Origin of the sequence: Massilia agrisoli (genome assembly GCF_020831365.1) — a bacterium.
In the GTDB taxonomy this organism is placed as follows: Bacteria; Pseudomonadota; Gammaproteobacteria; order Burkholderiales; family Burkholderiaceae_D; genus Telluria_A; species Telluria_A agrisoli.
Window position 1 is genome coordinate 452,422 of sequence record NZ_JAJHPV010000004.1, and the last position, 55,237, is coordinate 507,658.

Annotated in this window: 56 protein-coding genes (2 of these 56 running past the window's edge); 24 read left to right on the forward strand and 32 right to left on the reverse strand. The window is 65.6% G+C overall.

The annotated features are described in order from the left end of the window. On the reverse strand, positions 1-95 hold the 5' end (the start) of the coding sequence (locus LMJ30_RS03400; RefSeq protein ID WP_229430930.1) for a D-amino acid dehydrogenase. It extends 1,195 nt beyond the left edge of the window; only the first 95 of its 1,290 coding nucleotides appear in the window; it begins with the start codon at positions 93-95; its stop codon lies beyond the left edge, outside the window. 107 nt (positions 96-202) lie between these two features. Here LMJ30_RS03400 and LMJ30_RS03405 point away from each other — a divergent pair, with 107 nt between their 5' ends. Beyond that, the gene (locus tag LMJ30_RS03405; protein ID WP_229430931.1) at positions 203-697 is read left to right on the forward strand and encodes an Lrp/AsnC ligand binding domain-containing protein; all 495 of its coding nucleotides are present in this window, start codon (positions 203-205) and stop codon (positions 695-697) included. Positions 698-937: 240 nt separating this feature from the next. Beyond that, complete coding sequence (locus tag LMJ30_RS03410) at positions 938-1,324, forward strand: hypothetical protein (RefSeq protein WP_229430932.1); 387 nt, start codon at positions 938-940, stop codon at positions 1,322-1,324. On the opposite strand, the gene LMJ30_RS03415 is transcribed toward LMJ30_RS03410, so the two are convergent. From LMJ30_RS03415 to LMJ30_RS03450, 8 genes are all read right to left on the reverse strand, one after another. Further along, complete coding sequence (locus LMJ30_RS03415; protein WP_229430933.1) at positions 1,321-2,346, reverse strand: asparaginase; 1,026 nt, start codon at positions 2,344-2,346, stop codon at positions 1,321-1,323. The genes LMJ30_RS03410 and LMJ30_RS03415 overlap by 4 nt on opposite strands. 84 nt (positions 2,347-2,430) lie before the next feature. After that, positions 2,431-3,810: an acetate kinase gene (locus LMJ30_RS03420; RefSeq protein WP_229430934.1), complete on the reverse strand. Its 1,380-nt coding sequence runs from the start codon at positions 3,808-3,810 to the stop codon at positions 2,431-2,433. Positions 3,811-3,821: 11 nt separating this feature from the next. Next, positions 3,822-4,328 (reverse strand): hypothetical protein, encoded by a 507-nt coding sequence (locus tag LMJ30_RS03425; protein ID WP_229430935.1) that lies wholly within the window; start codon positions 4,326-4,328, stop codon positions 3,822-3,824. Positions 4,329-4,339: 11 nt separating this feature from the next. Next, entirely contained in the window at positions 4,340-5,080 is a 741-nt protein-coding gene (locus LMJ30_RS03430) for a C39 family peptidase (protein ID WP_229430936.1), read from the reverse strand. Next, positions 5,077-5,472: a hypothetical protein gene (locus tag LMJ30_RS03435; RefSeq protein WP_229430937.1), complete on the reverse strand. Its 396-nt coding sequence runs from the start codon at positions 5,470-5,472 to the stop codon at positions 5,077-5,079. Before LMJ30_RS03435 ends, LMJ30_RS03430 begins: the two co-directional genes overlap by 4 nt. A gap of 90 nt (positions 5,473-5,562) precedes the next feature. Next, complete coding sequence (locus LMJ30_RS03440; protein ID WP_229430938.1) at positions 5,563-7,359, reverse strand: hypothetical protein; 1,797 nt, start codon at positions 7,357-7,359, stop codon at positions 5,563-5,565. Between the two features lie 361 nt (positions 7,360-7,720). Then, positions 7,721-9,055, reverse strand: coding sequence for a sigma-54 dependent transcriptional regulator (locus LMJ30_RS03445; RefSeq protein WP_229430939.1), 1,335 nt, complete (start codon positions 9,053-9,055; stop codon positions 7,721-7,723). Positions 9,056-9,188: 133 nt separating this feature from the next. Further along, complete coding sequence (locus tag LMJ30_RS03450; RefSeq protein ID WP_229430940.1) at positions 9,189-10,046, reverse strand: pirin family protein; 858 nt, start codon at positions 10,044-10,046, stop codon at positions 9,189-9,191. Between the two features lie 239 nt (positions 10,047-10,285). Here LMJ30_RS03450 and LMJ30_RS03455 point away from each other — a divergent pair, with 239 nt between their 5' ends. From LMJ30_RS03455 to LMJ30_RS03465, 3 genes are all read left to right on the forward strand, one after another. After that, positions 10,286-12,037, forward strand: a complete 1,752-nt coding sequence (locus tag LMJ30_RS03455; RefSeq protein WP_229430941.1) for a glycoside hydrolase family 2 protein — start codon at positions 10,286-10,288, stop codon at positions 12,035-12,037. 19 nt (positions 12,038-12,056) lie between these two features. Continuing rightward, positions 12,057-13,079, forward strand: coding sequence for a UDP-glucose 4-epimerase GalE (gene galE, locus LMJ30_RS03460; RefSeq protein ID WP_229430942.1), 1,023 nt, complete (start codon positions 12,057-12,059; stop codon positions 13,077-13,079). Positions 13,080-13,428: 349 nt separating this feature from the next. Continuing rightward, on the forward strand, positions 13,429-14,472 hold the full coding sequence (locus tag LMJ30_RS03465; RefSeq protein WP_229430943.1) for a TraB/GumN family protein: 1,044 nt from the start codon (positions 13,429-13,431) through the stop codon (positions 14,470-14,472). 7 nt (positions 14,473-14,479) lie between these two features. On the opposite strand, the gene LMJ30_RS03470 is transcribed toward LMJ30_RS03465, so the two are convergent. The 8 genes from LMJ30_RS03470 to LMJ30_RS03505 all read right to left on the reverse strand — a co-directional run bounded on the left by LMJ30_RS03470 (position 14,480) and on the right by LMJ30_RS03505 (position 20,017). Further along, positions 14,480-15,010, reverse strand: a complete 531-nt coding sequence (locus tag LMJ30_RS03470; RefSeq protein ID WP_229430944.1) for a hypothetical protein — start codon at positions 15,008-15,010, stop codon at positions 14,480-14,482. A gap of 163 nt (positions 15,011-15,173) precedes the next feature. After that, positions 15,174-15,656, reverse strand: coding sequence for a VanZ family protein (locus tag LMJ30_RS03475; RefSeq protein WP_229430945.1), 483 nt, complete (start codon positions 15,654-15,656; stop codon positions 15,174-15,176). A 35-nt stretch (positions 15,657-15,691) separates the two neighbouring features. After that, the gene (locus tag LMJ30_RS03480) at positions 15,692-16,015 is read right to left on the reverse strand and encodes a hypothetical protein (RefSeq protein WP_229430946.1); all 324 of its coding nucleotides are present in this window, start codon (positions 16,013-16,015) and stop codon (positions 15,692-15,694) included. 769 nt (positions 16,016-16,784) lie between these two features. After that, complete coding sequence (locus tag LMJ30_RS03485; protein WP_229430947.1) at positions 16,785-17,258, reverse strand: MarR family winged helix-turn-helix transcriptional regulator; 474 nt, start codon at positions 17,256-17,258, stop codon at positions 16,785-16,787. Further along, complete coding sequence (locus tag LMJ30_RS03490; RefSeq protein WP_229430948.1) at positions 17,255-18,019, reverse strand: SDR family NAD(P)-dependent oxidoreductase; 765 nt, start codon at positions 18,017-18,019, stop codon at positions 17,255-17,257. Before LMJ30_RS03490 ends, LMJ30_RS03485 begins: the two co-directional genes overlap by 4 nt. A 52-nt stretch (positions 18,020-18,071) precedes the next feature. Further along, positions 18,072-18,587: a TPM domain-containing protein gene (locus LMJ30_RS03495; RefSeq protein ID WP_229430949.1), complete on the reverse strand. Its 516-nt coding sequence runs from the start codon at positions 18,585-18,587 to the stop codon at positions 18,072-18,074. After that, entirely contained in the window at positions 18,587-19,405 is an 819-nt protein-coding gene (locus LMJ30_RS03500) for a TPM domain-containing protein (protein ID WP_229430950.1), read from the reverse strand. Before LMJ30_RS03500 ends, LMJ30_RS03495 begins: the two co-directional genes overlap by 1 nt. A 3-nt stretch (positions 19,406-19,408) precedes the next feature. Next, on the reverse strand, positions 19,409-20,017 hold the full coding sequence (locus LMJ30_RS03505; RefSeq protein WP_371872968.1) for a LemA family protein: 609 nt from the start codon (positions 20,015-20,017) through the stop codon (positions 19,409-19,411). 127 nt (positions 20,018-20,144) lie between these two features. Here LMJ30_RS03505 and pyrF point away from each other — a divergent pair, with 127 nt between their 5' ends. The 3 genes from pyrF to LMJ30_RS03520 are packed head-to-tail and all read left to right on the forward strand — an operon-like array spanning position 20,145 to position 26,235. Continuing rightward, positions 20,145-20,966 carry an orotidine-5'-phosphate decarboxylase gene (pyrF, locus tag LMJ30_RS03510; RefSeq protein WP_229430951.1) on the forward strand — a complete coding sequence of 274 codons (822 nt, stop codon included), beginning with the start codon at positions 20,145-20,147 and terminating at the stop codon, positions 20,964-20,966. Between the two features lie 24 nt (positions 20,967-20,990). After that, positions 20,991-23,339: a hybrid sensor histidine kinase/response regulator gene (locus tag LMJ30_RS03515; RefSeq protein ID WP_229430952.1), complete on the forward strand. Its 2,349-nt coding sequence runs from the start codon at positions 20,991-20,993 to the stop codon at positions 23,337-23,339. A 7-nt stretch (positions 23,340-23,346) separates the two neighbouring features. Next, positions 23,347-26,235, forward strand: coding sequence for a hybrid sensor histidine kinase/response regulator (locus tag LMJ30_RS03520; protein WP_229430953.1), 2,889 nt, complete (start codon positions 23,347-23,349; stop codon positions 26,233-26,235). Here LMJ30_RS03520 and sbcB read toward each other — a convergent pair. Beyond that, positions 26,232-27,680, reverse strand: coding sequence for an exodeoxyribonuclease I (sbcB, locus tag LMJ30_RS03525; RefSeq protein WP_229430954.1), 1,449 nt, complete (start codon positions 27,678-27,680; stop codon positions 26,232-26,234). The two genes, LMJ30_RS03520 and sbcB, sit on opposite strands and share 4 nt — an antisense overlap. 52 nt (positions 27,681-27,732) lie before the next feature. Continuing rightward, entirely contained in the window at positions 27,733-28,698 is a 966-nt protein-coding gene (locus LMJ30_RS03530) for a GGDEF domain-containing protein (protein WP_229430955.1), read from the reverse strand. A gap of 130 nt (positions 28,699-28,828) precedes the next feature. Between LMJ30_RS03530 and LMJ30_RS03535 the strand changes: the two genes are divergently transcribed. Continuing rightward, a complete protein-coding gene (locus LMJ30_RS03535) occupies positions 28,829-29,614 on the forward strand; it encodes a helical backbone metal receptor (RefSeq protein WP_229430956.1) in 786 nt (261 codons plus the stop codon). A 33-nt stretch (positions 29,615-29,647) separates the two neighbouring features. Here LMJ30_RS03535 and LMJ30_RS03540 read toward each other — a convergent pair whose 3' ends face one another. Continuing rightward, complete coding sequence (locus LMJ30_RS03540; RefSeq protein WP_229430957.1) at positions 29,648-30,031, reverse strand: HPF/RaiA family ribosome-associated protein; 384 nt, start codon at positions 30,029-30,031, stop codon at positions 29,648-29,650. 146 nt (positions 30,032-30,177) lie between these two features. Between LMJ30_RS03540 and LMJ30_RS03545 the strand changes: the two genes are divergently transcribed. Beyond that, a complete protein-coding gene (locus LMJ30_RS03545; RefSeq protein WP_229430958.1) occupies positions 30,178-30,789 on the forward strand; it encodes a lysophospholipid acyltransferase family protein in 612 nt (203 codons plus the stop codon). Between the two features lie 239 nt (positions 30,790-31,028). On the opposite strand, the gene LMJ30_RS03550 is transcribed toward LMJ30_RS03545, so the two are convergent. Next, a complete protein-coding gene (locus LMJ30_RS03550; RefSeq protein WP_229430959.1) occupies positions 31,029-32,054 on the reverse strand; it encodes a CDP-6-deoxy-delta-3,4-glucoseen reductase in 1,026 nt (341 codons plus the stop codon). A gap of 72 nt (positions 32,055-32,126) precedes the next feature. Next, on the reverse strand, positions 32,127-32,708 hold the full coding sequence (locus tag LMJ30_RS03555; protein WP_229430960.1) for an MEDS domain-containing protein: 582 nt from the start codon (positions 32,706-32,708) through the stop codon (positions 32,127-32,129). Positions 32,709-32,842: 134 nt separating this feature from the next. Between LMJ30_RS03555 and LMJ30_RS03560 the strand changes: the two genes are divergently transcribed. The 4 genes from LMJ30_RS03560 (at position 32,843) to LMJ30_RS03575 (ending at position 34,819) form a co-directional block, all read left to right on the forward strand. Then, the gene (locus LMJ30_RS03560) at positions 32,843-33,730 is read left to right on the forward strand and encodes an SDR family oxidoreductase (protein WP_229430961.1); all 888 of its coding nucleotides are present in this window, start codon (positions 32,843-32,845) and stop codon (positions 33,728-33,730) included. A gap of 24 nt (positions 33,731-33,754) precedes the next feature. Further along, on the forward strand, positions 33,755-33,955 hold the full coding sequence (locus LMJ30_RS03565; RefSeq protein WP_229430962.1) for a hypothetical protein: 201 nt from the start codon (positions 33,755-33,757) through the stop codon (positions 33,953-33,955). A gap of 140 nt (positions 33,956-34,095) precedes the next feature. Next, entirely contained in the window at positions 34,096-34,356 is a 261-nt protein-coding gene (locus LMJ30_RS03570) for a hypothetical protein (protein WP_229430963.1), read from the forward strand. Positions 34,357-34,552: 196 nt separating this feature from the next. Further along, a complete protein-coding gene (locus LMJ30_RS03575; RefSeq protein WP_229430964.1) occupies positions 34,553-34,819 on the forward strand; it encodes a hypothetical protein in 267 nt (88 codons plus the stop codon). Positions 34,820-34,935: 116 nt separating this feature from the next. On the opposite strand, the gene LMJ30_RS03580 is transcribed toward LMJ30_RS03575, so the two are convergent. The 3 genes from LMJ30_RS03580 to LMJ30_RS03590 all read right to left on the reverse strand — a co-directional run bounded on the left by LMJ30_RS03580 (position 34,936) and on the right by LMJ30_RS03590 (position 39,848). Next, a complete protein-coding gene (locus LMJ30_RS03580) occupies positions 34,936-35,772 on the reverse strand; it encodes a glycine-rich domain-containing protein (RefSeq protein WP_229430965.1) in 837 nt (278 codons plus the stop codon). A 195-nt stretch (positions 35,773-35,967) separates the two neighbouring features. After that, complete coding sequence (locus LMJ30_RS03585) at positions 35,968-37,827, reverse strand: CHASE domain-containing protein (protein WP_229430966.1); 1,860 nt, start codon at positions 37,825-37,827, stop codon at positions 35,968-35,970. A gap of 263 nt (positions 37,828-38,090) precedes the next feature. Then, positions 38,091-39,848, reverse strand: coding sequence for a glutamine--tRNA ligase/YqeY domain fusion protein (locus LMJ30_RS03590; RefSeq protein ID WP_229430967.1), 1,758 nt, complete (start codon positions 39,846-39,848; stop codon positions 38,091-38,093). A 134-nt stretch (positions 39,849-39,982) separates the two neighbouring features. On the opposite strand from LMJ30_RS03590, the gene LMJ30_RS03595 reads away from it, so the two are divergent. The 5 genes from LMJ30_RS03595 to LMJ30_RS03615 all read left to right on the forward strand — a co-directional run bounded on the left by LMJ30_RS03595 (position 39,983) and on the right by LMJ30_RS03615 (position 43,107). Further along, on the forward strand, positions 39,983-40,273 hold the full coding sequence (locus LMJ30_RS03595) for a DnaJ domain-containing protein (RefSeq protein WP_229430968.1): 291 nt from the start codon (positions 39,983-39,985) through the stop codon (positions 40,271-40,273). A gap of 66 nt (positions 40,274-40,339) precedes the next feature. Beyond that, positions 40,340-40,846, forward strand: a complete 507-nt coding sequence (locus tag LMJ30_RS03600; RefSeq protein ID WP_229430969.1) for a hypothetical protein — start codon at positions 40,340-40,342, stop codon at positions 40,844-40,846. Continuing rightward, positions 40,846-41,625: a hypothetical protein gene (locus LMJ30_RS03605; RefSeq protein WP_229430970.1), complete on the forward strand. Its 780-nt coding sequence runs from the start codon at positions 40,846-40,848 to the stop codon at positions 41,623-41,625. The genes LMJ30_RS03600 and LMJ30_RS03605 overlap by 1 nt, the downstream gene beginning before the upstream one ends. 14 nt (positions 41,626-41,639) lie before the next feature. Continuing rightward, entirely contained in the window at positions 41,640-42,512 is an 873-nt protein-coding gene (locus LMJ30_RS03610) for a hypothetical protein (RefSeq protein WP_229430971.1), read from the forward strand. Positions 42,513-42,579: 67 nt separating this feature from the next. Next, the gene (locus tag LMJ30_RS03615; protein ID WP_229430972.1) at positions 42,580-43,107 is read left to right on the forward strand and encodes a Cif family virulence factor; all 528 of its coding nucleotides are present in this window, start codon (positions 42,580-42,582) and stop codon (positions 43,105-43,107) included. Between the two features lie 164 nt (positions 43,108-43,271). Here the strand turns inward: LMJ30_RS03615 and LMJ30_RS03620 are convergent, their stop codons facing one another. Then, positions 43,272-44,165, reverse strand: coding sequence for a LysR family transcriptional regulator (locus tag LMJ30_RS03620; protein WP_229430973.1), 894 nt, complete (start codon positions 44,163-44,165; stop codon positions 43,272-43,274). 101 nt (positions 44,166-44,266) lie between these two features. Here LMJ30_RS03620 and LMJ30_RS03625 point away from each other — a divergent pair, with 101 nt between their 5' ends. Continuing rightward, positions 44,267-45,499, forward strand: coding sequence for an MFS transporter (locus LMJ30_RS03625; protein ID WP_229430974.1), 1,233 nt, complete (start codon positions 44,267-44,269; stop codon positions 45,497-45,499). A 115-nt stretch (positions 45,500-45,614) separates the two neighbouring features. Beyond that, positions 45,615-45,869, forward strand: coding sequence for a hypothetical protein (locus LMJ30_RS03630; RefSeq protein ID WP_229430975.1), 255 nt, complete (start codon positions 45,615-45,617; stop codon positions 45,867-45,869). Between the two features lie 50 nt (positions 45,870-45,919). On the opposite strand, the gene LMJ30_RS03635 is transcribed toward LMJ30_RS03630, so the two are convergent. Together LMJ30_RS03635 and LMJ30_RS03640 are read right to left on the reverse strand one after the other, a co-directional pair. Further along, positions 45,920-47,155 (reverse strand): CaiB/BaiF CoA transferase family protein, encoded by a 1,236-nt coding sequence (locus LMJ30_RS03635; protein ID WP_229430976.1) that lies wholly within the window; start codon positions 47,153-47,155, stop codon positions 45,920-45,922. A 33-nt stretch (positions 47,156-47,188) separates the two neighbouring features. Further along, entirely contained in the window at positions 47,189-48,961 is a 1,773-nt protein-coding gene (locus LMJ30_RS03640; protein WP_229430977.1) for a cation:proton antiporter domain-containing protein, read from the reverse strand. 168 nt (positions 48,962-49,129) lie between these two features. Here LMJ30_RS03640 and LMJ30_RS03645 point away from each other — a divergent pair, with 168 nt between their 5' ends. After that, on the forward strand, positions 49,130-49,570 hold the full coding sequence (locus tag LMJ30_RS03645) for a host attachment protein (protein WP_229430978.1): 441 nt from the start codon (positions 49,130-49,132) through the stop codon (positions 49,568-49,570). A gap of 145 nt (positions 49,571-49,715) precedes the next feature. On the opposite strand, the gene LMJ30_RS03650 is transcribed toward LMJ30_RS03645, so the two are convergent. Further along, on the reverse strand, positions 49,716-51,968 hold the full coding sequence (locus LMJ30_RS03650; protein ID WP_229430979.1) for a family 1 glycosylhydrolase: 2,253 nt from the start codon (positions 51,966-51,968) through the stop codon (positions 49,716-49,718). 312 nt (positions 51,969-52,280) lie between these two features. Here LMJ30_RS03650 and trpS point away from each other — a divergent pair, with 312 nt between their 5' ends. Beyond that, complete coding sequence (gene trpS / locus LMJ30_RS03655) at positions 52,281-53,303, forward strand: tryptophan--tRNA ligase (RefSeq protein ID WP_229430980.1); 1,023 nt, start codon at positions 52,281-52,283, stop codon at positions 53,301-53,303. An 88-nt stretch (positions 53,304-53,391) separates the two neighbouring features. Here trpS and LMJ30_RS03660 read toward each other — a convergent pair whose 3' ends face one another. The 3 genes from LMJ30_RS03660 to LMJ30_RS03670 all read right to left on the reverse strand — a co-directional run bounded on the left by LMJ30_RS03660 (position 53,392) and on the right by LMJ30_RS03670 (position 54,940). Continuing rightward, positions 53,392-53,805 (reverse strand): hypothetical protein, encoded by a 414-nt coding sequence (locus LMJ30_RS03660; protein WP_229430981.1) that lies wholly within the window; start codon positions 53,803-53,805, stop codon positions 53,392-53,394. Between the two features lie 150 nt (positions 53,806-53,955). Further along, on the reverse strand, positions 53,956-54,393 hold the full coding sequence (locus LMJ30_RS03665; RefSeq protein ID WP_229430982.1) for a DUF3597 domain-containing protein: 438 nt from the start codon (positions 54,391-54,393) through the stop codon (positions 53,956-53,958). A 25-nt stretch (positions 54,394-54,418) separates the two neighbouring features. Continuing rightward, positions 54,419-54,940, reverse strand: coding sequence for a hypothetical protein (locus tag LMJ30_RS03670; protein ID WP_229430983.1), 522 nt, complete (start codon positions 54,938-54,940; stop codon positions 54,419-54,421). Positions 54,941-55,122: 182 nt separating this feature from the next. Here LMJ30_RS03670 and LMJ30_RS03675 point away from each other — a divergent pair, with 182 nt between their 5' ends. After that, positions 55,123-55,237, forward strand: the 5' end (the start) of a protein-coding gene (locus LMJ30_RS03675) for a DUF1294 domain-containing protein (protein ID WP_229430984.1). The gene runs 170 nt beyond the window's last position; only the first 115 of its 285 coding nucleotides appear in the window; the start codon lies at positions 55,123-55,125; the stop codon falls past the right edge of the window.

Genomic DNA, 55,237 nt, shown 5'->3' on the forward strand with positions numbered 1-55,237 from the left:
TGGCGGTCGATGACGGTGACGTCGTGGCCGGCCTTGGCCAGGTAGTAGGCGCTGGTGACGCCGATAACGCCGCTGCCAAGGATGACGATGCGCATACTCACTCCGCTTGTAAATTTAGATGGATTTTCCAGAATTGCCGCTATAGTATTTGCTTGTAAGCAGTGTTTGTTCACGTTTTGCGGCCCATATTTAGCGGAAATTCATGAGAATCCAAAAACAGTCGAGCCGCATGCTCGACAAACTCGACCGGCACATCCTGAAAATCCTGCAGGAGGAGGGCCGCATCTCGATGAAAGACCTGGGCGAGCGGGTGGGGCTGTCGGTGACCCCCTGCATCGAGCGGGTCAAGCGCATGGAGCGCGATGGCGTGATCAGCGGCTATCACGCCAAGGTCGACGCCTCGGCGCTGGGTGCCAAGCTGCTGGTGTTCGTGGAGATCACCCTGAACCAGAAGTCGGCCTCGGCGTTCGAGCAGTTCCGACGCGAAGTGCTGCGCATTCCGCAAGTGCAGGAATGCCACCTGGTGTCGGGCGATTTCGACTACCTGATCAAGGCGCGCATCCACGAGATGGCCGAATACCGCAAGCTGCTTGGCGACATGCTGCTGCAGCTGCCCGGCGCGGCGCAGTCGAAAAGCTATGTGGTGATGGAAGAAATCAAGGAAACGCTGGTGCTGCCGACCGACGCGCTGGCCTGACGTGGGCCGGCACCGGACAGCCGCGCCTGCCATACGGTTCATGCGCGGATTTTTGCAGCCTGCGCCGCGATTTGCGCGCCCAATCCCAAAACGCTGGCGATGCACGCCCGGCTTGCCTACACTGGGATTGAATCGCCATACAGTGCTACCTGCCATGGCGATCCGATGACCACCGGCTGCGCGGCGCCGGACATGGGCTCCGCGCATGTTGTTAACAACACCATTGGATTGGAATCTATCATGCGCACACTTTACGTCCTTGCCCTCGCGGCAGCCGCTTCCTTCGCCACCTTCTCGACCGCCGCGGCGCAGGCCCCGGACGCCGCCGGGCCAGCCGGCACCACCATCCAGGTCACCGGGGTACCCATGGCGCGCTACCGGCTCGACACCGAAGGCTTTAACTATTACAAGGGCACGTACGAGCTATCGAACGGCAAGTACATGCGGGTGTCGAACCGCGGCAAGCGCTTCTTTGCCGAAATCGATGGCGAGCGCCGCGCCGAGCTGATCCCTGTCGGGCGTAATGTCTTCATCGCGCCGGGCGCCGACATGATCATGCTGTTTGACGAGGTCTACAACGGCCGCATGAACGACGTCGTGATCCGTCCGCGCCGCCAGGTCGGTTAAGCCCGTTTTGCCGGCTGCAGGCGCAGCACCGGGCGGATATCGCCGACAACCGTGGCGCGCACGTTCTTCAGCTGCGGCTGGCGCAATGGTTCGAGCATCGCCCGCTTGCGCGCGTCGAGCAAGCCGAGCTGGTCGAGGACGCTGACGGTGGCAACGTGCAGCGCGCGCGTGGCGCCGTCGGCGATCTTGACTGCAATCCCGATGCCGGCCGAGCGGATGCCGATGGCCTGTACGGCGTCGGCGCCGACCTTGCTGACCCAGTCGCCATCGCCTGCGCCCATGTAGGCCAGGTCGGTGCGCGCGTGGCCCGACACCATGTCCGGGTGGCCGGTCATGGCGTCGAACAGGTCGCCCATCACGCCGCCCAGGCGGGCATCGGCGCGGCCTTGCCCGAGCCGCGCATACAGCTGCGCGAGCTGCGACAGCGGCATCGCGTAGTTCGGCGCCGAGCAGCCGTCTATGCCGGCGGGCAGGTCGGCGGCGCCGGCATGGCTTGCCAGGGTGGCGCGGATCGCCTGCTGCAGCGGATGCCCGAAGTCGACATAGCCGTCGGTGCGCTGGCCATGCAGGCGGCACCAGGCGAGAAAGCCCGCGTGCTTGCCAGAACAGTTGTGGTGCAGCGGGGTCCAGCCGGCGTCTTGCGGGGCCGGCTGGCCGACCGCGTCGTAGTACAAAGGCACCCCGCAGCCGCATTCGAGGTGGCTTTCGTCCAGGCCGATCTTGCCGAGGATGGAGCGCACGCCGCGCAGGTGCATCTCCTCGCCCGAATGGCTGGCGCACAGCAGCGCCAGTTCGGCCTGGGTGAGGCCGAATTTCGCCGGACCGTCCGCCAGCATGAAGGGCAGCGCCTGGAAGGCCTTGAGGGCCGATCGGGTGAAGGTCATGAAACCGGGGTCGCCTGCCGACCACAACAGCTTGCCGCGGGTATCGACCACCGCGACCGAGCCGTAATGGATGTTTTCGACGGCGTGGCCGGCGCCCGGATAGCCACGCGTGGTTTCAACCAGTGGAACAGGATGCATTGCGGTCTCGGGTGGTAATGGACATCCTTTCATGCTAGCGGAAAACGCCGGCTGCCTGCGTACCGCTCGCCGGACCTGCCACCGTCAGTAGGTGGTGGGGAGGCGGACCGACAGCGACACGTCGGGGGTGTCGCGGGTCAGGCCGGCGCCGAGCGAGACATTCAGGGTGCGCTTGTCCGACAGCCGGTATGAGTAGCCGAGCAGCAGCGTGCCGAGCTGGGTACGCACCGATCCGGGCACCGGCGCGCCGCCCTGGTGGGTGCGGGCGATCGAATTGTGGTCGTATCCGAGGCTCAGCGAGGCCTTGTCGTTGAGCGCCAGGCCCATGCCGAAATTGAAGCCGATGATGTCGCCCGGCTTGACCTCGCCGAGGAATTCCTGCTCGCCGCCCAGCACCGTGCGGCTGACATTGCTGCGCTTGAAGTTGTGCAGGTAGCTGATGCTGCCGAAGAACACCGCGGGGTCGGACGGGAACAGCCAGGTCAGCGACGGCTGCAGCGAATAGAACCCCGATCCGGTCGGCAGTTCCAGCGGCAGGCCGGTGCCGGTGGCGTTGTCGCCGATGCAGCGCTTGCTGCAGTCGGTGACGACCTCGAACGGGTCCTGCCCGGTGCGCGACTTGAAGCGCAGGCCGGCCACATAGTAGCCCTTGTCGGGCCCGCCGTTATTGACCTGGTAGCGCGCCGCCACTTCCGCGTCGCCCGCGCCGCGCCCGCTGGTGTCGAACACCCGCTCCACCGAGGTGCCGGTGAAGATCTCGCGGCTGACGGTGGCGTCGGACCGGTACACATACGGCGCGCGCAATTCCGCCTCCAGCCGGTTGGTAATGCCGGTGCGCATGGTCAGCGAGGCGGTGGAGGTATTGCGCTTGACTTCGCGCACATCGACCAGCCCGATCAGCAGGGCGGGAATCACCGTGTAGCCAACCAGCGCGACCCGGTTGCTCGACGAGTAGCCGAACTGGAAGCCCGGCTCGAGGATGTATTTGCCGCGCGGCGTCAGCACGCCAGGCTGCTCGAACAGGGGCGCGACCTGGGGCGGGCGCTTGTCGCGTTCGGGCGGCTTGCCGACCGCGGCAACCTGGGGACGGGGCGCTGGCGCTGGCGGGTTTGGCTGTACGGCGGCCGCGGCGGGCGCCGCCGCAGCTTTCGGCCTGGCCGGGGACGCCAGCGCTGCGGGAGCCGTCCCCGGCGCTGGCGCGGCAGCGGCTTGCCCGTTGCCGGTGCCGCGCGCGTCGCCCAGCTGGCCAGCGTTTGCGGGCATGGCCGGGGGCGCGCCGCGCTGGGCTGCAAGTTCGCGCCGCAAGGCGTCAAGCTGGCGCCGCTGCTCGGCCAGTTCCTGCCTGACGGCGCTTAGTTCGGCTTGCAGGTCCGGCGCCGCCGGCGCCTGTCCCGCATGCGACTGGGAACTGAACAACACGGCCGCGAGGCCCGCACCTTGCCAACCCCAGCCGCTCTTCTGCATGTGTCCCCCGATTAATGCGGGCCCGCCGCCCGGGCGATGGCGTCGCCCAGGCTGCCCTGGAAGTTCAATGTTTTTAACAAGGCCATGCTGTTGACGCTGGAATGGATCACGGTATCGGTCCGGATCAGCTGGTCGTTCAGGCTGTTCTGGATGACCGTGCCTCCGAGCGTCTGCGCGGACATGGCGCCAAGGTAAATGTTGTCACGTCCGTTCTGCACCAGTTTGACGGCCGACAGGGCATCGCTTGTTTGCCGGGCCTGCTCGGCGCTGAGGCGGCTGATATCGGTCAATTCCAGGCTGGTTCGCGCCACGACGTCGCCGTTGATCGACACCACGCGCTCGATGCCAAGGGTAAGCTTGAGGCCGCTGTCGAAGGTGAATCCGCCGCGCGACTGGTCGAGCACGCTTTCCGCGACCGGCACCCAGCCGTCGCCCAAGCCGGATGGCGGGGTTTCGCCATGGACCGGCCAGGCGGCCAGCGCGAGCGCCCAGCAGGCGCAGTAGGAAGGGATGGACATGCAAGCTCCTGTCAGAATTCGCCGGGCCCAAGTTTGGGGATCGTGATGGCGGCCAGCGAGCCGCGGTCGATTCCCTGGCCCAGCGGGGCGGTGGGCGCGGCGCGCCAGTCGGCCATGCTGTTGAAGGCGGGCGCAGCGGCGGACCCGTGGATGACGAACAGCAGGCGGTTGCTCCAGATGGCCTCGAACGCAGCCTGGGACAGCGTGCGCGCGCCGGACGAGGGATCGCCGATCAGCACGCGCCCGCCCGCCGCGCCCTTGATGACGACGAAATGGTGATAGCCTTTGTCCGACACCAGCACGATGGCCGGCACCTGCGCCTCAATCAGCTTTTGCAGGGGCAGCTGGAAGCCGTCGGCGCGAAAGCCCCGTTCGGCCAGGAAGCGCTGCATGTCGAGCAGTGAAAAGCCTTCCTTGCGGATGCGGGCCTGGTCGCCGCGCGCGAACATGCGTTCGAACACCAGCTGCTCGGTGACAGGATGCTGGTAGTGGTGGGTGAGCAGGGTGGCCAGCGCGGCCGAACCGCAGCTGAAATCGTATTGCTGGCGCAAGGTGGTGGAAAAGCGCAGCTGCTTGATGCTGGCCACCGGCACCTGCAGCCGCGCGCCGCCCGGCAGCGCCAGCTCGAGCGCATGGGCGGCCTGCTGGGCGCCTAAGCCCAGCAACACGCAGGCGGCGCCAAGCCGCAGCACCCGCGCCGCATGCAAGCGCAGCGCCGGCGCGGCGTAGGCGTACCCCCGGGGCGCCTTCATTTGAGCTGCAGGTTGATGACGGTCGCGTTCTGGATCAGCACGTTCGCGCCGGTGTTCTGGATAACAATCGGCACCCCCGATGCGTTGGCGAACGAGCCGGACTGGATAATGTTGGAGCCGGTGGCGACATTGGTGGCGCTGTTGTTGGTGACGGTGCCGCTCAGCCTGGTGTCGCTGGCAGTGCCGCCGTCGCCGCCGCGCGTCTCGTCGAGCCGGCCAGCCTCGGCGGGCGCGCCGAATGTGTTGTTTGCCCGTTGCGGCGCGGCTTGCTTATCGTGGCAGGCACAGTTGTCCAGGTATTCGCCATCCTCGGATGGTGCGGCGATGGATACCGCCGGTAGCGCCAGCGCAGCGGCCGACAGGCCGGCTGCAATGCAGTGTTGCAGGTTCATAGGTCCTCCTGGTTGTGCCCGGATATGCCTCGTCATGCCGTGACAGGCAGGCGAGCGCCGCGCCCGGGGAACCGGACGCGGCGCAGTACCTTAGCGGCCGACGTTCACGTTGGCCTGCACGTTGACGCTTTGCTGCACCAGCGACGAGAAGCCGCTGTTCTGGCTGACCACCATGATGCCCGCGGCCGACTGGCCGACACTGGTCATCGTGCTCGACATGTTGAAGGTGCCGGCATCGACCGTGGTGGTGCCGGCGTTGCCGCCGGTGCCGCCCGCGCCGTCGCCGCCGGTGCCAGCGCCCGCGGTGTTGCCGCCGCCGCTGCCGCCGGCGCCGCCGGTATTGCCGCCGCCGCCTTCACCGCCGTCGCCGCCGGCGCCGCCGCTGGCGTTGCCCACCGTGGCCGGGCCGTTGCTGGCCGCGCCACCCGTTGCCGTGCCGCCGGCTGCGCCGCCGCCACCGCTGTTGGACGCATCGCCGCTGCGGGCGCCGTCGCCGCCCGCCGCGCCGCCTGCGCCGGCGCCCCCTGTTGCCGCGCCGCTGTCGCCGCCCGCTGCGCCCGCTCCGCCTGCGCCGCCGATGCCCGATTCGCCGGTGCCGCCGGTGCTGGTGGCCGCGCCGCCGGCTTCGCCGCCGCCCGCGGTGGTGTCGCCGGCATCGCCGCCGTTGCTGGTCAGTGCAGCGCCGTCGCCGCCTGTGCCGCTGGTGGCGCCGCCGCCGGCCGCGCCGTCGCCGCCGCGCCCGACAGTGACAGCGCCCGCAGTGGCGTCACCGGCGGTGCTGGTGGCCGCTCCGGCCGTGCCGCTGTGGTCGCCGCTGGCATTGGCCGAGGCACTGCCGCCATTGCCGCCGTCGCCGCCCGCGGCGCCGGGATCGCCCGTGCCGCCCGCACCGCCCGCCCCGCCGGAACCGCCGGTGGGCATGGCCAGGCTGCCGAGGTGGGTGCTGTCGCCGCCTTGCGCGGCGCTGCCGGAGGCGGCCACGCCGCCCACGCCCAGGCCGCCGGAGCCGCCCGAACCGCCAGTGCCGCCGGCTGCCGCGCCCGAGGCGCCGCCATTGCCGCCGGTGGCTACGCCGCCCGAACCTGCGACCGAACCGAGCGCCAGTCCGCCGGCGCCGCCGGCGCCGCCCGCCGACATGGCCGAGCCGCCGGAGCCGCCCAGGGCCATGCCGCCGTTGCCGCCGCTGCCGCCGGCGCCGCCCGCGCCGCTGGCGGCAGAGCCGCCCGCACCGCCGGCCCCGCCCGCCCCGCCGGCGCCGCCTGCGCCGCTGGCCGCGCCCGTGGCAGCGCCGCCGGCGCCGCCGGCGCCGCCCGCGGCAGCGCCGCCGGTTGCCGCGCCGTTGGTGGCGTCGCCATTGGCCGCGCTACCGCCAGCCGAACCGAATCCGCCGGCTCCGCCGCTTGCCGCAGCGCCCGCGCCGCCGGCCCCGCTGGCCGCGCCGCCGGTGCCGGCCGCGCCGTTGCCGCCGGTGGCGTTGCCGCCGGTGCTATTGCCGGTATGGCTGGCGATGTTGCCGACATTGGTGATGGTGTTGCCGCTGACGGTCCCGCCCAGGCTGCTGGTGGCGGTGGCGCTGGCGCTGTTGAACGAATCGGTGATCGTGGCCGTGGCAGTGGCGCCGTTGTTGGCGGCGGCGCTGCCCGTGCCCGAGGCGATGGCTTCGCCGACGCTGTTGTTCTGGTCGGTACTGTTGTCGTCGGCCTGGGTGGCGGTCGAGTATTCGTTGGCCTTCGCGCCGGCGCCGCGCTGGGTGCTTTCGGCGGTGGCTGTCTGGGTAATCGCACCACCCGTGCTTCCGGACGGATTGGTGGCGGTGTTTGTTGGGTTGGCGTAAGCCTCCACGCTGAAAGCCAGCGTGATCGCGGCAGCCATGAGAGAACGTTTCATGTTGACCCCTTATGAAAATTGATGTCGGTGGTGTGAGTCCGGCATATCGGTGCAGCCAGCACTGACAATGCAAAGTCGGTGCCAGCGCCGCGACACAGACGCAAGTCCTTGAATGCAAAGGCTGGACCAACCGGGCAGGAACAGCGCGGGGGCGGCGGGGCCGCCGCCGGGGAGGGAAGCCGGGCGCTGGTGTATCAGCAGCGTGACAGTGGAGTTGCCAGCAGGCCCGATAAAGCAGCGCCGGCCAGTCGCTGGCCGGGTCTTTTTTCCTGGTTGCACTGTGTAACGCTGCCGTGACAAACAGGCTGGGCCGCGGCACGTGGCGCGCTCGGCGGTGCGGTCGTCACAGATGTGCGACAGTTTATTTGGGGGCGGCAATGCCGTGCTTGGACATCAACCGGTAGAGCGTCATGCGCGACACGCCAAGGTCGCGTGCCGCCAGCGTGATGTTGCTGCCGGCGCGCTGCAGGCTGGCGCCGATCGCGGCGCGTTCGGCGGCGGTGCGCAGCCGGCCCAGGCCATCGCCGGCGCCGGCCGGGTCGGCGCCGGCCAGCTCCAGGTCGTCCGGCGTGATCTGGCGGCCTTCGGCCAGCACCATGGCGCGCCGGATGCGGTTGATCAGTTCACGCACATTGCCGGGCCAGTCGTGGCTGGCGATGGCGCGCAGGGCCGCGCCGCTGAAGCCTTTCAGGTGGCGCGGCTTGTCGGCTGCATACAGGCGGAAGAAATGGTCGGTCAGCTCGGGCAGGTCGTCGCGGCGCTCGCGCAGCGGCGGCACGGTGACCGGCAGCACGTTGAGCCGGTAATACAGGTCTTCGCGGAACTTTCCCTGGGCGACTGCCTGCTTCAGGTTGACGTTCGACGCGGCGATCACGCGCGTATCGACCGAGATGCTGCGGGTCGAACCGATCCGGTAGATGGTCTTCTCCTGCAAGAAGCGCAGCAGGTTCGACTGCAGCTCGCGCGGCAGGTCGGCGATTTCGTCGAGGAAGATGGTGCCGCCGGCGGCCGATTCAATCAGGCCGGCCTTGTCGCGCTCGGCGCCGGTAAAGGCGCCGCGCAGGTGGCCGAACAGTTCGGCCTGGATCAGCTGGGGCGCCATCGCGCCGCAATTGACCGGCACAAACGGGCCGCCGGCGCGCCGCGAATGCGCGTGGATGGCCTGCGCCGTCACGTCCTTGCCGCTGCCGCTTTCACCCCAGATCAGCACCGGCGCGTCCGATTTGCCCAGGCGCGCGACCTGGGCGCGCAGGCGCGCGATGGCGGCGCTGTTGCCGGTCAGTTCGGTGTGGGCGGCGACGGACGCCGGCGCGCGATGGCCGTGCAGCAAGGCGAGGCCGTGGGCGTGGCCAAGCGCGTAGGCAAGCCGGCGCGGGTCCGCCGGCTCAGTGTGGAAATCGTGCGCATGCGTACGCACCAGCTCGCGCCATTCAGGCCGGTCGAGGACGCCTGGCGCGGCCAGCACCAGCCACACCAGCCCGCCATGGGCGCCGAGGAAACGGTCGAGCGCGGCGGGGTCGGCGGCGGGACCGAGGCCCGACAGCAGCCCGACCTGGCAGGCGTGGGTGCGCACGGCGCGTTCCGCCTCGTTCAAGGTGCGCGCCATGCACAAGGTCCAGCCGTCGAGGGCGCCGGCGGCGCCGGGCGGGCGCCGGTCGAGTGCAAGCCACAGCAGTTTCTTGTCAGGCAAGGTCATGAGCAGCTCCAGGGTTCGCGAAAGCGTACTCAGCTGTGACCGCACCTTATCACCTTCGTTCCACTACCCCCATTGATGCATCTAAAGACAAGCAGCGGGCAAGCGCAAGGCAACAGCGCGACAATAGGCCGGCCTAGGGCGGGGCGCCGAAGCGTCCGGCCTGGTAGTCGTTGATGGCCTCGATAATTTCTTCGCGGGTATTCATGACAAAGGGGCCGTGGGACACCACCGGTTCACCAAGGGGCTCGGCATGCCCGAACAGCAGCAGGGCGCCGTGGGCGGTTTCCAGCAGCACCTGGTCGCCCTGCTCCGACAGCTCGGCCAGGTGGAAGGCGCTGGCGGTATCGGGCCCGACGGCGACCGATCCGCGCACCACGTACAGGAACACGGTGCGCCCCAACGGCGCAGGCAGCCGCAGGCGGGCGCCCGGCTGCAGTTCGACCGTGCTCATGAACACGCCGGTCAGCGACTGCACCGGGCCCTGCACGCCTTCCCACTCGCCGGCGATCAGGTTGACGGTGGCCTGGCCGCCGGCGGCGGCCAGCGCCGGGATCTCGCCGCGCTGCAGGCCGGTGTAAGCCGGCCGGGTCATTTTCAGGCGTGACGGCAGGTTGATCCACAGCTGGAGGATTTCGAGGGGGCCGCCGCGCTGGCGGAATGCTTCCGGCGACACTTCGGCATGGATGATGCCGCGCCCGGCCGTCATCCATTGCACGCCGCCGGCCCGGATCACGCTGTCGTGCCCGGCGCTGTCGCGGTGGGTCAGCATGCCGTCGATGATGAAGGTGACGGTCTCGAAGCCGCGGTGCGGGTGGGGGCCGAACGGCAGGCCGCGGTTGCCCGGCGGGTAGGTCTGGGGGCCGTGATGGTTCAGGAACAGGAAAGGGTCGAGCTGGTCGATGCCGGGTCCGGGCAGCGGCCGCTGCGTGAGCAGGTCGCCGATATCGTCGCGCCGGGCCGGATGCAGGCTCCGGATGGTCTTCTCGCTCATGCATTGCTCCTTGCGGTGGGATCGAGCGCCACGATACCCGAATACTGTCGCGTGCGCCGGGGGTATTCCGCCTGACAAGGCGGGCAGGGGTTATTGCCGCGCGGCACTCCCGCGTAAAAAACTGCGGCGCGCCGCAACGTGGCGCGCGCGCAGGCATACAATAGAGGCCGGTACGGCGCCATGCGCCTCGCAAAGTCTGCAGGGAATCCCGCAAGCCTGGCATCGAGTGGAGGATGACGATGAGCGAATTCGCGTACCCGCGACCCCAGCTTGTCCGCGAGCAGTGGCTGAACCTCAACGGGCCGTGGCGATTCCTGTTCGACGACGCGCGGCGCTACCACCGCCCCGACGACGGACTCGCATGGACGCACCGGATCATGGTGCCGTTTGCGCCGGAATCGGCCGCAAGCGGCCTGCGCGAGGCCGGTTTCCACCGTCATTGCTGGTACCAGCGCGACTTCGACCTGCGCCGCGGCGAAGGCCGCACCATCCTGCATTTCGGCGCGGTCGATTACAAGGCGCGGGTATGGGTCAACCATCACCTGGTGGCCGAGCATGAAGGCGGCCATACGCCGTTCTGCGCCGACATCACCGCTGCGCTCCATCCCGGCGGCAGGCAGACCGTCACCGTGCAAGTCGAGGACGACCCGCACGACCTGGCCAAGCCGCGCGGCAAGCAGGACTGGCGGCTGGAGCCGCACGCGATCTGGTACCCGCGCACCACCGGCATCTGGCAGACGGTGTGGCTGGAGCAGGTCGGCCAGACCTACATCAAGAGCCTGCGCTGGACGCCGGTCTTCGAGAACTATGAAATCGGCTGCGAACTGATGGCCGCCGGCGAGCCGTGCGACGAGCTGTTCGTCGAAGTCAGGATCTGGCACAAGGGCCAGTTGCTGGCCGACGACCATTACAAGCTCCTCGAGAACGAAGCCAACCGCAAGATCGCATTGTCCGATCCCGGGATCGACGATTCGCGCAACGAGCTGCTGTGGAGCCCGGAGCGGCCGACCCTGCTCAGCGCCGAGGTCACCCTGCGCCACCGCGGCGCGGTGCTCGACAGGGTAAGCTCGTACACGGCGCTGCGTTCGGTCAACATCAACCGCGACCGCTTCATGCTCAACGGCCGCTCCTATCCGCTGCGGCTGGTGCTCGACCAGGGCTACTGGCCCGACACCCTCTTGACCCCGCCGGGCGACGAGGCGCTCCGGGGCGATGTGGCGCTGGCCAAGGCGATGGGCTTCAATGGTGTGCGCAAGCACCAGAAGATCGAAGACCCGCGCTACCTGTACTGGGCGGACAAGCTGGGCCTGCTGGTGTGGGAAGAAATGCCCTCGGCCTACCGCTTCAGCGCAAGGGCAATCAGCCGCATGGTGCGCGAGTGGACCGAAGCCATCCAGCGCGACTACAGCCACCCCTGCGTCATCGTCTGGGTGCCATTCAACGAGTCGTGGGGCGTGCCGAACCTGATCTCGATCCAGGCGCACCGCAATGCCGTCGAGGCGCTGTACCACCTGACCCGCACGCTCGACGCGACCCGCCCGGTGATCGGCAACGACGGCTGGGAGGCTTCGGCCACCGACATCCTCGGCATCCACGACCAGGACTGCGACCCCGACCGGCTGCAGGCGCGCTACGCAGCCAATGGCCAGCCCGGCGCGCTGGTCGACCTGCGCCGGCCGGGCGGGCGCATCCTGACGCTCGACGGCTTCCCGCACCGTGGCCAGCCGATCATGCTGACCCACTGCGGCGGCATTGTCTTTGACGAAAGCGGAGCGCAAACGGATCGCGCCAACTGCCAGGAGCGCTTCCTCGACCTGTACCAGCGGCTGCTCGATGTGGTGAGCAGCAGCACCATGTTCAGCGGCTACTGCTACACGCAGTTCGCCGACACTTTCCAGGAAACCAATGGCTTGCTGTACGCCGACCGCAGGCCCAAGATGCCGCTCGAGCGGATTCGCGCGGCAACCTTGCACCAGTGCGGCGAGCCCTGACCAACAAGGAGCGGCTTTGATGAAACCAACTATTCTCGTGGTCGGCGGCGCAGGCTACATCGGTTCGCAGATGACCAGGCAACTGGCCGCGGCTGGCTACGTGCCGGTGGTGCTGGACGACTTGTCGAACGGCAGGCGTGAGGCGGTCGGGCCGCACCGGCTGGTGGTGGCCGACATGGGTGAGCGCGGCGCCCTCGACGCGCTGCTGCAGGCGTTCCAGTTCGACGCAGTGATGCACTTCGCCAGCTTTATCCAGGTGGGCGAATCGGTCACCGAACCGGGGCGCTACTACGATAACAACGTCGGCAACACGGTGCGGCTGCTGCAGGCGATGGTGAGGCACGGGGTCAGGAACTTCATCTTTTCATCGACTGCCGCCATCTTCGGCGACCCGGCCTATGTGCCGATCGACGAGCGCCATCCCAAGGAACCGATCAATCCCTACGGGCGCTCGAAGTGGATGGTGGAGCAGGTGCTTGGCGATTTCGAGAGCGCATACGGGCTGCGTTCAAGCTGCCTGCGCTATTTCAACGCCGCCGGCGCCGATCCCGACATCGCACTGGGCGAATGCCACCAGCCTGAAACGCACCTGATCCCGCTGGTGCTGCAGGCGGCGGCGGGGAGGCGCGCCGACATCACCGTGTACGGCGAGGACTACGACACGCCCGACGGCACCTGCATTCGCGACTACATCCACGTCAGCGACTTGTGCGACGCCCACCTCCTGGCGCTGCAGCAACTGCGCGCTGGCGGACCGGGCACGCGCTACAACCTCGGCAACGGGGCCGGCTATTCGATTCGCGAGGTAATCGACGCGGCCGAAAGGGTAACCGGACGGACCATCGCGCGCAAAAGCGGCCCGCGGCGGGCGGGCGATCCGCCCGTGCTGGTGGCGGACGCCACCCTGGCGAAAAGCGAACTGGGCTGGCGGCCGCGCTTTGCCGACCTGGATGCGATCATCCTGCATGCGTGGCGCTGGGAGCAGGAGCATTTTGGCGCGGCGGCGGCGGCGCGTGCGCCGGCGCGTTCCGGCCCTGACTAATCGAAATGCGCGTTCAATAACCTACGTCGTCCGTGCGAAGGCAGCGGCTCATAGGCCATCTGCTCTGATGTGCCATATCTTCCTGCTTGTCGCATCGCGCGGTCAATCAGCACCGTCGTCCTTGCGAAGGCGGGGTCCAATCAACCATCTGCGCCGAGGTGCTATAGGTCCCTGCCTTCGCAGGGACGACATTTTCACGCTCTGGATTCACGGCGCCGAAGCACGGTGGTCTCCCTGCGATTTATAAAAGCGATAACGCAGCGAAATTTTCCTTGTGCGAAGGTTCCGTGCAGGCATCGGGTGCTCTAAGATATCCGGGCAGTATTTGCTGTGCCTGCCGGAATCCTGGATGTCGAATCAATCACCGCTGCCGCCTTGCCTTGTCCGACTGCTTGCCGGACTTGTGTTCAGCATCTCCTCACTTGCCGCGTCCGCTCCAGCGTCCGCGGACGCACCGCTTGCAGCTGGCGATCTTGCCCCTGCGTCAGGGCTGTCCGTGGCCGGCTCGGTGGCGCACAGTGCCTATGCGGCGCCGGCCAAGCCGCGTGCGCAGCCTCGCGGCGCGCCTGCCGGAGGGCAGGGCGCGCTGTTTCGCGTCACGCGCGACGGCCAGATGGCCTACCTGTTCGGCACCATCCATGTCGGCGCCAGTTCCTTCTATCCGCTGGCTCCGCAGGTCAGCCGCGCACTGGCGGACTCAAGCCAGCTCGTGCTCGAACTGGACACGCGCGCCAGCGACGACTTCGACCAGGCGGTGCGCAAGCACGCAAGCTATCCGGCCGGCGACCACATCCGCAATCACGTTTCGCCCGACACATTGCGCCGCCTGGTGACAGCCCTGCATGCTGCCGGCATTCCCCTGTCCGGTGTCGGCCACCTGAAGCCCTGGCTACTGGCAAACATGCTCATCGGTATCGAACTGGAGCGCAGCGGCTTTAAACGCGCGCACGGCAACGAATCGTTCCTGCTCGACGCCGTGCAGCCGCGCGGCGCCAAACTTGCTGAACTCGAAAGCGCCGACTACCAGCTGTCGCTGTTCGATACGCTTGGCGACGCCAGCGCCGAGGCTTACCTGCGCGAAGCCCTCGATGACCTGTCCAGCGGCATGTCCATGAAGAAGGCCAGGGCCATTATCGACGCCTGGACGTCAGGCGACGCCGCCGCGCTGGACGCCTTGATTCCCGACACGATCGGCGACGGCACCGTGACGTCCGACTTTACCCGCCGTACCTTGCTGGACCGGCGCAACCCGGAGATGGCGCAGCGAATCGCGCACATCATGAAGGATGGGACAGTCAGCTTCGTGGGCGTCGGCCTGCTGCACCTGCTGGGCGCAAACGGCTTGCCCCAGCTGCTTTCGCAGCGAGGCTACCAGGTCGAGCGCATCTACTGAGCCGGCCTTAGCGCCGGATTTCTCCACCGCTCAGATTGACCCGGTCTCCGCTGCGGAAGGTCGGCGCCGATTCCTGGGTGATGACGCGGGTGCTGCCATCGTCCATGCGCAGGGTGACGCGGTAGACGCGGTCGCCGGCAGCGCCGGCAGTGCCGCCAACAGCCGCCCCCGCCATGGTGCCGGCCCCGGTTGCCGCTTCGCTGCGGGGCACCACCTCAATCATTGTCACGACGCTGTTTGGCGCCATGGCGGCGGTGGACGCCTGTGCGCCCGCGCTTTGCGGATCCGTGGTGGTGCCCATGGCGCCTGCGCCGCCGCTTGTTTCGGCGCCAGTGCCGGTTGCCGTGCCGGCCGTGCCTGCGGTGCTTCCCATGCTGCCCGTGCCGGTGGTGGAAGGCGTGCCGTAGCTGACCCCAGTGGCCGATTCGGACGACGTGGTGCCGGCGGTATCGCCCGTGCCCATCCTGTCAGTGGTGCATGCCGCGAGCCCGAATGCCAGCAGACCGGCCAACAGCACGCCATGTTCTATACGCTTCATGATCAACTCCTTTGGTTGGGTGTTTTTTCGTGTGTGCGTGACAATGCCGCGTGCCACTCTGGTAAGAGGTGCTAACGCGGCTGACGTTCCAAGCTACACGGTCGTTACGTGACCCACATCAAATGGCTGAACAGTTCGGTGAATGTTGGGGAGCCGGGCCCTGCTAGCGGCCTGGACGGGCGCGGCGCGGCTCGCCCGGCAGGAAGGCCCACAGCAGGCCGGCGACCATGATGGCCGCGTTGCAATCGACCAGCCAGTCGCCGACCGCGCCGCGGCGGTAGGGCAGGAAGCTTTGGACCAGTTCGTCGACGGCGCCCATCGCGGCCACCGTCAGGACGGACTTCAGCGCGCGCGATGGGGCGCTGCCGCTGCTGCCGGTGTACAGCAGCAGGGTGATGGCGCCGTAGGCCAGCGAGTGCAGCACAATGCCGGAGGCGTAGTTGCCGATCTCGGCGCGCGCTCCAGGAATCGCGCCCATCGTGACAATGGCGGCGTACCCGGCGAAGGCGGCGCTGTAGCGCAGGCGCTGGAATTTCGGGTCGAGGAAGAGGAGTGAGAGCAGGGCTGGCATCGGCTTTGCGCGCGTGGAAACCGGCAACGATACCACGCCAGCCGCCTGCGCGCCGGCATCGGTGGCGTCGCGCACGCAGGTGCCGCCGGGCGGGGCCGGCGGCGGGTTGGTCAGATGGTCAGCGCCGGTGTGCCGTTGGCGTAGCAGGCGTCGAAGCAGCTTTCGCAGTTGACGCAGAACAGGTGGGCGATGCGCACCGAATGCTGGCGCAGCACAAGCCGCAGGTGGGTGTTGGCGCACTTGGGGCAGGTCTCCCTGACCAGCCCGAAACTGGTGGCAACGACACCGTCGCCGTCTGCGCCGAGGCGGTCGATGACATCGTCAGGATTCAGTTCGCGAAGAAAGAGCCGGTCTTCGGCGGCAGCGTGGTGGCGGCGTCCTGGCGGGATCGCCTGGACTTTGCCCTTGACGGGTTCAAGCAGGTGTTCGCTCATTCATCTACTCCGGTGACGTTAACTGGCCGGTACATGCAACCATGGCAAAGGATATTCATGATAGTAGAAAGTCACGCCTCTTCAAGGGTCGGATAATGCTGAGTTAGATCCAGATCAAACACATCGGGAATCTCTGCCCCAAAAAAATGCCCGCTTCGCAGCGGGCAAAACCCAAGATCGGGCCAAGAGACGGGAATTCGGAGTGGTGTGCTGCCTTGAAGGTCAGCACACCTGCCTGCCGTCACGCCTATCGGGTGCGTGTACAGCAGATGAATGAAGTATAGGTGGGCAATGTGACCGCGGTATGACGTGGCGCAAACGGAAGGGGGTGGGGTTAGAACTTTGGGGGGAGGGGGCGGTCTGGCTTCGGCAGCAGCTCGCCGAATTCAAGCTTGACGGGACATAATCAAAAAAGGCTATGTCACCGTTAAGTGTGGAATTCAGCACGTCGTGCCCGCCACTGGCGGACCCGATTTCCCGCGAAAGCGGGAACCCCTACTATGTATGCGCTGGAGGTCGAATCGCTTTATTACTGATCGTCTTCAGTATGGGTTCCCGCGTGCGCGGGAACGACGAGGGTGTAGCGCTTCCATACCTAACGGCCCATAGTCAAAAAAAAAAGCCCGCTGGTGAAAGCGGGCTTAAAACTATTTTCTTGGAGGAGAATAGTGGAGACAGGTGAGATTATGGTGCGTCGCCACATATTCGTCCAATTGTCTTTTTAGATACCAGTCATGCATTTTTCCTATAACTGGTCAGAATATGCTGATCAGGCCCCATCCATCGAGCGGAACAGGTCGTCGCGCACGGTGGCCAGCTGGCCGCGCAGGCTGCCCAGCGCATCGCCCGGGCGGCCGCTGGCCGACACCACCTGGGCCGGGATTTCCTGGGCGGTGGTGCGCAGGGAGCGGCCTTCGGCGCTGAGCGAGATGCGCACCTGGCGTTCGTCGTGCGGGTCGCGGTTGCGCGCCACCAGGCCGTTCGCCTCCAGCCGCTTGAGCAGCGGCGTCAGGGTGCCCGAGTCGAGGAACAGGCGGGCCCCGATATCCTTGACCAGGATGCCGTCCTGTTCCCACAGCACGAGCATCACCAGGTATTGCGGATAAGTCAGCCCAAGCCGGTCGAGCAGCGGCTTGTAGGTTTTGGTCATGGCATGCGATGCCGAATACAGCGCGAAGCAGAACTGGTTCTCCAGTGCGAGGATGTTGACCGGCTCCGAGCCGTCCTGCTTTATGCTGTTCATTCTTTTACCGGCACCGTGTAGTTGAGGGCAAGGCGGCCGCCATCGACGTACATGGTCTGGCCGGTCATGTAGGACGCGTCGTCGCTGGCGAGGAAGGCGGCAATCGCCGCCACTTCTTCCGGCTCGCCGCAACGGCCCATCGGCGTGCGCGACAGGATCGTGTGGCGCGCTTCAGGGCTGGCCATGACCGCTTTCCTGGCCAGTTCGGTCAGGATGGTGCCCGGACCGATGCCGTTGACGCGGATGCCGTGCGGCGCCAGGTTCAGCGCCATCACCTTGGTCAGCTGGTTGACGCCACCCTTTGACACCACATACGGCACCTGGTTCGGTATCGCCAGCTCGGAATTCACACTCGACATGTTGATGATGCAGCCCGACTGGCGCTTGACCATCTCGCGCGCAACCGCCTGGCCGCACAGGAACATCGACTTGAGGTTAATCCGCAGCACCCGGTCGAAATCTTCCTCGGCCAGGTCGAGGAAATCGGCGGCGTGGGTCACCCCCGCATTGTTGATCAGGATGTCGACCTGGCCGAATTCCTTCAGCGTCGCCGCCAGCATCGCATCGACGTCGGCCTTCTGGCTGACGTCGGCGGCAAAAAAGCGCGCCGCCTCGCCCAGTGTGGCGGCAGCGTCGGCGCCTTCCGGCTTGACATCGACCATCATCACGCGCGCGCCTTCGTTGGCCAGGCGCTGGGCGCAGGCCAGCCCGATGCCCTGGGTGGCGCCGGTGATCACGGCTACTTTGTTGGCTAATCTCATTGTCTGTTCCATGGTGTCGGCAAAAACCCGATTGTAACCAGCGAGCGCGCCGTCACAGCACGATCGGGTGGTCCGGCAGCTCGTTGACGGCTTCGCCCTCGGCGGGGAAGTGCTGGCGCAGCAAGGCGTTGACCTGGCGGATCGCCGACAGGGTGCTGTCGTGGAAGTCGCCGCGCTTGAAGCCGTCCGTCATGGTCTGGCAGACCGCCTGCCAGGTCGGGCCGTCGATCAGGCGGCCGATGTTGCGGTCGCAGACGATGTCGATCTTGTGCTCGGCCAGGTTGACGTAAATGAGCACGCCGCAGTTGTCTTCGGTGTCCCATACGCCGTATTCGGCGAACAGCGCGAGGGCGCGCTGGCGGTTGCTGACATCGTTCCAGATGAGCTCGAAAGGTATCGAGTTCTCGACAATCAGCCGGACTTCGCCGCGATGGTGCCGCTCGCCTTCGGTGATGGCGGCGCCCAGGTCGGACAAGCTTGCGGTCGGAAATGCTTCCCTGCCGACCGCGGCCGTGGTGCGCCAGTGGCGCAGTGCGCGCTTGAGGCGCGTGGTGATTGAACTCGCCATTACCAGTCTCCCGAGGCGCCGCCGCCATCAAAGCCGCCGCCCCCGCCGCCGAAACCGCCGCCCCCGCCGCCGAAGCCGCCGCCGCCGAAGCCGCCGCCGCCGAAGCCGCCGCTGCCGCCGCGCCCGGCATTACTCAAGATGCTGCCAAGGATGAAACCGGTGGCGCCGCTGCCCCAGCCGCCGCGCGACAGGTGCGAACGGCGGCGCGGCCGGAAGATCGACATCAGCACGAAGGCGCCGATGATCAGGGGCAGGATGGGGAACCCTTCGTCTTCCGCCTGGACCTGGCGCTCGGCCTGTTGCGGCGGGGCAGGGAACATTTCTTTGTTGAGCAGGGTCGCGATTGCGCCGACCCCGGCTACCAGGCCGTCGTAATATGCTTCCTGGCGAAAATGTGGTGCGATCACGTCTTGCAGGATGCGCTTGGACTGGGCGTCGGTCAGCACGCCCTGGACGCCACGCCCGGCTTCGATGCGCAGGCGCCGCAGGGCCGACGGGTTGTCGCGCGCCACCAGCAGCAGCACGCCGTCGTCGATCCCCTTGCGCCCCAGTTTCCACTGGTCGACCACGCGGATGCCGTACTGCTCGATGGCTTCCGGCTCGGTGGTTTTGACCAGCAGCACGGCGATCTGGCTGCCGGTCTTTGCTTCGTAGTCGGTCAGGACGGCTTCGAGGCGTTCGCGCTGCTCCGCCGTCAGCATGCCGGCCTGGTCGGTGACGTGGCCGGTCAGCGCCGGCACCGGCACGAACTGGGCGCGGGCGCCGCCGGCAAGGGCCAGCGCCAGGCAGGCAGCCCAGAATAAGCGCAGCAGGGTCATCGCTTACTTGCCGAAATCGACGGTCGGGGCGGTCGAGATGGCCTTCTCGTTTTCAACCGTGAACGATGGCTTGACGTCGTAGCCGAACATCATCGCGGTCAGGTTGGTGGGGAAGCTGCGCACCTGCACGTTGTACTCCTGCACCGAAGCGATGTAGCGCTGGCGGGCAACAGTGATACGGTTTTCCGTGCCTTCCAGCTGCGACTGCAGGTCGCGGAAGCTGGCGTCGGCCTTCAGGTCAGGATATTTTTCGGCCACCACCATCAGGCGCGACAGCGCGCCGGACAGCTCGCCCTGCACCTGCTGGAACTTCTGGAACGCTTCCGGATTGTTCAGCACTTCCGGGGTGATCTGGAAACTGGTGGCGGCGGCGCGCGCGCGCGTGACCGATTCCAGGGTTTCCTTTTCGTGCGAGGCGTAGCCTTTGACCGTGTTGACCAGGTTCGGGATCAGGTCGGCGCGGCGCTGGTACTGGTTGACCACTTCGCTCCACGCCGCCTTGACGGCTTCGTCCTTGGTCTGGAACTGGTTGTAGCCGCAGCCGGACAGCAGGGCGGCCATGGCAAACGCCAGCAGCATCTGGGATGTGCGCGCAAATCCGTTAAGTGTCATGATGGTATCAATCCCTGGTAGTTGTCGAATAATTAAAAATATACCCTAAACCACCAATTGTGTGCGTACAAATGCACACGCCGCTCGCGGTACAATGCCGGGTTTGTACCTGAATACGAAGGCTCCCGTGAAATTCATCGATAAGCTGTCCGCCGCCTGGACCACCAATAACTCGCTGCTGTGTGTCGGGCTCGACCCCGACCTCGACCGTTTCCCGGCGCATCTGAAGGACCAGCCGGACGCTATCGTCACCTTTTGCAAGGCCATCATCGACGCCACCGCCGACCTGGCCTGCGCCTTCAAGCCGCAGATCGCCTACTTCGCCGCGCTCGGCGCCGAAGGCCAGCTGGAAGAAATCTGCCGCTACCTGCGCGACACCTACCCGCACATCCCGCTGGTGCTCGACGCCAAGCGCGGCGACATCGGCGCCACCGCCCACCAATACGCGCGCGAGGCTTTCGACCGCTACGGCGCCGACGCCGTCACCGTCAACCCCTACATGGGCTTCGATTCGGTCGAGCCCTACATGGCCTGGCCCGACCGCGGCGTGATCGTCCTGTGCCGCACCTCGAATGCGGGCGGCTCCGACCTGCAGTTCCTCGACGTCGGCGGAACCAGGCTGTACCAGCATGTCGCGCGCCTGGTCGCCGAAAAATGGAACCGCAACGGCCAGTGCGCGCTGGTGGTCGGCGCCACCTTCCCGGAAGAACTGGCCCAGGTGCGCGCGATCGTCGGCGACATGCCGCTCCTGGTGCCGGGCGTCGGCGCCCAGGGCGGCGATGTCGCCGCCACTGTCACTGCCGGCAAGAGCGCCAACGGCGCCGGCATGATGATCAATTCCTCGCGCGCGATCCTGTACGCCGCGCCGCAAGCCGGCGAAGACTTCGCCGCGGCCGCGCGCCGGGTGGCGCTGCAAACGCGCGACGAGATCAACCGCTTCCGCAACTGAGGCCAGCCACCCGTGTCCGAGCCGATGACCATGTTTCCCCCGCCGCCAGACGACGCAGCCCTGCGTTTTCTCGGCAGCGGGAGCGAGATGCGCGACATGGTCCGCGCGTTCGACTGGAGCAGCACGCCGCTCGGCCCGATCAGCCAGTGGCCGGCCAGCCTGAAGACGGCAACCGGCATCATGCTCAACGCCGTGCAGCCGATGGTGCTGTGGTGGGGCGACGCGCTGGTGCAGATCTATAACGACGCCTTCGTGCCGGCGTTCGGCATCGGGCGCCACCCGGGCGCGCTGGGCCAGAGGGCGGCCAGCTTCTGGGACGACACCTGGCCCGTCATCGGCCCGCAGGCCATGGCGGTGCTCAAGGGCGGCGCGGCCACCTGGTACGAGGACAACCGGCTGCCGATGGTGCGCGGCGGGCGCGTCGAGGAATGCTACTGGAGCTATACCTTCACGCCGGTCTTCGACGAAGACGGCAATATCCGCGGCGTGCTGGTGATGTCGCAGGAGACCACCTCGCGCGTGCTGGCCGAGCGGCGCCGGCTGGCGCTGGACCGCCTCAGCGCCGGCATGGTCAGCTGCGGCACCATCGACGAGGTCTGGCAGCACGTGCAGCAAGCCGCCGCCGCCGCGCCGAACGATATCCGCGCGGTGCGCATGGGCAGCGCCGGCGCTGGCGACGACGCAGCCGGCTGGGTCAGCGTGGCCGCCGCCGACCTGGGCCTGCCGGCCGCGCTGGTACTGCGCTTCGAGGTGTCAGCCGCGCTGCCGTTCGACCAGCTGTACGCCCAGTTCCTGGAGCAGTTCACGCGCATCGCGGGCGCCGCCTGCACCCGCATCGAGCGCGAGCAGGCGCAGGCGATCGCCACCGCCGAGCGCAACCGGCTGCTGCTCGACGCGCCGGTGGGGGCGGCGGTGATGACCGGCGAAGACCTGACTTACACCGTGGTCAACTCGCTGTACGCGACGATCACCGGGCGTGCGGTCGACAGCATTGTCGGCAAGCCGTTCACCGAGGTGTTCCCCGAACTGGTCGACTCCACCGTCCACAACACCTTCCTCGCAGTGTACGAAGCGGGCCTGCCCTACATCTCCGACGAAACGCTGGTGCCGCTCCACCGCAACGGCGGCGAGCTGGAAGACCGCTACTTCACCTACAACCTGTCGCCGCTGCGCCGCCTCGACGGCGCCGTGTACGGCCTGATGGTGATCGCCGTCGATATCACCCAGCAGGTGCAGGCGCGCGCCGAGATCGAGCACCTGAACACGGAACTGAACGAGGCGGCGCGCGCCAAGGACGAATTCCTGGCGCTGCTCGGGCACGAGCTGCGCAATCCGCTGGCGCCGATCGTCACCGCGCTTGAGCTGATGAAGCTGCGCGACACCGGCTCGGCGCGCGAGCAGGGCGTGATCCGGCGCCAGGTCACGCACCTGACGCGCCTGGTGGACGACCTGCTGGACGTGTCGCGCATCACGCGCGGCAAGGTCGAGCTACGCAAGGCCCGCGCCAGTTTGCGCGAGGTGCTCGACAAGGCGGTTGAGATGGCGAGCAGCCTGATCGAGCAGAAGAAGCAGCACCTGCGCGTGGATATCGAAGAGACCGAGTGGTACGGCGATCCGGCGCGCCTCGCGCAGGTGGTGTCGAACCTGTTGACCAACGCCGCGCGCTACACGCCCGAGAACGGCCACATCGCCGTGGCCGCCCATGTGCGTGGCGGCGAGATCGTGCTGGAAGTGAGCGATGACGGCATCGGCATCGCGCCGGCGCTGCTGCCGCATATCTTCGAAGCCTTCGTGCAGGGCGAACGCAGGCTCGATGGTTCGGTCGGCGGCCTGGGTATCGGGCTGGCGCTGGTCAGGAACCTGGTCGAGCTGCATGGCGGCCAGGCCAGCGCTTACAGCGCCGGACAAGGCCAGGGCAGCACCTTCACGATCACGTTGCCGCTCGCGGCGCACCTCCAGGACGATGAGGCGGGCGCGCGGGCTGCGGACGCTGCCGCCGTGCGCCAGCACATCCTGGTGGTCGATGATAACCACGACGCCGCCGATTTCCTGGCCGAGCTGCTGCGCGCGCAGCACCACCAGGTCAGCGTCGCCTATGACCCGGCGCAGGCGCTGCAACTGGCCGCCGGCGCCATGCCGGCGGTGGCGGTCCTCGACATCGGCTTGCCGGGCATGAGCGGGTACGAACTGGCCGGGCACTTGCGCCGCATGCCGGGCGGTGGCGCGCTGGCCTGCATCGCGGTCACCGGCTATGGCCAGGAAGACGACAAGCTGCGCAGCCGGGCGGCGGGTTTCGCCGGCCACCTGGTCAAGCCGATCGACATGCGCGAGCTCGAAGCGCTGCTGGGCGCCAGCCCTGTGCAAGACAACTGAGGCCCGCATGGTATCCGATCCGACATCGGGCGCCGCCCCGGAACCCGACTACCGCGCCCTGTTCGCGGCGGTGCCGGTGCCGTTGATGGTGCTCGCTCCCGATTTCACCATCGTCGCCGTCAACGAGCCCTTCATCAAAGTCAGCCTGGCCGAGCGCGCCGACATGGTCGGGCGCAACGTGTTCGACGTCTTCCCCGACAATCCGGACGACCCGCAGCCGGCTGGATCAAGCAAGCTGCGCGCATCGCTGGAAAGGGTGGTGCGCACGCGCGAGGCGGACACGATGGCGGTGCAAAAGTACGACGTGCGCGTGGGCGACGCCTTCACCGAGCGCTACTGGAGCGTGATCAACATCCCCTTGCTCGATGCCGGCGGCGCCCTGACCCATATCTTGCACCGCTCGGAAGACGTCACGCAATTCCACGGCGCGGCGGCGCGCGAGGCGCGCATGGAATCGCGCATCGAAGCCCAGTCGCGTGAAATAGAGCAGGCCAACCGCCGCCTGCGAGACGCCAATGAAGAACTGGACGTGCGCGTGGTGGCGCGCACCGAGGAGCTGCGCAAGGAGCGCGAGTACTTCCAGTCGCTGCTGATGGCCGTGCCGGTACCGGTATCGGTCATGCACGGGCCGCACCACCGCTTCGTGCTGGAGAACGATGCGCACCGCGCCATGAGCCAGCAGCGCGACATCATCGGCAAAACCTACGCCGAGGCTTTCCCGGATGCCGCCGCTGCGCTGCTGCCCATCCTCGACCGGATCTACGCCACCGGCGAGCCTTTCATCGCCGACCGCCACCTGGTGCGTTTCGCCATCCGTCCCGGAGGGCCCCAGGAAGACTTCATCTTCAGCATGTCATGGCATCCGCTGTTCGGGATGGATGGCCACGTTGAAGGCATCATCACGGCGACCCAGAACCTGACCGAGCAGTTGCGCGCCGAGGCGCGCGAGCATGAACGGGAGGCCCGCTATCGCAGCCTGTTCGAATCGATCGACGAAGGCTTCTGCGTGATCGAAATGCTGTACGACGACGAGGGCAAGCCGGCCGACTACCGCTTCCTGGAAACGAATAACGCATTTGTCGAAAACACCGGACTGGCGGACGCGAACGGAAAAACGGTGCGCGAACTGGCGCCGATGCACGAACAGCACTGGTTCGACATTTACGGGCGCGTGGCGAGCACGGGAGAGCCGATCCGTTTCGAGAACGAGGCGCGCGCGCTGGGCCGCTGGTACGAGGTGTATGCTTTCCGCCTCGGTAATCCGGCGCTGCACCAGGTGGGGATATTGTTCAAGGACGTCGCCGAACGCCGGCGCGCCGAGGATGAGCTGCGCAACAGCGAGCGGCGCGCCCTTGCCGCCGCCCGCGACGCGCAAGGCGAGCGGCGGCGCCTTGACGCGCTGCTGCAGGCCGCGCCGGCCGGCATCGTCGTCACCGATGCGGACGGCAAGGTCCTGATGACGAACGCCGCCCACCGGCGCCTGTGGGGAGATCCGGGCGACGGCAGGCAAGCCGTCCTGCGCAAGGGCTGGTGGGCGGACGGATCGGCGCGCCACGGACAGCCGCTGGCGCCACACGAGTGGATCACCGCGCGGGTGCTGCGCGGCGAAGAGGCGCCGCGCGACACGGTCGAAATCGAAACCTCCGATACGCCGCCGGTACGCCGGATCGTGCTGGTCACCGGTGCGCCGATCGTCGATGAACACGGCGCGATCACCGGCGCGGTGGTCACGCAAATGGACATCACCGACCGGGTCAGGGCAGAGGAAGCGCTGCGCCAGGACGACCGCCGCAAGGATGAATTCCTGGCGATGCTGGCGCACGAGCTGCGCAACCCGCTGTCGCCGATCGGCGCGGCGGCCGACCTGCTGGCCATGGGGCGTCTCGACGCCGCCCGCGTCAGGCAGACCAGCGCGGTCATCTCGCGCCAGGTCAAGCACATGACAGGGCTGGTCGACGACCTGCTGGATGTATCGCGCGTCACCCGCGGCCTGATCACCCTGGAAAGCGAAAAACTCGATGCGCGCCGCATCGTCGCCGAAGCGGTGGAGCAGGTGCGCCCGCTGATCGACGCGCGCCGCCACCAGTTGACGGTGCACACGCCACCGGAACCGGCGTATGTGATGGGCGACCAGAAACGCCTGACCCAAGTGCTGGCCAACCTGCTCAACAACGCGGCCAAGTACACGCCGCTCGATGGCAGCATCGTCATCGCGGTCGAACTCGACGGCGGCTACGTGCGCACGCGGGTGACCGACAACGGCATCGGCATGGCGCCCGAAGTGCTGGCCCGTGCGTTCGAGCTGTTCTCGCAGGCCGAACGTACGTCCGACCGTTCGCAGGGCGGGCTGGGGATCGGGCTGGCGCTGGTGAAAAGCCTGGTCGAGCTGCATGGCGGCACCGTGTCGGCACACAGTGACGGCATCGGCGCCGGCAGCACGTTCACGCTATGCCTGCCGCGCGTGGCGGCGCAGGCGCCAGGCAGGCGCGACGTCCCCGACACCGCGCAGGCCGACCCGGCGAGGGTGATGAAGGTCATGGTTGTGGACGACAATACCGACGCCGCCGAAATGCTGGCGATGTATGTCGAGGCGCTCGGGCACGAGGTAGCGGTCGAATACAGTTCGGCCAAGGCGCTGGCGCTGGCGCAAGCGGTGCGCCCGGACGTGTGCCTGCTCGATATCGGCCTGCCCGACATGGACGGCTACGAACTGGCGCGGCGCCTGCGTGCTGACGACGCCACGGCGTCTAGCGTGCTGGTGGCGGTGACGGGTTATGGCCAGGAGCAGGACCGCAGCCGCACGCGCGCGGCCGGCTTCGACCACCACTTCGTCAAACCGGTGAACACCGCCGCCCTGGCCGAACTGCTGCGCAAGGCGGCCGAGAACCGCGCCTAGTAGCGCTGCGGCGCGATCGACTCGGCGTAGTCGTACAGGGCGCCTAGGATTTCCTCGGCGCGTTCGTCGGCATCTTCGGAAAGCGCATCGACTTCGGCAAACAGCTGCTCCACGGTGCGCGCACCTGCGGCGCCGTCGAACAGGCGCGCCGCGCGGTGCTGCTCCCAGTGCAGCGCCTCGGCTTCACCCAGCGTCTCGGGGAAGTTGCGCGCGCGGTAGCGGAACAGCAGTTCGGCCAGGCGTTCATCGTCGAACGTCGGGCGCAGCTGCGCCAGTTTCGCCGGCGCCTCGGCGCGCAGCGAATCGAGCTTGCGGCGGTCGTCGCGGCTGACAAAGCCCCCGTACAGGTCTTCGTCGACATCGGTGTCTTCGGTTGGCGCGGGGCGCTGGTAGACCTGTTCCCACACCATGCTCATGTCGGGCGCGCCGGCTGCGATGGCCGCATGCGCCAGGCCGCGTTCGAGGTCGATGCCCCAGCGTTCGGCCAACGCCGCGCTCAGCGTCTTCAGGTTACCGACCAGCATAGGCGACTTGTTCAGGTGGATGCTCTTGACCGGCAGGCGGGTCACGCCCTCGGGCAGGTCGGCGGCGCGGGTGAACATGCGCAGGCGGATCGTCTCCGCATCCATGCCGAACAGCTCCGAAGGATCATGGCTGCAGTCCCACACCAGCACTTCGTTCTTGTTGGACGGATGGGTGCCGAGCGGCCAGACCAGCCCGATGCAGCCGCGTTCGACCGGGAACATGCCCGACACGTGCAGGAAGGGCTGGCGCGTGCCCGGTGCGAGGTGCAGCCCCATCTCGGAGGCCACCTTGTCCTTCTTGTGCAGGCCGAGGCAGAAGTCGAACAGGCGCGGCTGCCTGTCGCGGATCAGGCGCGCCAGCGCGATGGTGGCGCGCACGTCCGACAGCGCGTCGTGCGCCGCGTCGTGGACCAGGCCATTGGCCCTGGTCAGTTCTTCCAGTCTGAAGCTGGGGCGGCCATCTTCGCGCAGCGGCCATTCGATGCCTTCCGGGCGCAGCGCGTAGGTCATGCGGACGACGTCGAGCAGGTCCCAGCGGCCGCAGTTGTTCTGCCACTCGCGCGCATACGGATCGATCAGGTTGCGCCAGAACAGGAAGCGGGTCACCTCGTCGTCGAAACGGATGGTGTTGTAGCCGACGCCGATGGTGCCGGGCTGGGAGAACGCCGCTTCGATGGCGGCGGCGAACTTGTGCTCGGGGACGCCGTGTTCAAGGCAATGCTGCGGCGTGATGCCGGTGATCAGGCAGGACTGCGGATCGGGCAGGAAGTCCGGCGCCGGCTGGCAGTACAGCATGATCGGGTCGCCGATTTCATTCAGGTTGGCGTCGGTGCGGATCGCCGCGAACTGCGCCGGGCGGTCGCGCCGCGGTTGCACGCCGAAGGTCTCGTAGTCGTGCCAGAGGAAGGTGTGGGTTGTCATGGGCGCTATTGTACCGAGTTCGGCACGCCTGAAGCCGGCCCGATGGGCGTCGTCAGACCGCGACCCGGTTGCGGCCGTCCTGCTTGGCGCGGTACAGCGCCGCGTCGGCGCGCGCCACCAGCGCGTCTTCGTTCTCGCCTGGCGCCAGGCAGGCGACGCCGAACGAGCCGGTGATGTGCGGCAGGGGCAGGCGCATGTCGCCAAACACCACGGCCTCCTGCAGGCGCCAGCACAGGCGCTCGGCGACCATCAGCGCCAGTTGCTCGTTGGTGTCGGGGAGGATCACCATCAGCTCCTCGCCGCCATAGCGCACCGCGAAATCGGTCGGGCGCAAGGCGGCGGCCACCACGTCGGAGGCGGCGCGCAGCGCGTCGTCGCCGGCCGGGTGGCCGTGGGTGTCGTTAAAACGCTTGAAATGGTCAAGGTCGATCATGACGAGCGACAGCGGCGCGCCATTGCGCTGCGCCGTGGCGATCATCTTGGGCAGCATGTCGTTCAGCCAGGCGCGGTTGTACAGGCCGGTCAGGCTGTCGTTGAGCGACAGCTGGCGGTAGAACTCGCCGAGCTTCTGGCGCCGGCGCAGCAAGGCATTGGCGGCGCGGATGCGGAAGGAGAGCAGGCGCAGCAGGTTGCGCGCCAGGCCGTTCGATTCGTCGATCAGGCGCCATACCAGCTCGGCTTCGATGACCAGCAACTCGGACTCTTCGCTGGCGGTGATCGCGAACAGGTTGGCGGTGTCGTCCAGCACGGCTTGCTCGCCGACGCTTTCGCCCGGCAGGATCTTGCTGACCGTGCCGTCATTCAGGCCGCTGCTGGTGTCCGCCTCGACATCGAGCGCGCCGCGCAGCACGATGTACAGGCGCGCGCGGTAGCTGTCGGCAACCCTGGCGCCCAGCGGCAGTCGCACAATGGCGCAGTCCGCCAACGCCCGCGCGGTGGTTTCCGCGTTGGTGCCGGCGAACAGTTGCAGGTCCTCGACCTGGTAAGGGGACGCACCGAAGGTGCCGATCTGGTCCAAAATGCGCTTTCCGGAGGGAATACAATTCTGTTAAGAAACGAATGATAGCGCATTGCATCGTTGGCGGGAGCACTGGCGCTCGCGAAACAACAGTGTTTCAATAGCAGGCGTTCACTTTTTACAAAAATCCATGAAACTGCTTGATGCCCTCGGGCGCGAACACCAACCGGCGCCGGGCGCGCGCATCGTGTCGCTGGTGCCGTCGATCACCGAATTGCTGTGCGACCTGGGCCTGGCGCCCCAGCTGGTGGGGCGAACCGGCTTTTGCATCCATCCGGCCGGCGTGGTTGCGGCCATTGCGAAGGTTGGCGGCACCAAGGACGTCAACATCGCCAAGATCCGCGCGCTGGCGCCGACCCACCTGGTGGTCAATATCGACGAAAACGAAAAGCCGACCGTCGATGCCCTGGCCGAATTCATCCCGAATATCGTGGTCACCCATCCCATTGCCCCGGAGGACAACCTGGGGCTGGCCCGGCTAATGGGCGGCATCTTTTGCGCCGAAAACAAGGCCCGCGAGTGGTGTGCGGCATTTGAGTCCGAACTCGCCCAGCTGCGGGCGCTGCCGAAGGGCAGGGCGGCCACGGTGCTGTACTGCATCTGGCAAGACCCGTGGATGAGTATTTCCGCCGACACCTATATCGCCCGCATGCTGGCCGAGATCGGCTGGAGCGTGCCGCCGCTGGGCGAGGCGCGCTATCCGCAGTTCGCGTGGTCGGACCAACTGGTGGCGGGCATCGATGGCGTGCTGCTGTCGACCGAACCCTACCGTTTCACGGAGGCCCATGCGGAGGCGCTCGAAAAGCAGATCGGCAAGCCGGTGCGGCTGGTGGATGGGGAAATGATGTCGTGGTACGGAAGCCGCGCGCTGGCGGGGGTGCGCTACCTGCGCCAGCTGGCGCAGGACGGGCTGTAGCGCCGGCCGCCGGGCGGCCGCCAGCGCCGGACTTTACATATTGCCCTGGTCGTCGCGCTGCTCGGACAGGGCTTCTTCGGCAAGCTGCGGTTTGTCGTGCAGGTTCTTGTCATGCAGGCGGCCCAGGGCGCTGTCGATGGCGCGCTTGAGCTTGTCCGCGGCGCCGTTGATGGCCTGGTGCAAGGTGGCTGCATGATTGCTTACTGCAACTGGCTGGTAGCCGGTGACGCGCGCTTCCAGGGTGCAGCGGCTGCCGCCATCGGCGGATTTCTCGCTGTTTTCATCGGACAGGTGCACTTCGATCCGGGTGATCTGTTCGCCGAAGCGCTGGACGGCGGCGCCGACAACGGTTTGAACGTGCTCGTCCAGTCCCTGGGTGCGGTCGATGGTCTTGTCGGTGTTGACGTTGATTTGCATATGTTCACTCCTGTGTGTTCGGAAAAAATTGTTGTCTTCTTGGATTCATCTTACCTCTTTTATACCGCTTTCTGCGCGTCAACAGTATTAGGGTCAACTCAGGTAAAATATGCGCCCCGCCTGTGCTCCTTCCGGTTCCAATTTCCATGCAGACCACAATTTTTGACACGCCCGTCGTCAACACCGCCATGCGCGCCCTGTCGCGGGTGATCCTGCGCCTGATGGGCTGGCGCACTGGCGGCATGTCGCCGGCCGAGATCGCAGCGCACCCGAAATACGTGCTGATCGCCGCGCCCCACACCAGCAACTGGGACTTCCCGGTCACGCTGATGGTCGCGTTCGTATTGCGGCTGCGGGTGTACTGGATGGCCAAGGCGAGCCTGTTCGCCGGGCCGCTGGGGCCGGTTGCGCGCTGGCTGGGAGGCATTCCGGTCGACCGCAGCGCCTCATCGAACCTGGTGCAGAAGACGGTGGACGCCTTTGCCGCGCGCGAACGGCTGGCGGTAATCGTCGCGCCGGAAGGCACGCGCGGGAAGGTAACGCACTGGAAGACCGGGTTTTATCACATTGCGCACGGTGCCGGGGTGCCGATCGGCCTGGCCTACCTCGACTACGCGCGCAAGGTGGGCGGCATCGGCAGGATGTACACGACCAGCGGCGACATTGAGGCGGACATGGTGGAAATCCGCCAGTTCTACAGCGGCGTCACCGGAAAACACCGGCAGCAATTCGACGCCGACTCCGTGCGCCGCCGCTAACCGACGTGTTGCCAAAATCGGGGTCAGACCACCAGATTTTGGCAATGTTCCAGTTTGACGGTGGTCTGACCCCGATTTTGGCAATGTTCCGTTTTGGCCGTGGTCTGACCCCGGTTTGTGTTTCCAAAATCGGGGTCAGACCACCAGATTTTGGCAAGATTCCAGTCTGACGGTGGTCTGACCCCGATTTTTGGCAATGTTCCGGTTTGGCGGTGGTCTGACCCCGGTGTGGGGGTGGGTCAGCTTGCGAGGTCGGCTTCGGTGGTGAAGGCGTCGGCGTAGAATTCGTCGGCGGGGAGGTGGCATTTTTCGACGTAGTCGGCGCGCGCCGAGTCGACCACGACCGGGGCGCCGCAGGCGTAGACCTGGTAGTTCGACATGTCCGGGATGTCCTGCATGACCGCCGCGTGGACGTAGCCGGTGCGGCCGGTCCAGTGGTCTTCAGGGAAGGCGTGCGAGACCACCGGCACGTAGCGGAAGCCGGGCAGGGTGGCCGCCCATTCTTCGCACAGCGCATTCATGTACAGGTCCATCGGACGGCGACCGCCCCAGTAGAGGCTGACCGGGCGCGTCGATTTCAGGTGGATCAGGTGTTCGACCAGCGCCTTGATCGGCGCGAAGCCGGTGCCCGAGGCCAGCAGCACGATCGGCTTGCTCGATTCTTCGCGCAGGAAGAAGGTGCCGTGCGGTCCTTCAAAGCGCAGGATGTCGCGCTCTTTCATCGAGTTAAAGACGTGTTCGGTGAACAGGCCGCCCGCCATGTAGCGGATGTGCAGGGTGATCGGGCCTTCGAGGCTGGGCGCGCTGGCCATGCTGTAGCTGCGCCGCTTGCCGTCCTTGAGCAGGAATTCGATGTACTGGCCGGCGCGGTAGGCCAGCGCTTCATTGGCCGGCAGCTGCAGCGTGACCACCGCGACGTCCGGCGCGACTTTTTCAATGCTGGCCACCCGCGTCGGCATCTTGCGCACCGGGTATTCGCTGCTGCCGGCCACCTCGCGCGCTTCGATCACCAGGTCTTTGCCCGGCACCGCGCAGCAGAACAGCGCCATGCCCCGTTGGCGTTCTTCTTCCGATAGCGCGCGTTGCTGGTGCGCCTTGTGTTCGACGGTGCCTTCGAGCACTTTTCCCTTGCATGATCCGCAGGCGCCGTTTTTGCAGCCGTAAGGCAGGCCGATGCCGGCGCGCAGGGCCGCCGTCAGGACGGTTTCATCCGCGTCGCAGGTAAATTGGTGGCCGCTGGGCTGGACTGTAATCTGAAAGCTCATGTGTCTGGAAAAATTGGGAGTTGCGGCCCCGCACAGGGCAAAGGCCGGGAGGGGCGCCGGCGCGGCGCCACTTTACATTGTATACAGCTTGGAGTGCGCCGCGCAGACCTGGTCGATGCCAGATTCGCCGCCGTTGCCAAAGCCGGACCTGGGATAGGCGCAAAATAGCGAAAACTGTTGGGCGGCGCAGAGGCGGGTCCAGAAATGTTCCAGCTGCACTGCCGCTTCGCACAGGCCGTCGGCCCACATCAGGGCGACCATTTCTCCAAAAGCGCGGACCTGGTGATGGTGGGTCCTGGCGCGCCCGAGCACCTCCTCGATGACCGCGTTGAAGCGTGCCTGGTCCGGCCAGCCGTCCACCATGAAGCGCTCCAGGGTCTGGGCGGCGTCGAGGGCGATGTACTGGCCGCGCCTGGTCGCCGCGGCGACGTCGAAACCATTGCGCTGGAGCCGTGCGGACAGGGCGGAAAGGTGGGCCGGCGTTGCAATCAGCACGATCGAATCGCCTTGGCGGATGCCGCCCGCGACGAAACCTTCGAGCGCCGCGAGGAACGCCGGGTCGTTGTCGTAAATCTGGACGCAATGGTCGCGGGCCGTCAGCCCTGCCCAGAAGGCATCGGCTGCGGGATTTCTCCTGGTTTCCGCGTAAGTCATAACAAATTTAGCTCTTTATCAACACGAAATGATAGCACGGCGGTGGCGCGCTAAACGATGCGCAGGCGCAACGGCCATTGGGGGCCGCATCGTGACGTAGCCGCGTGAGCACGTCTTGTCATACAATCAATGACATGAGCAAACATCGACAATTCAAGCGGCCGCACCTGCTGGTCGTCGGCTGCGGCGACGTCGGCATGCGCCTGCTGCCTTTGGTGCGCCAGCGTTTCCGCGTCTTCGCACTGACCAGCAATCCCGCGCGCTGCGCCGAACTGCGCCGGGCCGGAGCGGTGCCCATCGTTGGCGACCTTGACCGGCCGGAAACGCTCAAGCGCCTGCGCGGACTGGCGCAGTACGTGGTGCACATGGCGCCGCCCCAGTCCGAGGGCGTGCTCGACCGGCGCACGCGGCGTCTGGCCGCGGTGCTGCCGGCGGGCGGGCGGGTGGTGTATGTCAGCACCAGCGGCGTGTATGGCGATTGCGCCGGTGCGCTGGTGACGGAAACCCGGCCGGTGGCGCCGCGCAACGCCCGCGCGCAGCGCCGGGTCGATGGCGAGCGCGTGCTGCGCGACTGGGCGCGCCGCAGCGGCGCCGACCTGGCCATCCTGCGCGTGCCGGGCATTTATGCGGCCGACCGGCTGCCGCTCAAGCGGCTGCAGCAGGGCACGCCGGCCCTGCTGCCGGCCGACGACGTGTTCACCAACCACATCCACGCGGACGACCTGGCCCAGGTGGCGGCGCTGGCGCTGTTCCGCGCGCGGCCGGGGCGGGTCTATCATGCGGTGGACGATAGCCGCCTGAAGATGGGCGACTATTTCGATACGGTCGCCGATGCCTTCTGCCTGCCGCGCCCGCCGCGGCTGCCGCGCGCCGAACTGCAGGCGCAGGTGTCGCCGATGCTGCTGTCGTTTATGTCGGAATCGCGCCGCCTGGACAACCGCCGCCTGCGCCAGGAACTGGGCGTGCGCCTGCGCCATCCGGACGTGGCCGAAGCCGTGGCGGCGATGGCTCTGGCACAATAGCGCCCTCATTACCTGGAACTGACCATGACTTACGAAGAATACCTGGACGAAGTAACCACGCTGATCGCGGAAAAATACGACCTGAGCGATGCTGCCGCCATCAAGCTGGTGGTCGATGCACAGGACGCCGAGTTTTTCGTCCAGCACGATGAGCACAAGCAGATGCGCACGCTGGACCAGGCGCACAAGGACGCAAAAACCTTGTACATGGCGGCGCAGAAGTAAAAGCGTGGCTTCCCGGGCACAGGCAGCCAGTTGCACGGGGAAATCGGATTGGGGATTGCGGTACCTCAAACAGGCCTTGCTTGCCGGGCTTATCGTGACCAAAGTCCTTATCCGATTGCTGACTTGTGTCAGGGCTTGCCATGCCGCATCGCATCTACCAACCGACCAAGGAACAGGTCCGGGCCTACATGGCCGCGCGCGAAGCTGAGCGCCGGCCACCCCCGCCGCCCGAAGAAATCCGCCGCCAGCTCAACTGGCGCATCGCCCCATCGGACGAGGACCGCGTGCTGGTCCAGTTCTGCCTGATTCCGTCCACCTACGGCCAACTGGCCGCCCGCATTGCCATCGATCTCCTCTTCGCTCCTGTCATGCTGATCCCGCCGCCGCCTGGCGAGCGCTGATCGCAGCGCAACCGCACCGCTTTCGGATGGAAATCTGGCAGTCTTAAGCAGATGTCATCAAAGCTGTGTATCATCGTGCCGTTTAGCCAAAACGCCGCATATTCGATGGCTTTTGCTAATGCGCACCATGTATTTAATTGTAGTAACCTTTCCGCGTCGAATTAGACACGGTACGAACTTGCTCGAAAGATTTAGTATGTCAGGAAGAAAAATACCGGATGCCGCAGGCTACGATCCCAACCGCGTTCTCGATGCCATCATGGCGAAGCTGCACCTGAAAAACGATGCCGCGCTGTCGCGTGCGCTGGAAGTGGCGCCGCCGGTGATCAGCAAGATTCGCCACCGCACCTTGCCGATCGGCGCGACCATCTTGTTGCGCATGCATGAGGTGAGCGACTTCAGTATCCGCGAACTGCGGGCGCTGATGTCGGTAGGTCCCGGCGAAGGCGCTGCGCTGGCCTGATGTGGCGCTCGCCGGGACGTGGTGCAATGGAACATTGATTCATTGTGGTTCACTCCGGGCGCATTGGCGAGGATTTGCCTCGCTGGAACCGCACGGCCAACCTGGCAGCAAACAGCTCAAGCCGCCGCCGCTTTCAAGGACGTTCCCAGGGGCTGGGTAACCTGGTAGATATCGGCGTTGCTGGCGGCGGCGCCGGCTGCCGCTACCGGCGGCTTGACGCCACCGCAATAGGCCAGGGCGCTGGCGGGCGGTTTGACGCCGCCGCAGTAGGCAAGGCTGCTCACTGGCGGTTTGACGCCGCCACAGTAAGCATGGTCGCTCGCAGGCGGTTTGACGCCGCCACAATAGGCATGGTCGTTCGCAGGCGGCTTGACGCCGCCGCAGTAGGCCGCCGCGCTGGCGGGGGGCTTGACGCCGCCGCAGTAGGCCGCCGCGCTGGCGGGAGGCTTGATGCCGCCGCAGTAAGAGCCAGCGTTGGAAGCGGGCGCGATCAGGCTGCAGTAGGCAGTCGCGTCGGCCGAAGGTTTGACCAGGCTGCAGTACGCGGGCGCGCCTGCCGTCCCCCCCGCGCCTGCCACGATCTCGCGCGTGTAGGTTTCACCGAACGTTTCCTCATAAATCTCGCGCATGCGTTCGCCTGCGGCCTCGTGGACCTCGGCGTCGTCGGCGCCACCCTCCATGCCCACATACGGGTAGTGGTGCAGGAAGTAGCCAAAGGCTTGTTCGCAATCTGCGGCGTACTTCATCGTGTCAAGGATATGGTAGTGCCAGAACGTGTCCACATCCACCGAGGGTGCGGTCTCCTTGGTCGGGAACGCCTTCATCAGGTACAGGAAGCGCTTGTACTCGCGTTCCACGGCGTCGGCCTGGTCCACGGTCCAGCCTTCACCTGATTCCATATGCATCAGCTTGCGTTTGATGGCGGTCAAATCCAGGTCCAGGATTGCTTTCATTTCGATGTTCGAAATCATGATGGTCCTCTTTATGGTCTTAACTACGTGAAGAAATATCCCTAGTTTGTTACTGCGTATTTCCCTACGTTGCCTCCTGTGTTGTGCCGCGTTAGCATTCTTGAAAACATTGATATTGCTTACTGAAATTCAATTGTTGCGCATGCCTATCGGTGCCTGATTGACACTCGTCAACGATTACAAGGGCGAGTTTTCAAGTGTCGTATTCGGCGCAGCGGCGAGCATTGCGGGGGGCGCAAGCGGCGCCGCCGGCGCAGGGCCGATGCTGTCAGCCGGCGCGCGCGCGTCGTCGATGGGCGCCGAGACGCACACCGTGGTGCCGGTGCCAGGCACCCCTTTGATCGACAGGCTCCCGCCGAGCATCGTGATGCGTTCCTCGATGCCCACCAGGCCGAACGAGCCGACCTTGTGGCGCGCTCTGTCGGCCAGGCCGTTGCCGTTGTCGGCGATCGACATGACCAGCGAGCCGCCTGTCAGCGCCAGCTCGACGCTGACCCTGGTCGCGCCGGCATGCCGCGAGATGTTGCTGAGCGACTCCTGGAGAATGCGGAAGAACGCGGTGGCGCGCTTGTCGCTGATGACGATGTCGCGCACCTGCTCTTGCAGTTGGCATTCGATGCCGCTGAGACGGCGAAATTCCTTGACCTGCCATTCCACCGCCGCCGACAGGCCAAGGTCGAGGACGTTGGGGCGCAGGTCATTGATGATCTGGCGCACGCTCTTGATGGTGGCGTCTATCTGGAGCAAGGTGGCGCAGGCGCGCGCATGCAGGTGCGCATGGCGGGCGCGGGTGCGCGCGGCCAGCATATCGACCTCGATGCGCAGGGCCAGCAGGTTTTGGCCGAGGTCGTCGTGGATTTCGCGCGCGATGCGTTTGCGTTCCAGCTCCTTGATCTGGTCCGCGTGCGCGCCCAGCAGGCGCAGGGTTTCGTTGGAGGTTTGCAGCTTGGCCTCGCTGGCGCGCAGTTCCTTGGTCATGTCGGAGGCGATCATCAGGGCGCGGCGGCGTGACGATGACAGCGCGTGGAACAGGGCGTACACCAGCAGCGATCCGATGAAACCGGCGAAGGCGGCGAGCTTCGGGTAGATCACGTCGAACTCGGTGTACATCTCCGCTTTGGGCGTGCTGAAGGTAATCTTCCATGGACGGCCGTGGAAATTGACCGGCAGCGTGGTCGTGAAGCGTCGCGGGTCGGCCTCGTCGGGAAACACGTTCAATTCACCCGAACTATCGAACAGGATGCGCATGGAAGCGGGCGATACCGGCGCGCCGCCGGGTTCCGGGAGGTCCTGGTCCAGCAGGGTCATGCGTACATTGTTGACCGGCATTTCGGCCAGCACCCCCTGCACCAGCTGGGGCACGCTGAATGCAATACCAACCGATCCGCGGTAAGCGGCGCGCCGCTGCGCGATGGTGTCGAGCGTGGCGCCAGGGCGGTATACCGGAAGGCGCAGGCCGAGAAAAACATGGTTCGGTGACGAGATGGCCAGGATCGGCGTACCTGAATTCATCATCTGGCCGGAATCCCGGGTGGCAAGCATGATTTGCTCGACATAGGCATTGGTGTGCAGGTCCAGGCCGAATGCCGAGGTGGTGGCGGAACTTGGCTCGATGAAGGTGACAACGCAATACGATTCGCGGGCACGCGCCTGTTCGGCGCCGTTGGGCCTGATCCTGGCGGACAGCGGCAGCCCGGGGTTGGCGACCTGTTCAGCGCGCATGCGCTGCTCGAACGCCGGCCGCCCGGCTTGCGTGACGTACTCGGCGTAATTGATTGTATGAATCGCCGGGAAGGTATCGCGCAGTGCCAGGCCTTCGGCATATTCGTGGAACTGGGCGCGGCTGATGTTCTCGCCGGTCCTGAACAGGCTTGCCGCTCCCCGCAACACATCGGTATAAGACTTCACCCGCGCCACGATGGTCTTCTGTGCATTGCGGGCGTGGTTGGCAAAGCGCTCGCGCGAATCGCTTTCAATAAACTGCGTTGTTGCAACGTAGAACAACAACCCGACGCAGGACGAGATCAGGGCGCCCATCCGCAACGGTTTTAACCTGGAAAACCTGTGCAGTTGAGCGGGCTTCAGGGGCATGGCGTCAACCGGGGTTCAAGAGGGAGAGTAGTGCAGTTTTGCATATGTGGCATGTCAATTGCATCGTTACTAACGGTAACGAGTGTTGGCACGTTACGTACCTAGCAAACCTGATAGGTTGTTAGAAATCGCAACGGTTCGGCGGGTTTACGCGAAAAAAATCCCGCCGCGGCGCGCGTCCGGGGCGGGATTCTAACAGTAACACTCGGTTACTTCGCCCAGCTGTCCTTGAGGGTGGTGATCCGGTTGAACACCGGCTTGCCCGGCGTGGAATCGACGCGGTCGGCGACGAAATAGCCGTGGCGTTCAAATTGGAAGCGCTGGTCGCCCACGGCATCCTTCATGCCCGGTTCGAGGTACGCGGTGACCACTTCCAGCGCGTTCGGGTTCAGCGCCAGCTTGAAGTCCTTGCCGCCGGCGTCCGGGTTGGGGTCGGTGAACAGGCGGTCGTACAGGCGTACTTCGGCTTCGAGCGCGGCGTCGGCCGACACCCAGTGGATGTTGCCCTTGACCTTGTAGGTGTTGGCGCCTTCGGTACCCGACTTGCTGTCTTCAAAGTAGTTCGCATGCACGGCGATTACATTGCCGTCGGCATCCTTGTCGAAGCCGGTGCATTCGATCACGTAGCCGTAACGCAGGCGCACGCGGCTGCCGGCCGTCTCGCCGCTCGGCGGGAACAGGCGGAAGTAGCCTTTCACCGGCACTTCCATGAAGTCTTCCTGTTCGATCCACAGGTTTTTCGTGATCGGGAAGCTGCGGTTGCCCAGTTCCGGCAGGTGCGGGTGGACCGGGGCGCTGCAGTCGACCGACTCGCCTTCCGGGAAGTTGTCGATGATGAGCTTCAACGGGCGCAGCACGGCGGCGGCGCGCGGCGCTTTCGGGTCGAGGTCGTCGCGCAGGCTGCCTTCCAGGGTGCTCATGTCAATCCAGCCGTCCGCCTTCGACACGCCGATGCGCTCGCAGAACAGCTGGATCGATTCCGGCGTGTAGCCGCGGCGGCGCAGGCCGACGATGGTCGGCATCAGGGGATCGTCCCAGCCGGACACGATGTTCTCGTCGACCAGCTGGCGCAGCTTGCGCTTGCTGGTGACTACGTAGGTCAGGTTCATGCGCGCGAATTCGTACTGGCGCGGCACCGGCTGCTGGAAGAAGCCGCCTTCGGCCAGGGTGGCCAGCAGCCAGTCGTAGAACGGGCGGTGGTCCTGGAACTCGAGCGTGCACAGCGAGTGGGTGATGTTCTCCAGCGCATCCGAGATCGGGTGCGTGTAGTCGTACATCGGGTAGATGCACCAGTCGTCGCCCGTGCGGTGGTGGTGGGCGTGGCGGATCCGGTAAATGGCCGGGTCGCGCAGGTTCATGTTGGGCGAGGCCATCGCGTCTTCGCTGACCTTGGCGCGCAGGATATGCTCGCCATCCTTGTACTTGCCGGCCTTCATATCGCGGAAGATTGCCAGCGATTCCTCGGCAGGGCGGTTGCGGAACGGCGAATTGGTGCCCGGCGTACCGAAGTTGCCGCGGTTTTTGGCCATGTCTTCCGCACTCTGGCTGTCGACGTAGGCGAAGCCGGCGCTGATCAGGTACTCGGCCATCTCGTACAGCTTGTCGAAGTAGTCGCTGGCGTAGTACAGGTGGTCCTTGCCTTCCTGCTCCCACGAGAAGCCCAGCCACTTGACGCTGTCGATGATGGTGTCGACGTATTCCTGCTCTTCCTTGGCCGGGTTGGTGTCATCGAAACGCAGGTGGCACAGGCCCTGGTAGTCGCGCGCCAGGCCGAAATTGAGGCAGATCGACTTGGCGTGGCCCACGTGCAGGTAGCCGTTCGGCTCGGGCGGGAAGCGCGTGATGACCTGCGGCAGGCCAGCGCGGACATGGGTGCCGGCGGCGATGTCGTTGTCGATGATGGCGCGCAGGAAGTTCGACGTCGGCGCGGCTGGGGCCGCGTCGGCTTTGTTTTTATCGTTGCTCATTGAAATGGATGTGTTGGAATCAGGTTGCCACATTTTACCGTACGCGCAGCCCCCGCGCGCCAACCCTGACAGCCGGGGGTGATCTATAGGATAATCTCGCTTTACTTGTGTTGTCCGATAGCCGGGGGTTTCGATTGGAAAATTTATATGCGGTGTTGGGCGTGGCGCCGAATGCCAGCGACGAAGAGATCAAAAAGGTCTACCGTTCGCTGGCGATGCGCTACCACCCCGACCGCAACGACGCGCCCGCCGCGGCGGTGCGCTTCAAGAGCGTCGCCAAGGCCTATGAAATCTTGTCCGACCGCGCCAAGCGCGAGGAGTACGACCAGAGCGTCAACCACCGCATCATCCTCGATGCCGAGGCCGAAGCCTACGAGCTGTGGCGCTCGCTGTTCCAGCTGAACGGGGTCACGCTCCCGGCTTGAACCTGCTGGCGACGCCATGCGGCGCTTTTTTTTCCGGACACACGCACCACCAACAGGATTTTTATCATGACAAAAGTACATCCCGAATTTGCCTACCAGTCGCGCGAGCTTGGCGGCCAGATCGACGGCATTTTGGGCGATCCGCCTAACCGCAAGAACTACGACATGATGGTCGATGCGCTGGTCGGCGAATACACCGATGGCGGCGGCATTGAAGACGTCAACATGATGAGCTTCGCGCTGGTCGACCGCATCAGCTTCAGCAATCCCAAAGGATTGCTGCGCGAAGCGGCCGACTACGATGGCGGCGGCGACCCGGCCAAGGTGTTCGCGATGGCCTCGTGCGACGGCGAAGGCGCCGCCATGTACGCGGCGATGACCGACAACCACCCTGACCTGGCGCGCCAGGCCATCATCACCGCATTCCTGTTCAAGAACCCGCGCCTGTGGGATGAAGAAGACCACTCGTTCGACAAGCTGGGCGAGAACGACGACGGCGACGATGTGGACGACGACGACAGCGGCGCCACCGACGACTTCGCGCAGATGTTCGACCAGGACGGAGACCAATAATGACCGAAAAAACCTACCTGCCCGCACTGTCGAAACAAGTCACCGAACTGGTACTGGCCGGCTCGCTGGGCCATGCCGAGCAGGCGTTCTCCGAGGCGGCTGAAACCCACGGCGACCTGGTGGTCTCCGAGGTGCTCGGCACCCTGCCGCCGCAAGTGACGGCGCTGCACCTGTCCGGTTTCGACGGCGGCAAAACCTCGCTGGCGACCCTCCTGGTGCCGCCCAAGGCGTGGGCCGACAGCCTGGCCTTCATCGCCGCCACCTGGTCCGAAGAGATGATCGAGGACGACCCGGAGCGCGTGGCCGAATCGCTGTTCGCGCACATCCACGGCGTGGTGTTTTCGACCGACGACGAAGAGCGCCGCCACGCGCTGCTGGCCGAAGCCTCGGCCACCGATTACGGCGCGACCGCGTTCGCCATCCTGTTTTCGATGGCGCCCAAGGACATCCTCGAACTGGCCGGCGAAGTGATCTCGAAAGGCTCGTACATCACCGCGCATTCTTCCTCCGACAGCGACATCATCCCGCTGGCGGTGGAGCTGGTGAAGGCCAATGAAGACGGCTGGGACCGCGCCTTGTTCGAGCTGTTCCCCGATTTCCGCCACAGCGCCGACCTGGCCGACGCCGAGTTCTCCGACGATCCGGACGACGAGCCGCAGTTCCTGCAGCGCTCGACGCGCGAGCTGCTGTACCGCCTGCGCAAGCAAGTGCCGTCCGCGCGCAGCACCGTGCCCAAGCGCGGATCGCGCAAGAGCCTCGGCACCGACATCTTCTCGTGAACGCGGAATCGCCAATGCTGCCAGCACTTGTAGTAGAACGCTTGCCGCGCCTGGTGCGCGCGATCCGCTGTTTCGGCGCCGGCGACAACGGCGATGAACCGGCGATCCTGGCCGATGAACTGGCCGGCATCACCGCGATGGTCGCCGAGAAGTTCACCAACGACCGCACCGCCGAAGGCATCCAGCGCGCCTACTTCCTGACGGTCGGCTGCGTCTCGCTCGGGATTGAGCACGACGTCGAAGACGGCGACGAAGAAGCCGCGCTCGACTACCTGGTCGAGGAGGGCGCGGAGCACGCGTTCCAGGTGGGCTTCCGCATGATCCGCGACCTCGCCGCGCTGCCCGAAGACTCGCTGGTGGGCGAATACGACAACGACCCGGTCTACATGCAGCGCAGGCTGAAAGAGCTGTTCGTCGACATCTGCAGCGCCGACCCGAACCAGAACTGGTCGGGGCCGGAGCGCTACGAGCTCCAGCTGGTCCAGCGCAAGGGCGTGCAGGCGATCGTGCGCGCCGCCAACTGGCTGCGCCGCCATCACTACGAAGGCCCGATCAATGACGCCGACCTGAATGCCGAAGGCGTGATTGCGCTGGCGGTCATCTTCGCGATCGAAGGGGGAGGGCGCATCGTCGCGCGCACCGGCCAGAAGGACTTCGAGCGGCTGGTCTCGTCGGTCCGCAAGAACAAGCCCGACTACGAAGCCGGCTGGGCCGAGCTGATGGCCAAGGTACCGGCCCAGCACCAGGCCGTGCTGGCCGAACGCATCGCCTCCTACCGCGAGCACTGCACGGTTATCCAGAAAATCCAGAGCCGCGCCTCGATGAAGACCCTGTTCGCCGAGCTGGAGAACTATGCGGGTTCGGAGCTCGATGCGGATTATGCATAGTAACTAGCAGTTGCTTATTGCTTAACCCCGCGATAGCATCGGCGCTCCAGTCAACCAGGAGTGTCCGATGTCCCTTTCCTTCCGCGCCGCGTTCCTCGCCGCCGCCCTGATGTGCTCCCCTGTGCTTGCCGCCGACGTGCCCTCGCACGTGGGGCGTTATGAAAGCACGCCGGAAGATATTGCGGCCATCAACAAGGTCGTGCAGGATTTCCAGTCCGCGCTCAAGTCGAAAGACATCAAGCTGCTGTCGTCGCTGATGTTCAATTCGAACGTCTTGTGGGCCAGCCCGGCCAGTCCGGCCGTGGTCGCGAAGGTGCGGGAGAACGTCGACGTCAATTTCGACGGCCTCAATCCCTACGGCTATCCGTCGTTCGCCGAATTCATCAAGAGCGAAAAGAAGGTGGTTGAAGAGCGCTTCTACAACGTCAGGATCACGCAGGACAGGCACGTGGCGTTCGTACTGTTCGATTTTGATTTCCGGATTGGCGACGAGGTCATCAACCACGGGCTGGAAGCGTGGCAGATGCTCAAGGGCGTGGATGGGAAGTGGAAGATCGCCAGCGTGTACTGGTCGTCAAAGGGCAAGCCGAAGTAAGGTTCGCGGTATGCATGCGGATGCGCCCTGCGGTAAGTGGAATGCGGCTGCGTCTGATGCGGCGGATGACGGCCTTCGGCCTCTTCCGCCCTACGTCGACGCCTCGTGGTGGTAGGGCGGAAAAGGCCGAAGGCCGTCATCCGCCGAAGTGCGTTGGCGTCCCATCACTCGCGCGCCGCCTCCATGGCCAGCGCCACAAACGCCTCCACCAGCGGCGACACCTCGTCGCCCCGCTGTGCCAGTAGCAAGGTCGTCGTTGCCGCCTGATCGGCAATCGGCCGGTAGCACACGCCATCCATCCTGATCCGGTCGAAGGACTTCGGCAGCAGCGACACGCCGCACCCGGCCGCGACCAGCCCGATGATCGTCGACGCCTCTCCCGCCTCCAGCGCCACATGCGGCACGAACCCGGCCTCGCGGCACAGCCGGAAAATCTGCGGGTAGATCCCGGTCCCCGCGCCGGGCGGATACATCACGAACGGCATCGCCTTCAGCTCGCGCATCTCGATCTTCTTCTTGCGCGCAAGCGGCGAGGCGGTCGACAGCACCGCCACCAGCGGGTCCTGCCGCATCGGGGTCAGCTTCAGTTCATCAGCATGGCCACGGTCTGGCGGGCGGATGAAACCGAGGTCCAGGGTCCGCTGGGCCAATCCGTCCAGCTGGCGCAGCGTCGCCAACTCATGCAAGGTCAGGGTCACGTGCGGGTAGGCGCGCCGGTAGCGGTTGATCACGGCTGCAAACAGCGGCGTCAGCGGCGTCGAAAACGTGAAGCCGATGCGCAGCTCACCGGCCTCGCCCCGTTCGGCGCGGCGGGCCGTTTCCCCCGCCTGTTCCGACAGCGCCAGGATGCGCCGCGCATCCGTCAAAAACAATTTGCCCGCCTCGGTCAGCCGCACCGAACGCTTGGTGCGCGCGAACAGCTGCGCGCCAATGTCCGCTTCCAGCGCCTGGATCGCCTGGCTGAGCGGCGGCTGCCCGATGTGCAGGCGCTCGGCCGCCCGCGTGAAATGCAGCTCTTCGGCGACAGCGATGAAGTAGCGGAGGTGCCGAAGTTCCATGACTAATTGATTTGATAGATGAATTGAACCTGAAATATATATTGGACAGTATTAATGCGCAATCCTAAGATCGCTCCACGATCACATTGCAGGAACCAGCCATGCCAAGCCCAGCCATCCCCGACAGCGCACGGGTCAAACGCATCAACCGCGGCATGTTGTTCGGCGGTTTTTCGATTTTCGCGCTGCTGTATTGCGTGCAGCCCCTGATGCCCCTGATGGCGCAGCAGTTCACCTTGAGCGCGGCCGAGAGCAGCTGGGTGCTGTCGATTTCAACTCTGGCGATGGCGGTCTCGCTGGTGCTCGGTGGGGCGTTGTCGGACCGGGTCGGCCGCAAGGCCTTGATGACTGCCTCGATGATCGGCGGCGGCGCCTTTACGCTGCTGTGCGCCTTCGCCCAGGATTTCACCCAGCTGCTGGTCCTGCGCGCGCTGCTCGGCGTGGCGCTGGGCGGCATGCCGGCCGTGGCGATGGCTTACCTGGGCGAGGAGATCGCCCCCCAGTCGCTCGGCGTATCGATCGGCATGTACATCGGCGGCTCCGCGCTGGGCGGCATGCTGTCGCGCGTGCTCACGTCGGTGGTCGCCGATTATTCGTCGTGGCGCTTCGCGCTGTTCGGCCTCGGCGTGGCAGGGCTGTACGCGGGCTGGGAATTCTGGCGCAGCCTGCCCGCGTCGAACAACTTCCGTCCAGGGCGGCCCGGAGCAAAGGCATTGCTGGAGGGCGCGCGCATGCATCTTCGCGACGACGGCCTGCCGTGGCTGTTCGCGCTGGGCTTCCTGCTGATGGGCGTGTTCGTCAGCTTGTATAACTACATCAGCTACCGCCTGCTGGCAGCGCCGTTCGGGCTTGGACAAAGCGCCGTCGGCTTGCTGTCGGTGCTCTACCTGGTCGGAATGTTCAGCTCGGTGTGGGCGGGCAGGCTGGCCGACCGCATGGGCCGCCGCAACGTGCTGTGGATGATGATGGCGGCGACGATGGCCGGGCTGGCGCTGACCTTGTCGGCTACGCTCATCGTTGTCGTTGCCGGCATGGGCCTGGCCACCTTCGGCTTCTTCGCTTCGCATTCGGTTGCCAGCAGCTGGGTTGGCCGGCGCGCGCGCGCACCGCAGGCGCTAGCCTCCGCGCTCTACCTGTTCTTCTATTACCTGGGTTCGAGCCTGATCGGCTGGCTGGCGGGGCTGGCCTGGGGCGGCTGGGCGTGGACCGGCGTCGTGTCCGTGCTCCTGGTTATGCTCGGTCTTGGCATGCTGATCGCGGTACGCCTGCGCGGCCTGGCGCCGCTGGCCGCAGCGCCAACTTTTCCGAACCTTCCTGCGCAAAAGGCGATCTAATAAATTGGCACACTTCAGTGCCAGCTTACGTATGGAGGCTGAAATGTTGCAATCATCGGAAATCCAACAGAGGTTCAGCAGTATTCAACAGGCAATTGGACAAGCGTCGCAAACCTTGCAAGCAGAAACCGGGACCTCGCCGGAACTCAAGGAGTGCATCCAGAAGCTCGACCGCGAATCGAGCAGGGCGCAGCAGGTGATCCAGTCGCAGGACGAGTCGCGCATCCGCCAGTGCGTGGACGACCTGGAATCGATTGGGGACGAGGCCAAGCGCGTCTGCCGCAGCCAGGGGGCAGTCACGCCACGGGTGGCTGAAGCAATTACAAGGGTACACGACCAGCTGTCGGACCTGAAACACCAACTCCACTAAGCCGTTTGTTGGCGGGATGCGTAGCGCATCCCGCCACTAAAGGCGCTTGCTCAGATGACGCCCTTGCCACGCAAGGCTGCGATCTCTGTCTCGTTGCGTCCCAGCAGTTCACGCAGCACCTCGTCGGTGTGCTGGCCCAGCATCGGCGGCGGCAGCTCGGCCATGGCCGGTGTTGCCGACATCTTCATCGGGCTGCGCACCAGCTTCACCTTGCCGGCGGCGGGATGGTCCATCTCGATGGCGACTTCGCGTGCTTTTACCTGCGGGTTGTTGAACACATCGGCCAGGTCATTGATGGGGCCGCATGGCACGCCCACTTCTTCGAGCTGGCTGATCCATTCGTCGCGGCTGCGCGTCTTGACCATCTCGGCCAGCAAGGGCACCAGCACATCGCGGTTCTGCACGCGCAACGGGTTGCTGGCAAAACGCGGGTCGGCGCCGAGGTCGGGCCGGTTGCCCGCTTCGACGAATTTCTGGTACTGACCGTCATTGCCAGTGGCAACAATGATGTGGCCGTCCGCACAGGCGAAGGTCTGGTAGGGGACGATGTTGGCGTGCGCATTGCCCCAGCGCTTGGGCGGCTTGCCGCTGTTGAGGTAGTTGCTGCCCATGTTGGCCAGCATCGCCACCTGCGTGTCGAGCAAGGCCATGTCGATATGCTGGCCTTCGCCGGTGCGGTCGCGGTGCATCAGCGCGGCAAGCACCGCCACGGTGGCGTACATGCCGGTCATCAGGTCGGTGATCGCCACGCCCGCTTTCTGCGGGCCGCCGCCCGGCAGGTCGTCGCGCTCGCCGGTGACCGACATCAGCCCGCCCATGCCCTGGATCAAGAAGTCATAGCCGGCGCGGTGCGCGTACGGGCCGTCCTGGCCGAAGCCGGTGACCGAGCAGTACACGATGCCGGGATTGATTTCCTTCAGGCTGGCGTAGTCGAGGCCGTAGCGCTTTAGCTGGCCGACCTTGTAATTCTCAAGTACGACATCGGCGTCGCGCGCCAGTTCGCGCAGGATCGCCTGGCCTTCGCTGCTGGCGATGTCCACCGTGACGGACCGTTTGCCGCGGTTGGCCGACAGGTAGTAGGCGGACTCGCTGGTGTTGTTGCCTTCGGCATCCCTGGCGTACGGCGGACCCCAGGCGCGCGTGTCGTCGCCGGCGCCGGGCCGTTCGATCTTGATCACGTCTGCGCCGAGGTCGGCGAGGTTCTGCGAGCACCACGGCCCGGCCAGCACGCGCGACAGGTCAAGCACGCGGATGTGGCCAAGCGCCTTCGGAGTTTCTTGGGTCATGAGGTCGGCTTCTCGTTGCAATTCAGGCAGCGATTATAGCTGCCTTTGCGACTGCCCAAGCTGGGCGTTCCTGGCCAGGGTAGCGCTGAACAGGTCGCGTTCGTCATCGACGATGCGGTCGATATCCGCTTCGTCCAGGCCCATCGTTTCAAGCACCGAAGCCGACAGCTGCAGGCTCGCTTCCAGCGTTTCCGGAACGACCGTCGTCGCGCCGGCCTGCTTGAGCGCCAGCGCATGGCGCGCGTCGCGCGAGCGGGCCAGCAGCGGCACATCGGGGAACTCGCGGCGGATCCCGCGCACGGCCTGCAGCGCCGCCATGGGGTGGTCCATGGTCAGCACGATGGCCGGGGCGGAGCCGGCATCGACCCGGCGCAGCAATTCGGTGCGCGACGCGTCACCGAAAAATACCGGCAAGTCGAGCGCGCGCATCTTGGCGACCAGCTTGGCATTGTTCTCGAATGCGACAAAGGGAATGTTCTGCGTTGTGAGCAACTTGCCCAACTGCTGGCCGACGCGCCCGTAGCCGGCGATGATGATGCGGTCGCGCACCTGCTCCAGCGCCACGCCGTCCCTGGCGGCCAGCAGCGCGTCTTGCTGGTGCTCCCAGTTGTCGCCGATCATGCGGCCGATGCGGGTAAGCACGGGCGTAATGAACAGGCTGAGGCCGACGGCCAGCATCACCAGCTGGCCGAGTTCGGGCGCAACCAGCTTGCCGGCCATGGCGTAGGCGATCACGATGAAGGCGAATTCGCCGCCCTGGGCAAGCATGAGCCCGCCTTCGATCGCGCGCCCCCGTCCAAGGCCGCCGTAGCGGAACAGGGCTGCCACGACCGAGGCCTTGATGGCCACCAGGCCCAGCACGGCCCCCGCCAGCCACAATGGATTGAGCGCAATCTGGCGCACGTCCATGCCCATGCCGACGGTCATGAAGAACAAGCCCATCAGCAACCCCTTGAAGGGCTCGATCATCATTTCGGTCTCGTGCTTGAACTCGGTTTCGGCCAGCAGCAGGCCGGCGATCAGCGCGCCCAGCGCCATCGACAGGCCGGCCAGGGCGGACAGCCCGGCGATGCCCAGCGCGGCCAGCAGGATCAGCGCCATGAACACATCCGGCTGGCGCTGGCGCGCAAACGTGCGGAACAAGGGATGCAGCAGGCGCCCGCCGAGCAGGTAGATCAGGGTGATGGCGATGCCAGCCTTGAGCATGGCCCCGCCGATCAGCCAGGTCGGGTCGCCGCCGCTGCTGTTGCTCATGGCGCCGATCAGGATCAGGAGCGGCACCACCGCAAGATCTTGCAGCATCAGCACTGAAAACCCGGCCAGCCCCAGTGGCGTGGTGGCCGTGTGGCTTTCGTTCATCAGTTGCATGACCACCGCGGTGGAGGACAAGGACAGCACCAGGCCGAGGATGATCGCGGTTTCCACCGGATGGCCGAGCAGCAGCACGGCGCCGCCGATCAGGGCCGCGCAGATGCACACCTGGGCAACGCCCGCGCCGAAGACCCATTTACGTAATGCCCATAAGCGCGCGGCCGACAGCTCCAGTCCGATCATAAACATCAGGAAGATGACGCCCAGTTCGCCCAGCAGTTTGACGCCATCCGAATTCGGGAAAGTCAGGTAGCCGAGCCAGGCAATGTCATCGGCAAGCAAAGCCAGGCCGAACGGGCCGAGCAGGGCGCCCACCGCAAGGAAACCGAGGACCTGGCTGATGCGGAAACGCTGCAGCAATGGGATCAGGATTCCTGCAAGGGTCAGGAACAGGAGAATCTCCCGCAGGAACGGGAACGCGTGTTGCTCTTGCACGGGGTTAGGCCTTTTGTTCTGGTTGGTCGCGACGGGCAAGCAAAACAACCGCCACCCACATGCCTATTCTATACGGGCGCCAGACGCCTAAGCTGCGCCGCGTTTTTTCGACCCTGACTACACTGCAATTAACAGGCGCGGTTGCCTGGTCGAGAAAAGGAGAAGCGTATGCAAACCACTTGGGTTATCGCGGCCGATTCGAGCCGTGCGCGAATTTTCGAGATGGACGACAGCAATGAAAAGCTGCGCGAGATCGAGGACATGATCAATCCGGAAGGGCGCCAGGACGGACGTGAAGTCCAGACCGATGCCGAAGGACAAAACTTCAGCGGACGCGGCCTGCAGCGCAACACTTCTCAACCACAACAGACACCGGTCGAACACGACGTAGAGCTGTTTTCCAAGCAGGTCAGCCGCTATATCGACAAGGCCTGCGACGACAAGCGGTTTGACTCGCTGTGCGTGATTGCGCCGCCAAAGTTCCTGGGCTTGATGCGCGCGAACCTGGGCGAGCAGGCGAAACGGGCTGTGACGGAAGAAATTCCGAAGGACATCGCCTGGTTTGAGGGGCAGGATATCGAGCAGTACGTGCGCGAGCACTTGCACTGAGTGCGAGGGCGGCGGATGCGGCCTTCGGCCTTATCCGCCCTACGCGACCTGCCAGGGCCGCAGGGCGGATAAGCGCGGAGCGCGCATCCGCCGTTACAAGCGCCAAAGCGGGGAAGCGCTTCGCGATTCCCCCTGCATGACGGCCTTACCTGGCCATCGGCTCCGGATAGCAGGCCATCTCATCCTGCATCGGCTCGCCGCGCTGGTGCAGGAACCTGCCCAGCGCATCATCCAGGCTTGGCAGCAACATCGCGCGCTCGCTATGCAGCGCCGTGTACAGCGGCCGCGGCGCAATGTAGGCGATCGAGGATCCCGGCTGCGCCTCCAGCCGGCTCGCATCAACGCCAGCCAGCGCCGCTGCCTTGTTGGCCAGCTCCACCCAGGTGATCGGGTGGCCGTTGGTCAGGTGCCAGACGCCGCATTCGCGGTCGATCATCAGGTCGAGGCAGGTGTTGACCAGGTCCGGCACGTAGGTCGGCGACACGATGATGTCGCTGGCTGCCTGGAAGGCATCGCCGCTGCCCAGCGCCGCCAGCGCCTGGTTGACGAAGTTATGCTGGTCCCACGGCCCGAAGAACGAACTGGTGCGCACCACCAGGGAACCCGGATGGCGCTCCAGCACCGACGTTTCCGCCGCAACCTTGCTCTTGCCGTAGATGTTGATGGGCGAAACCACGTCGCTTTCCACGTACGGATCGTTCTGGCGCCCGTCGAACACCAGGTCGCTGGAGAAGGTGGTCAGGTGCACACCATGGCGCGCGCACGCGGCAGCCAGCACTGCCGGCCCGTGCGCATTCTCGCGGAAGCAGCGCTCGATGTCGTTCTCGGCATCGTCCACCCGCACGTAGCCCGACGCGTTGACGACCGCCCACGGCTTGTAGCGGTCCATTGCGCGCTCGACCGAATCGGGGTCGGCGATGTCCATGTCGTGTCGGCTGAGCAGCTGGTAGGCCAGGCTGCGCTCGCGGCACAGGCGGGCAAACGCGCGGCCCAGGGTGCCGGTCGCGCCGGTAATCAGGATGGGCCGCGCTTCCTTGCCCACCAGGCGGTGCCCGTCGGCCGAGATCGAGGTCAGCGCCTGCGGCGTGGCCACCGGCTGGCACACGAAGCGGCTGGAGCGGCGCCACCAGCCCTGGCCCCGCAATACCGGATGCGACAGCGGGGCGCCGTCGGCCAGTTCGCGCATCATGCGCGCCAGCGCCGTCGGCCGCGGCTGCGGCGAGCGCACGTCGAACGGGCCGGATTCGTAATACCCGTGGTTGCGGGTGACCAGGCTGTTCCAGTCGAACGAGCCGAGCAGCGCCCAGACGGTGATTGCGCGGATGTCCACGCCGTTCAGCTGGGCCTGTTTGCCTGCTTCCCAGATCTCCAGCAGCCAGCGCAGCTGGTCTTCGCGGTTGGCGTCGATGTGCGCCTCGGTCACCGCCAGCGGAATCTGGTAGCGGTCCCAGGCTTCCTGCAGCAGGGGGCCGATACCGGCCGTCGGCGTTGCCAGCACGCGCGCGCATTCGATGTCGGCGCAGGGCACGCCACCGATGTTGCCGCGATGATGTTCAGGGAAGCGCTCAGGCCGGTGGTCAAGCCAGCGCTCGCTGGTGACGTAGTAATTGACGCCGATGATGTCCGGAGGGCAGGGATTGTCGCGGAACCAGAGGATGTCCGCTTCCGCAACGCCGCTCTGGATCATGTAATTCCACAGCGCGTGCCCGGGGCCGACCATGCCGCACAGCAGGTCCCAGCCCAGCCAGCGCCGTTCGTTATAGAACGCCGCGGCCTCGGCCATTTCATGGGTGCTGTAGGTTTTTCCGAGGTCATCGGTCTGCACCAGCTTGGCGCCGGGGTTGTGCTTGCGGATTTCGCGCATCGACAGCACCACGCCGCGGCACTGGATCAGCAGGGCCCGCAAAAAGGTCAGGTCGTCGCGGCCGTGCGGATACCACAGCCCGTACAGGCCGGAGAAGCGTGCGGTGGTCAGCGGTTCGTTGACCGGGGTGTAGTACTCGACCCAGGGGTAGCGGGCGGCCACCGCGCCGGCATATTCGGCCAGCTGGGGCGCGAAGGCCGGATCGACCAGGCTGGTGTGGCGCGGGCCGCTGCCGTGGTGCACCAGGCCGACGATCGGGTTGATGCCGGCGTCGCGCAGGGCAGGCAGGCGCTCGTCCGGCCATTCCCAGTCGGCGGCGGCAACGCCGTCGGGCGCGGTGCGCTCCCACAGGATAGGGTAGCGGATCGCGCGGATACCGAGAGCAGCGAATTGGGCTATGTCGTCGAGCCGGTGGGCATGGCCGTTGCGGTCCATCTGGCTGTGAAAATCGTCGTAGACGCGGTTGACTGTGCATTCAAGGCCGCCCCACAGTTCGAGCGGCGCGGTTGGTTCAAGCTTGTTAATGTTGTTCATGAATTCAGCCGGTTGGTTATTCGGAAGTTTCCGCGGCGGCGAAACGCCTTGTTTTTATTGGGAAACTTATTAATTTAGATGCCACGCAAAACTCGAAAGTTCGCGTTGTTGGCATCGGTGTTCTGTTCTTGACAGAAAGCGGCTACTCTGTAACGATGCTGGCATGAACTTTTTCCGCTCACAATTTGCTATCTGGTGGCGTCGCTGACAGCGCGCGGCCGTTCCACAGCAATGTGATGCTTTCAAACGCCGCCTCGATTGGGCGGCGTTTTTGTTGGCGCGGCAGCATCGGGGCAATCCAGAGGATTTACGATGACAACGCCGAACCAGACAAACAACCTTCCGGTCATCCTGACGGGTGATCGCCCGACAGGTCCGCTGCACCTTGGCCACTTTGTGGGCAGCCTGCGCAACCGCGTTGCCTATCAACATAGTTATCAGCAATTCGTGATGCTGGCCGACGCCCAGGCGCTGACCGACAACATGGACGACATCAACAAAGTCCACCGCAACGTCGTTGAAGTTGCGCTCGACTATATGGCGGTCGGCATCGACCCGGCGTTGACGACGATCCTGATTCAGTCCCAGATCCCAGAGTTGGCAGAACTGACATTCTATTATCTGAACCTGGTTACCGTCGCACGGCTGGAGCGCAACCCGACGGTCAAGGAAGAAATCCGCCATCGTGGCTTCGAGCGCGACATCCCGGCCGGCTTCCTCACGTATCCGGCCAGCCAGGCTGCCGACATCACCGCATTCAAGGCGAGCCTGGTGCCGGTGGGCGAAGACCAGATTCCGATGATCGAGCAGACCAACGAAATCGTCCGCAAATTCAACCGCATGTATAACTGCGAGATCCTGGTGGAGGCGAAGGCGCTGGTGCCGGAGATCGGCCGCCTGCCCGGCATTGACGGCAAGGCCAAGATGAGCAAATCGCTCGGCAATACGATCAACCTGGGCGCGACGGCCGACGAGATCCGCGCGGCGGTCAAGCAGGTCTACACCGATCCGCTGCACCTGCGCGTGCAGGACCCGGGGCACCTCGAAGGCAACGTGGCGTTCATGTATCTCGACGCGTTTGACACCGAGAAGGATGCGCTGGCCGAGATGAAGGCGCACTACGTGCGTGGCGGGCTGGGTGACAGCATCGTCAAGAAGCGCCTGGAAGTGGTGCTGCAGGAAATGCTGGCGCCGATCCGCGCGCGCCGCGAAGCGCTGGCGCAGGACAAGGGCTATGTGATGCAGGTGCTGAAGGACGGCACCATGAAGGCGCGCGAAGTGGCGGCGAAGACGGCCGACGAGGTGCGCGCGGCGTTGGGGCTGAGCTACTTCTGATCTGCGGGTATTGGCTGTTCAACGAAAAACGGCGGATGCGTGCTGCGCACTTATCCGCGCATCCGCCGCATTAGCCTGACTGCCGCGACTACTTCACCCGCTTGACCCGCGGCGACTTGCGCGCGCCGTCAATCTCCATATACATCGCTCCCATCGCGCCGCGCGCCACGGTGGCCTTCAAATCCTTCCCGATGACAACGCCTTCGCTGTCGTCGACTACCTGCCACACCTGGCCATTCGCCAGCCTGATCCGTTGCTCAGCTTGCCAGCCCTCGAACCCGCCGGGAATGTGGCTCTGGATCGTCTCGATCTCAGGCCGCTTCGGCGCCAGCCCGAACGCCTGCTCCTGCAGCTCGCGCTTCTGCGCTGCGGTCGGCTTTTTGACCGCGTCATAACAGGCCAGCCGCTTGCTGTCGTCGCTGATGTCGCGGCAACGGAAGAACGCGGCTTCATCGGCCAACACAGGTCCGGATACGAGCAGCAAGGCAATCAATAATTTCATGGGAGAGTCTCAGGTGAGGAGTGCCGAATTGGCTTGCACCGGAGTATTCCACGCGCGCATGGCATGGTCAAGAACGCAATCCCGGCAAGGGATGCGCGGCATCGCCCCGCGCAGAGGCAGGGCAACGCCAGCAAAAAAACGGACGAACGCTTAGTCGCGCAGGTCGGCAGGCACCTTGCCGCCGTTGGCCGCGAGGCGGTTCATCACCTGGCGGTGCAGCCAGATGTTCATCGAGGCCGAATCGCTCATGTCGCCTTTGTAGTCGAGCTCTTGCGCCAGTTCCTTGCGCGACTGCAGGCTGCTGTCGAGGTTCAGGAGCTTGAGCAGGTCGACGATCGAGGAGCGCCAGTTGAGCGGCTCGCCGGCCGACTGGGCCATCTTGTTAAGGATCGCTTCCACGTCGACCATCTCCATCGGCGCGGCCGGCGGCGGTGCAGCAGGGCGGGGCGCAGCCTGCGGCGCGGTCTGCTGGGCGGTCTGGGTTGGCTGCGATTGCATCGAGCCTGGCGTGGCCTGCGGCTTGGCTTGTGCCGCGGCGGGGTGCGAGGAAGGGAAGATCTTGCGGAAAATATTGCTGAGGATACCCATGGTATTTTTCTCCTGATTGGTTGGTTTAACGACGCATGCCTTGTGCGACCTGGCCCAGTACGATGGCGAGTGCAGCGCCGCCGATGGCTTTCGCCAGGGTAGGGTTTTCCGCATAGAAGTCGCCCATGCGGTCCACGATGCCCGGATTCTCGTTCTCGGCCTTGGCCGCGATTTCCTGTACCTGCTCAGGCGTCATTTTGGCGGCCTGTTCAGGAGTAATATGCGGCTGGGCGTTGTTGTTGCCGCCGCCGAAGATATTGCCCAGCGCGCCGCCTGCGATCGAGCTCAGCAGGCCAGGGCCGAGGCCGCCGATCAGCTGGTTGAGCATGCCGGCGCGCTGGTTCGGGTCGCTCTGGCCGAACATCTGGCCGACCATTTGCGGGAAAGGCGGCGTCTGGTCCGAGCGCAGCGCCGCGGTCACGCCCTGGGCGACCTGGGCGCGCGGCGCCGCGTTGGCAACCTGGTCGAAATCCTCTGCCGCGCGGTCAGGGTTGGCGTTGGCGCCGCCCATGTATTGCTGAAGCAGATTTCCTAAATCGAAACCCATATCGACCTCCGTTAGTTTGAAAGAAAAAGGCATTCCGGTGCTCAGCAAGCCAGGAATGCCGACTTGCTGAGCGTAGGCTTTAACCAAGGGTGGCTCTGTTCGGCACTTCACCCTCGCAGGGATAATTGGACACGGCATGCGGAAGGCCGTAAGCTCAGCATTTCCATACGAAAAGAGTCGTCATGATTGAGCAGCCCTTCCAGGCGCTTGGCGCGCTGTATGCGTGTGCCAGCACCCTGTGTTTCGCCGCCTACGCGCGCGACAAGCGCGCTGCCCGGACCGGGCGGCGGCGCACGC

Bases quoted from the DNA above. Each gene is read 5' to 3' on its own strand.
- LMJ30_RS03650 (WP_229430979.1), bottom strand. From the start codon at position 51,968: ATGAACAACATTAACAAGCTTGAACCAACCGCGCCGCTCGAACTGTGG.
- LMJ30_RS03575 (WP_229430964.1), top strand. From the start codon at position 34,553: ATGTCAGGAAGAAAAATACCGGATGCCGCAGGCTACGATCCCAACCGC.
- LMJ30_RS03585 (WP_229430966.1), bottom strand. From the start codon at position 37,827: ATGGGCGCCCTGATCTCGTCCTGCGTCGGGTTGTTGTTCTACGTTGCA.
- LMJ30_RS03485 (WP_229430947.1), bottom strand. From the start codon at position 17,258: ATGAACAGCATAAAGCAGGACGGCTCGGAGCCGGTCAACATCCTCGCA.
- LMJ30_RS03570 (WP_229430963.1), top strand. From the start codon at position 34,096: ATGCCGCATCGCATCTACCAACCGACCAAGGAACAGGTCCGGGCCTAC.
- LMJ30_RS03445 (WP_229430939.1), bottom strand. From the start codon at position 9,055: ATGACCTTGCCTGACAAGAAACTGCTGTGGCTTGCACTCGACCGGCGC.
- LMJ30_RS03470 (WP_229430944.1), bottom strand. From the start codon at position 15,010: ATGAAGCGTATAGAACATGGCGTGCTGTTGGCCGGTCTGCTGGCATTC.
- galE (WP_229430942.1), top strand. From the start codon at position 12,057: ATGAAACCAACTATTCTCGTGGTCGGCGGCGCAGGCTACATCGGTTCG.
- LMJ30_RS03670 (WP_229430983.1), bottom strand. From the start codon at position 54,940: ATGGGTTTCGATTTAGGAAATCTGCTTCAGCAATACATGGGCGGCGCC.
- LMJ30_RS03600 (WP_229430969.1), top strand. From the start codon at position 40,340: ATGACAAAAGTACATCCCGAATTTGCCTACCAGTCGCGCGAGCTTGGC.
- LMJ30_RS03500 (WP_229430950.1), bottom strand. From the start codon at position 19,405: ATGACCCTGCTGCGCTTATTCTGGGCTGCCTGCCTGGCGCTGGCCCTT.
- LMJ30_RS03435 (WP_229430937.1), bottom strand. From the start codon at position 5,472: ATGAACCTGCAACACTGCATTGCAGCCGGCCTGTCGGCCGCTGCGCTG.
- LMJ30_RS03515 (WP_229430952.1), top strand. From the start codon at position 20,991: ATGACCATGTTTCCCCCGCCGCCAGACGACGCAGCCCTGCGTTTTCTC.
- LMJ30_RS03505 (WP_371872968.1), bottom strand. From the start codon at position 20,017: ATGACACTTAACGGATTTGCGCGCACATCCCAGATGCTGCTGGCGTTT.
- trpS (WP_229430980.1), top strand. From the start codon at position 52,281: ATGACAACGCCGAACCAGACAAACAACCTTCCGGTCATCCTGACGGGT.
- LMJ30_RS03540 (WP_229430957.1), bottom strand. From the start codon at position 30,031: ATGCAAATCAACGTCAACACCGACAAGACCATCGACCGCACCCAGGGA.
- LMJ30_RS03590 (WP_229430967.1), bottom strand. From the start codon at position 39,848: ATGAGCAACGATAAAAACAAAGCCGACGCGGCCCCAGCCGCGCCGACG.
- LMJ30_RS03555 (WP_229430960.1), bottom strand. From the start codon at position 32,708: ATGACTTACGCGGAAACCAGGAGAAATCCCGCAGCCGATGCCTTCTGG.
- LMJ30_RS03480 (WP_229430946.1), bottom strand. From the start codon at position 16,015: ATGAGCGAACACCTGCTTGAACCCGTCAAGGGCAAAGTCCAGGCGATC.
- LMJ30_RS03550 (WP_229430959.1), bottom strand. From the start codon at position 32,054: ATGAGCTTTCAGATTACAGTCCAGCCCAGCGGCCACCAATTTACCTGC.
- LMJ30_RS03465 (WP_229430943.1), top strand. From the start codon at position 13,429: ATGTCGAATCAATCACCGCTGCCGCCTTGCCTTGTCCGACTGCTTGCC.
- LMJ30_RS03625 (WP_229430974.1), top strand. From the start codon at position 44,267: ATGCCAAGCCCAGCCATCCCCGACAGCGCACGGGTCAAACGCATCAAC.
- LMJ30_RS03430 (WP_229430936.1), bottom strand. From the start codon at position 5,080: ATGAAGGCGCCCCGGGGGTACGCCTACGCCGCGCCGGCGCTGCGCTTG.
- LMJ30_RS03645 (WP_229430978.1), top strand. From the start codon at position 49,130: ATGCAAACCACTTGGGTTATCGCGGCCGATTCGAGCCGTGCGCGAATT.
- LMJ30_RS03610 (WP_229430971.1), top strand. From the start codon at position 41,640: ATGCTGCCAGCACTTGTAGTAGAACGCTTGCCGCGCCTGGTGCGCGCG.
- LMJ30_RS03415 (WP_229430933.1), bottom strand. From the start codon at position 2,346: ATGCATCCTGTTCCACTGGTTGAAACCACGCGTGGCTATCCGGGCGCC.
- LMJ30_RS03535 (WP_229430956.1), top strand. From the start codon at position 28,829: ATGAAACTGCTTGATGCCCTCGGGCGCGAACACCAACCGGCGCCGGGC.
- LMJ30_RS03440 (WP_229430938.1), bottom strand. From the start codon at position 7,359: ATGAAACGTTCTCTCATGGCTGCCGCGATCACGCTGGCTTTCAGCGTG.
- LMJ30_RS03565 (WP_229430962.1), top strand. From the start codon at position 33,755: ATGACTTACGAAGAATACCTGGACGAAGTAACCACGCTGATCGCGGAA.
- sbcB (WP_229430954.1), bottom strand. From the start codon at position 27,680: ATGACAACCCACACCTTCCTCTGGCACGACTACGAGACCTTCGGCGTG.
- LMJ30_RS03605 (WP_229430970.1), top strand. From the start codon at position 40,846: ATGACCGAAAAAACCTACCTGCCCGCACTGTCGAAACAAGTCACCGAA.
- LMJ30_RS03425 (WP_229430935.1), bottom strand. From the start codon at position 4,328: ATGTCCATCCCTTCCTACTGCGCCTGCTGGGCGCTCGCGCTGGCCGCC.
- LMJ30_RS03560 (WP_229430961.1), top strand. From the start codon at position 32,843: ATGAGCAAACATCGACAATTCAAGCGGCCGCACCTGCTGGTCGTCGGC.
- LMJ30_RS03450 (WP_229430940.1), bottom strand. From the start codon at position 10,046: ATGAGCGAGAAGACCATCCGGAGCCTGCATCCGGCCCGGCGCGACGAT.
- LMJ30_RS03615 (WP_229430972.1), top strand. From the start codon at position 42,580: ATGTCCCTTTCCTTCCGCGCCGCGTTCCTCGCCGCCGCCCTGATGTGC.
- LMJ30_RS03455 (WP_229430941.1), top strand. From the start codon at position 10,286: ATGAGCGAATTCGCGTACCCGCGACCCCAGCTTGTCCGCGAGCAGTGG.
- LMJ30_RS03545 (WP_229430958.1), top strand. From the start codon at position 30,178: ATGCAGACCACAATTTTTGACACGCCCGTCGTCAACACCGCCATGCGC.
- LMJ30_RS03405 (WP_229430931.1), top strand. From the start codon at position 203: ATGAGAATCCAAAAACAGTCGAGCCGCATGCTCGACAAACTCGACCGG.
- LMJ30_RS03420 (WP_229430934.1), bottom strand. From the start codon at position 3,810: ATGCAGAAGAGCGGCTGGGGTTGGCAAGGTGCGGGCCTCGCGGCCGTG.
- LMJ30_RS03490 (WP_229430948.1), bottom strand. From the start codon at position 18,019: ATGAGATTAGCCAACAAAGTAGCCGTGATCACCGGCGCCACCCAGGGC.
- LMJ30_RS03495 (WP_229430949.1), bottom strand. From the start codon at position 18,587: ATGGCGAGTTCAATCACCACGCGCCTCAAGCGCGCACTGCGCCACTGG.
- LMJ30_RS03580 (WP_229430965.1), bottom strand. From the start codon at position 35,772: ATGAAAGCAATCCTGGACCTGGATTTGACCGCCATCAAACGCAAGCTG.
- LMJ30_RS03520 (WP_229430953.1), top strand. From the start codon at position 23,347: ATGGTATCCGATCCGACATCGGGCGCCGCCCCGGAACCCGACTACCGC.
- LMJ30_RS03635 (WP_229430976.1), bottom strand. From the start codon at position 47,155: ATGACCCAAGAAACTCCGAAGGCGCTTGGCCACATCCGCGTGCTTGAC.
- LMJ30_RS03665 (WP_229430982.1), bottom strand. From the start codon at position 54,393: ATGGGTATCCTCAGCAATATTTTCCGCAAGATCTTCCCTTCCTCGCAC.
- LMJ30_RS03620 (WP_229430973.1), bottom strand. From the start codon at position 44,165: ATGGAACTTCGGCACCTCCGCTACTTCATCGCTGTCGCCGAAGAGCTG.
- LMJ30_RS03410 (WP_229430932.1), top strand. From the start codon at position 938: ATGCGCACACTTTACGTCCTTGCCCTCGCGGCAGCCGCTTCCTTCGCC.
- LMJ30_RS03660 (WP_229430981.1), bottom strand. From the start codon at position 53,805: ATGAAATTATTGATTGCCTTGCTGCTCGTATCCGGACCTGTGTTGGCC.